This window comes from Gemmatimonas aurantiaca (assembly GCF_037190085.1).
GTDB classification, from domain to species: domain Bacteria; phylum Gemmatimonadota; class Gemmatimonadetes; order Gemmatimonadales; family Gemmatimonadaceae; genus Gemmatimonas; species Gemmatimonas aurantiaca_A.
On sequence record NZ_JBBCJO010000003.1, the window covers coordinates 1 to 57,671 of the forward strand.

General features: G+C 65.7%; 50 protein-coding genes and 1 pseudogene (1 of these 51 running past the window's edge). 20 read left to right on the top strand and 31 right to left on the bottom strand.

The genetic code is table 11. The features are described 5' to 3' along the window. From WG208_RS03890 to WG208_RS03905, 4 genes and pseudogenes are all read left to right on the top strand, one after another. Positions 1–644, top strand: a pseudogene (locus WG208_RS03890) (hypothetical protein); the annotation flags it as partial. Between the two features lie 151 nt (positions 645–795). Next, positions 796–1,167, top strand: a complete 372-nt coding sequence (locus tag WG208_RS03895) for a four helix bundle protein (protein WP_337170018.1) — start codon at positions 796–798, stop codon at positions 1,165–1,167. Positions 1,168–1,411: 244 nt separating this feature from the next. Next, on the top strand, positions 1,412–1,900 hold the full coding sequence (locus WG208_RS03900) for a PAS domain-containing protein (RefSeq protein WP_337170019.1): 489 nt from the start codon (positions 1,412–1,414) through the stop codon (positions 1,898–1,900). A 165-nt stretch (positions 1,901–2,065) separates the two neighbouring features. Next, the gene (locus tag WG208_RS03905; RefSeq protein ID WP_337170020.1) at positions 2,066–3,613 is read left to right on the top strand and encodes an alkaline phosphatase D family protein; all 1,548 of its coding nucleotides are present in this window, start codon (positions 2,066–2,068) and stop codon (positions 3,611–3,613) included. 126 nt (positions 3,614–3,739) lie between these two features. On the opposite strand, the gene WG208_RS03910 is transcribed toward WG208_RS03905, so the two are convergent. The 5 genes from WG208_RS03910 to WG208_RS03930 form a co-directional block, all read right to left on the bottom strand. Then, entirely contained in the window at positions 3,740–5,569 is a 1,830-nt protein-coding gene (locus tag WG208_RS03910) for a cation:proton antiporter (RefSeq protein WP_337170021.1), read from the bottom strand. A gap of 65 nt (positions 5,570–5,634) precedes the next feature. After that, positions 5,635–6,636, bottom strand: a complete 1,002-nt coding sequence (locus WG208_RS03915; RefSeq protein ID WP_337170022.1) for a DUF2891 domain-containing protein — start codon at positions 6,634–6,636, stop codon at positions 5,635–5,637. Between the two features lie 112 nt (positions 6,637–6,748). Further along, positions 6,749–7,702, bottom strand: a complete 954-nt coding sequence (locus tag WG208_RS03920) for a DUF979 domain-containing protein (RefSeq protein WP_337170023.1) — start codon at positions 7,700–7,702, stop codon at positions 6,749–6,751. After that, on the bottom strand, positions 7,699–8,433 hold the full coding sequence (locus WG208_RS03925; RefSeq protein ID WP_337170024.1) for a DUF969 domain-containing protein: 735 nt from the start codon (positions 8,431–8,433) through the stop codon (positions 7,699–7,701). Before WG208_RS03925 ends, WG208_RS03920 begins: the two co-directional genes overlap by 4 nt. A gap of 55 nt (positions 8,434–8,488) precedes the next feature. Next, entirely contained in the window at positions 8,489–9,247 is a 759-nt protein-coding gene (locus WG208_RS03930; RefSeq protein WP_337170025.1) for a MerR family transcriptional regulator, read from the bottom strand. A gap of 200 nt (positions 9,248–9,447) precedes the next feature. Between WG208_RS03930 and WG208_RS03935 the strand changes: the two genes are divergently transcribed. Both WG208_RS03935 and WG208_RS03940 read left to right on the top strand, forming a co-directional pair. Further along, positions 9,448–10,788 carry an amidohydrolase gene (locus WG208_RS03935; RefSeq protein ID WP_337170026.1) on the top strand — a complete coding sequence of 447 codons (1,341 nt, stop codon included), beginning with the start codon at positions 9,448–9,450 and terminating at the stop codon, positions 10,786–10,788. Next, positions 10,785–11,741 carry a ChaN family lipoprotein gene (locus WG208_RS03940; protein WP_337170027.1) on the top strand — a complete coding sequence of 319 codons (957 nt, stop codon included), beginning with the start codon at positions 10,785–10,787 and terminating at the stop codon, positions 11,739–11,741. The genes WG208_RS03935 and WG208_RS03940 overlap by 4 nt, the downstream gene beginning before the upstream one ends. 150 nt (positions 11,742–11,891) lie before the next feature. Here the strand turns inward: WG208_RS03940 and WG208_RS03945 are convergent, their stop codons facing one another. Beyond that, positions 11,892–12,377, bottom strand: a complete 486-nt coding sequence (locus WG208_RS03945; protein WP_337170028.1) for a hypothetical protein — start codon at positions 12,375–12,377, stop codon at positions 11,892–11,894. A 116-nt stretch (positions 12,378–12,493) separates the two neighbouring features. After that, positions 12,494–13,054, bottom strand: coding sequence for a hypothetical protein (locus tag WG208_RS03950; RefSeq protein ID WP_337170029.1), 561 nt, complete (start codon positions 13,052–13,054; stop codon positions 12,494–12,496). Between the two features lie 100 nt (positions 13,055–13,154). Here WG208_RS03950 and WG208_RS03955 point away from each other — a divergent pair, with 100 nt between their 5' ends. Next, entirely contained in the window at positions 13,155–14,216 is a 1,062-nt protein-coding gene (locus WG208_RS03955; protein WP_337170030.1) for an NAD(P)-dependent alcohol dehydrogenase, read from the top strand. A 33-nt stretch (positions 14,217–14,249) separates the two neighbouring features. Here WG208_RS03955 and WG208_RS03960 read toward each other — a convergent pair whose 3' ends face one another. The 3 genes from WG208_RS03960 to WG208_RS03970 form a co-directional block, all read right to left on the bottom strand. Then, positions 14,250–14,927, bottom strand: a complete 678-nt coding sequence (locus WG208_RS03960; RefSeq protein ID WP_337170031.1) for a methyltransferase domain-containing protein — start codon at positions 14,925–14,927, stop codon at positions 14,250–14,252. A 66-nt stretch (positions 14,928–14,993) separates the two neighbouring features. Then, positions 14,994–15,713 (bottom strand): polysaccharide deacetylase family protein, encoded by a 720-nt coding sequence (locus tag WG208_RS03965; protein ID WP_337170032.1) that lies wholly within the window; start codon positions 15,711–15,713, stop codon positions 14,994–14,996. A gap of 14 nt (positions 15,714–15,727) precedes the next feature. Continuing rightward, entirely contained in the window at positions 15,728–16,558 is an 831-nt protein-coding gene (locus WG208_RS03970) for a glycosyltransferase family 2 protein (protein ID WP_337170033.1), read from the bottom strand. Positions 16,559–16,693: 135 nt separating this feature from the next. Here WG208_RS03970 and WG208_RS03975 point away from each other — a divergent pair, with 135 nt between their 5' ends. Together WG208_RS03975 and WG208_RS03980 are read left to right on the top strand one after the other, a co-directional pair. Then, the gene (locus tag WG208_RS03975) at positions 16,694–17,416 is read left to right on the top strand and encodes a response regulator transcription factor (protein ID WP_337170034.1); all 723 of its coding nucleotides are present in this window, start codon (positions 16,694–16,696) and stop codon (positions 17,414–17,416) included. 4 nt (positions 17,417–17,420) lie between these two features. Then, entirely contained in the window at positions 17,421–18,551 is a 1,131-nt protein-coding gene (locus WG208_RS03980) for an ATP-binding protein (RefSeq protein WP_337170035.1), read from the top strand. 53 nt (positions 18,552–18,604) lie between these two features. Here the strand turns inward: WG208_RS03980 and WG208_RS03985 are convergent, their stop codons facing one another. Continuing rightward, positions 18,605–18,964, bottom strand: a complete 360-nt coding sequence (locus WG208_RS03985; protein ID WP_337170036.1) for a YciI family protein — start codon at positions 18,962–18,964, stop codon at positions 18,605–18,607. Positions 18,965–18,976: 12 nt separating this feature from the next. Between WG208_RS03985 and WG208_RS03990 the strand changes: the two genes are divergently transcribed. After that, complete coding sequence (locus WG208_RS03990) at positions 18,977–20,374, top strand: DUF6596 domain-containing protein (protein ID WP_337170037.1); 1,398 nt, start codon at positions 18,977–18,979, stop codon at positions 20,372–20,374. Between the two features lie 140 nt (positions 20,375–20,514). Here WG208_RS03990 and WG208_RS03995 read toward each other — a convergent pair whose 3' ends face one another. Both WG208_RS03995 and WG208_RS04000 read right to left on the bottom strand, forming a co-directional pair. Continuing rightward, positions 20,515–21,684 (bottom strand): pyridoxal phosphate-dependent aminotransferase, encoded by a 1,170-nt coding sequence (locus WG208_RS03995; protein ID WP_345786961.1) that lies wholly within the window; start codon positions 21,682–21,684, stop codon positions 20,515–20,517. Between the two features lie 65 nt (positions 21,685–21,749). Continuing rightward, a complete protein-coding gene (locus tag WG208_RS04000) occupies positions 21,750–22,598 on the bottom strand; it encodes a DUF4184 family protein (protein WP_337170039.1) in 849 nt (282 codons plus the stop codon). Between the two features lie 308 nt (positions 22,599–22,906). On the opposite strand from WG208_RS04000, the gene WG208_RS04005 reads away from it, so the two are divergent. Further along, on the top strand, positions 22,907–24,403 hold the full coding sequence (locus tag WG208_RS04005) for a type IV pilus twitching motility protein PilT (protein WP_337170040.1): 1,497 nt from the start codon (positions 22,907–22,909) through the stop codon (positions 24,401–24,403). Positions 24,404–24,770: 367 nt separating this feature from the next. On the opposite strand, the gene WG208_RS04010 is transcribed toward WG208_RS04005, so the two are convergent. Further along, positions 24,771–25,298, bottom strand: coding sequence for a RidA family protein (locus tag WG208_RS04010; RefSeq protein WP_337170041.1), 528 nt, complete (start codon positions 25,296–25,298; stop codon positions 24,771–24,773). Positions 25,299–25,478: 180 nt separating this feature from the next. Here WG208_RS04010 and WG208_RS04015 point away from each other — a divergent pair, with 180 nt between their 5' ends. From WG208_RS04015 to WG208_RS04025, 3 genes are read left to right on the top strand one after another with little or no spacing between them, the layout of a single operon-like run. After that, on the top strand, positions 25,479–27,167 hold the full coding sequence (locus tag WG208_RS04015) for a GMC family oxidoreductase (protein WP_337170042.1): 1,689 nt from the start codon (positions 25,479–25,481) through the stop codon (positions 27,165–27,167). Between the two features lie 9 nt (positions 27,168–27,176). Next, positions 27,177–27,848: a gluconate 2-dehydrogenase subunit 3 family protein gene (locus tag WG208_RS04020; protein ID WP_337170043.1), complete on the top strand. Its 672-nt coding sequence runs from the start codon at positions 27,177–27,179 to the stop codon at positions 27,846–27,848. Positions 27,849–27,899: 51 nt separating this feature from the next. Then, positions 27,900–28,406, top strand: a complete 507-nt coding sequence (locus tag WG208_RS04025; RefSeq protein WP_337170044.1) for a DinB family protein — start codon at positions 27,900–27,902, stop codon at positions 28,404–28,406. Positions 28,407–28,454: 48 nt separating this feature from the next. Here WG208_RS04025 and WG208_RS04030 read toward each other — a convergent pair whose 3' ends face one another. The 4 genes from WG208_RS04030 to WG208_RS04045 form a co-directional block, all read right to left on the bottom strand. After that, positions 28,455–29,006 carry an SRPBCC family protein gene (locus WG208_RS04030; protein ID WP_337170045.1) on the bottom strand — a complete coding sequence of 184 codons (552 nt, stop codon included), beginning with the start codon at positions 29,004–29,006 and terminating at the stop codon, positions 28,455–28,457. After that, positions 29,003–29,557, bottom strand: a complete 555-nt coding sequence (locus WG208_RS04035; RefSeq protein WP_337170046.1) for a MarR family winged helix-turn-helix transcriptional regulator — start codon at positions 29,555–29,557, stop codon at positions 29,003–29,005. Before WG208_RS04035 ends, WG208_RS04030 begins: the two co-directional genes overlap by 4 nt. Positions 29,558–29,678: 121 nt before the next feature. After that, positions 29,679–30,866 (bottom strand): PQQ-dependent sugar dehydrogenase, encoded by a 1,188-nt coding sequence (locus WG208_RS04040; RefSeq protein WP_337170047.1) that lies wholly within the window; start codon positions 30,864–30,866, stop codon positions 29,679–29,681. A 120-nt stretch (positions 30,867–30,986) separates the two neighbouring features. Next, on the bottom strand, positions 30,987–31,904 hold the full coding sequence (locus WG208_RS04045; RefSeq protein ID WP_337170048.1) for a histone deacetylase: 918 nt from the start codon (positions 31,902–31,904) through the stop codon (positions 30,987–30,989). Between the two features lie 165 nt (positions 31,905–32,069). On the opposite strand from WG208_RS04045, the gene WG208_RS04050 reads away from it, so the two are divergent. Then, entirely contained in the window at positions 32,070–33,980 is a 1,911-nt protein-coding gene (locus WG208_RS04050) for a M20/M25/M40 family metallo-hydrolase (RefSeq protein WP_337170049.1), read from the top strand. A 112-nt stretch (positions 33,981–34,092) separates the two neighbouring features. Here WG208_RS04050 and WG208_RS04055 read toward each other — a convergent pair whose 3' ends face one another. Beyond that, positions 34,093–35,556, bottom strand: coding sequence for an ATP-binding protein (locus tag WG208_RS04055; protein WP_337170050.1), 1,464 nt, complete (start codon positions 35,554–35,556; stop codon positions 34,093–34,095). Positions 35,557–35,692: 136 nt separating this feature from the next. Beyond that, positions 35,693–36,373, bottom strand: coding sequence for a response regulator transcription factor (locus WG208_RS04060; protein ID WP_337170051.1), 681 nt, complete (start codon positions 36,371–36,373; stop codon positions 35,693–35,695). Between the two features lie 134 nt (positions 36,374–36,507). On the opposite strand from WG208_RS04060, the gene WG208_RS04065 reads away from it, so the two are divergent. Next, complete coding sequence (locus tag WG208_RS04065; protein ID WP_337170052.1) at positions 36,508–36,816, top strand: hypothetical protein; 309 nt, start codon at positions 36,508–36,510, stop codon at positions 36,814–36,816. A 156-nt stretch (positions 36,817–36,972) separates the two neighbouring features. Here WG208_RS04065 and mprF read toward each other — a convergent pair whose 3' ends face one another. Continuing rightward, positions 36,973–39,636: a bifunctional lysylphosphatidylglycerol flippase/synthetase MprF gene (gene mprF / locus WG208_RS04070; RefSeq protein ID WP_337170053.1), complete on the bottom strand. Its 2,664-nt coding sequence runs from the start codon at positions 39,634–39,636 to the stop codon at positions 36,973–36,975. Between the two features lie 161 nt (positions 39,637–39,797). On the opposite strand from mprF, the gene WG208_RS04075 reads away from it, so the two are divergent. After that, positions 39,798–44,006 (top strand): AcvB/VirJ family lysyl-phosphatidylglycerol hydrolase, encoded by a 4,209-nt coding sequence (locus WG208_RS04075; protein WP_337170054.1) that lies wholly within the window; start codon positions 39,798–39,800, stop codon positions 44,004–44,006. 3 nt (positions 44,007–44,009) lie between these two features. On the opposite strand, the gene WG208_RS04080 is transcribed toward WG208_RS04075, so the two are convergent. Continuing rightward, entirely contained in the window at positions 44,010–44,552 is a 543-nt protein-coding gene (locus tag WG208_RS04080; RefSeq protein ID WP_337170055.1) for a nuclear transport factor 2 family protein, read from the bottom strand. Between the two features lie 7 nt (positions 44,553–44,559). Continuing rightward, entirely contained in the window at positions 44,560–46,107 is a 1,548-nt protein-coding gene (locus tag WG208_RS04085; protein ID WP_337170056.1) for a methyltransferase, read from the bottom strand. Between the two features lie 125 nt (positions 46,108–46,232). On the opposite strand from WG208_RS04085, the gene WG208_RS04090 reads away from it, so the two are divergent. Continuing rightward, positions 46,233–46,658 (top strand): hypothetical protein, encoded by a 426-nt coding sequence (locus WG208_RS04090; protein ID WP_337170057.1) that lies wholly within the window; start codon positions 46,233–46,235, stop codon positions 46,656–46,658. Between the two features lie 36 nt (positions 46,659–46,694). Here WG208_RS04090 and WG208_RS04095 read toward each other — a convergent pair whose 3' ends face one another. The 4 genes from WG208_RS04095 to WG208_RS04110 form a co-directional block, all read right to left on the bottom strand. After that, on the bottom strand, positions 46,695–48,923 hold the full coding sequence (locus tag WG208_RS04095; protein WP_337170058.1) for a penicillin acylase family protein: 2,229 nt from the start codon (positions 48,921–48,923) through the stop codon (positions 46,695–46,697). After that, positions 48,920–49,480 (bottom strand): RsmD family RNA methyltransferase, encoded by a 561-nt coding sequence (locus WG208_RS04100; protein WP_337170059.1) that lies wholly within the window; start codon positions 49,478–49,480, stop codon positions 48,920–48,922. The genes WG208_RS04095 and WG208_RS04100 overlap by 4 nt, the downstream gene beginning before the upstream one ends. 3 nt (positions 49,481–49,483) lie before the next feature. Continuing rightward, positions 49,484–49,873, bottom strand: coding sequence for a group II truncated hemoglobin (locus WG208_RS04105; protein ID WP_337170060.1), 390 nt, complete (start codon positions 49,871–49,873; stop codon positions 49,484–49,486). Between the two features lie 112 nt (positions 49,874–49,985). Then, complete coding sequence (locus WG208_RS04110) at positions 49,986–50,741, bottom strand: hypothetical protein (RefSeq protein ID WP_337170061.1); 756 nt, start codon at positions 50,739–50,741, stop codon at positions 49,986–49,988. A 600-nt stretch (positions 50,742–51,341) separates the two neighbouring features. On the opposite strand from WG208_RS04110, the gene WG208_RS04115 reads away from it, so the two are divergent. Then, positions 51,342–51,890 (top strand): nuclear transport factor 2 family protein, encoded by a 549-nt coding sequence (locus WG208_RS04115; RefSeq protein ID WP_337170062.1) that lies wholly within the window; start codon positions 51,342–51,344, stop codon positions 51,888–51,890. A 68-nt stretch (positions 51,891–51,958) separates the two neighbouring features. On the opposite strand, the gene WG208_RS04120 is transcribed toward WG208_RS04115, so the two are convergent. After that, positions 51,959–53,533, bottom strand: a complete 1,575-nt coding sequence (locus WG208_RS04120) for an FMN-binding glutamate synthase family protein (protein ID WP_337170063.1) — start codon at positions 53,531–53,533, stop codon at positions 51,959–51,961. Positions 53,534–53,591: 58 nt separating this feature from the next. Here WG208_RS04120 and WG208_RS04125 point away from each other — a divergent pair, with 58 nt between their 5' ends. After that, entirely contained in the window at positions 53,592–55,262 is a 1,671-nt protein-coding gene (locus WG208_RS04125) for an alpha/beta hydrolase-fold protein (protein WP_337170064.1), read from the top strand. 9 nt (positions 55,263–55,271) lie between these two features. On the opposite strand, the gene WG208_RS04130 is transcribed toward WG208_RS04125, so the two are convergent. The 3 genes in view from WG208_RS04130 to WG208_RS04140 are tightly spaced (at most 18 nt apart) and all read right to left on the bottom strand, a layout consistent with a single transcriptional unit that may run on beyond the window. After that, complete coding sequence (locus WG208_RS04130; RefSeq protein WP_337170065.1) at positions 55,272–56,666, bottom strand: FAD-dependent oxidoreductase; 1,395 nt, start codon at positions 56,664–56,666, stop codon at positions 55,272–55,274. Next, the gene (locus WG208_RS04135; RefSeq protein ID WP_337170066.1) at positions 56,663–57,283 is read right to left on the bottom strand and encodes a hypothetical protein; all 621 of its coding nucleotides are present in this window, start codon (positions 57,281–57,283) and stop codon (positions 56,663–56,665) included. The genes WG208_RS04130 and WG208_RS04135 overlap by 4 nt, the downstream gene beginning before the upstream one ends. A gap of 18 nt (positions 57,284–57,301) precedes the next feature. Continuing rightward, positions 57,302–57,671: the 3' end of a prolyl oligopeptidase family serine peptidase gene (locus WG208_RS04140; protein WP_337170067.1), read on the bottom strand. It continues 377 nt past the right edge of the window; only the last 370 of its 747 coding nucleotides appear in the window; its start codon lies beyond the right edge, outside the window; the stop codon is at positions 57,302–57,304.

Below are 57,671 nucleotides of genomic sequence, written 5' to 3' on the forward strand. Positions count from 1 at the left end.
GGCAGCAGGGGCAGCAGGGGCAGCAGGGGCAGCAGGGGCAGCAGGGGCAGCAGGGGCAGCAGGGGCAGCAGGGGCAGCAGGGGCAGCAGGGGCAGCAGGGGCAGCAGGGGCAGCAGGGCCAGCAGGGACAGCAGGGACAGCAGGGACAGCAGGGACAGCAGGGACAGCAGGGACAGCAAGCGGGTGGCGGCGCGCCTAACGGGTCGAATGTGGGGGCACCGCGTCAGGGCGGTTCGCCGCGCTCACAGGCAGGCGAAATGACGCCCGGCGGGTCGCCGATGAACGGTCTGATGGCCGGCGATGCGACCCAGTTCGCGCGCGAATTCCGGCTGCGTCGTGAGAACGCGGAAGGACTGCGACGGGAGGCCGCCCAGCAGGGAATCGATACGCGGGATCTCGATCGCGCGATCGAGGGATTGCGGCGCCTGGAGAACAGTCGCGCTTTCGGCGATCCGAAGGGGCTCGCAGAATTGCAGGCCGCCATGCTGGAGCGGCTCAAGGACTTCGAGTTTGCCGCCCTGCGGGCCGCGGGACTGGGAACCGATGGCCGCCCCGCCGTCGGCGCGCGCGCCGCGGTACCGGGGGAATACCGGGCGTTGGTGGAGGAGTACTACCGGTCGCTGGCGAGGAAGGGAGGGAAGTAGGCGACTCGGGACTACGGGAGCTGGACCTACGGGAGCTGGACCTACGGGAGCTGGAACCACGGGAGCTGGGACCACGGGAGCTGGAGTAACGGGGGGTATGGGCGCGTAGATCTGGTTACCTCCCTTGGCTCACCGACTCGTATCCTGTGCCATGCCAGATCTCCGAAACCTCCGCGTTCTCGCTGCCGCACATGATCTCAGTGCCGCCGTGCACGAAGCAGCCTCGGGCCTCGATGTGTCCAAGGTTCCAGGGCTGCGTGCCCAACTGCTCGCCGCCGTCGACGCGATTCCTGCCAACATTTCCGAAGGCGCCGGACTCGGCACGGATCAACAATTCGCCCGGGGCATCTCAATCGCGCTGGGCTCCGCCAATGAGGTCGGCTCTCACCTGAGGGTTGCTCGCGCGTCCGAAGCCCTCGATGAACGCACCGTGCGCCGATGCCAGGCAAAACGCGCCGTGGTGTGCCAAATGCTGGAGCGACTGCTGCGTGTCGTCCGCTCCCGCCTGGCCTACTCCCCGTAGTTCCAGCTCCCGTAGTCCCAGCTCCCGTAGTCCCAGCTCCCGTAGTCCCAGCTCCCGTAGTCCCAGCTCCCGTAGTCCCAGCTCCCGTAGTTCCAGCCCCCGTAGTCCCCCCGTGGTCCCGCCCCGTGACACCCTTTGCCCCTTTTCCCCTCAAGTCCTCCCTTCCCCTTCCGATCCTCAAAGACAACGAGCGTGGTTGCCGCCGATGTCGGTGGGGGCCGCTCGCGCCCGTTATCGCAGTCCAATGCCTCTCGATACCACCTCAAAGTTACTGGCCCCGTTCCTCCATCGGCTGACCGACGAGGATCTGGACACCATTCCGTACGGCGTCATCCAGCTCGATCCCATGGGATACGTCGTCTCCTACAATCGCGCCGAAGCCGAGAACGCCGGCCGCCTCACCCGTCCCCTCGGCCTGCACTTCTTCCGGGACGTCGCCCCCAGCGCCGATGTGCCCGAATTCCACGGACGCTTCCAGCGGGGCGTCGCCGAAGAACACCTCGACGTCACCTTCGCTTTCACCTATCACTGCGATCTGATGCCGCGGCGCGTGCAGGTGCGACTCTATCTGTCGCCGCACACCCGTTCGGTGTGGCTTTTTGTCGCCCGACCCGACGGCACCCCGCTCGACTGGCCCGCGGTCGAATCCGAGCGCGGGTTCCTGTCCGACCATGCGCCACGCTTCACCGGATTCGCCGAACTCCACGCCACGGTCGATTCGCTCCTCAGCTGACCGGGCCTGACGCGGTGGGCCGATGATCCTCACCCCTTCATGCGATATGGGGTGAGGCGGGAGTCATCGACACGCCGGGAACCGGCACAGCCGTTCAGGTATCACCTCGGCAACGAGCCCCGCATGGCGCTCGCGTTTCTGCGTCCCAGGCGTAGCGTAGAGCGCATGGAACGTCGACTCTTTCTCACCGACATGGCACGATACGCGGCGCTCTGCGCCACCGTGCCCAACATCTGGCGTGTCACCTCGCGGCCCGGTTTCGCCGAGGATCCTTTTGCACTCGGCGTCTCCTCCGGTGACCCCACGCCCACCGGCGGCGTACTCTGGACGCGCCTCGCGCCCCGCCCCAACGAACCCGATGGCGGTATGGAGGGCATACGCCCGACCGTCGACTGGGAGGTGGCCCACGATGATCAGTTCAAGAACATCGTGACCAAGGGACGGGCCACCGCGGGACAGGAGCTCGCGTACAGTGTGCACATCGACGTCGATGGCCTCGAACCCGATCGCTGGTACTTCTATCGTTTCATGAGCGGCGGGGCGACGAGTCCCGTCGGTCGTTTCCGCACGACACCGGCCGACGGCGTGCGCACTACACCGCTGAACATGGCGTTCATGTCATGCCAGCGCTGGGACCAGGGCCTGTTCACGGCGCTCGGACACGTCGCCCGCGAAGAACAGCTCGATCTCGCCGTGCATCTCGGCGACTACATCTACGAAGGGGCGAGCCCGTCCACGGCGGTGCGCAAACATCAGGGTCTCGAAGTGCGCACCCTCGAGGACTACCGTCGACGGTATGCGCAATACAAGAGCGATCCACTGCTGCGCGCCGCGCACGAACGGTGTCCGTGGCTCGTGACCTGGGACGATCATGAGGTGGACAACAACTATGCCGGCCTCGTGGGCGAGAACATCATGGAGTCGACCGAACAGATGCACCAGCGTCGCGCCGCCGCATATCAGGGCTGGTGGGAACATCAGGCCGTGCGCGTGCCGCGCGTGAAGTCGTGGGCCGATCTCAACATCACGCGCACCATCAACTGGGGCACACTGGCGCGCTTCTACATGCTCGACACACGGCAGTACCGCGACGATCAGGCGTGTGGCGATGCGATCAAACCCATCTGCGCCGAAACGCTCGATCCGAAACGCACCATGCTCGGTGACGCGCAGGAACAGTGGTTGTACAACGGACTCGGCGCGTCGAAGTCACACTGGCAGGTGCTGGCCAACTCGGTCATGATGGGGCCGTACGATGCCGCACCGGGACCCGAAGTGCGCGTCTCGATGGATCAGTGGGGCGGATACCCCGTGGCCCGCGACCGACTGCTGGGTGAGATCGGCAAACGCGCGCCCAATCGCACCGTCGTCATCACCGGGGACATCCACACCAACTGGGTGCACGAACTGCACAACGGCTTCTCCCGCCCCGATCGCCCCGTGATCGCCACGGAATTCGTCGGTACCAGCATCGCATCCGATGGCGATGGACGTGACATCGACGCCGCGCGCCTGTCGGCCATGCAGGCTGAGAACCCGCAGCTCAAATGGTTCTCCGCGCGCCGTGGATACGCACGCTGCCGCATCGATGAACAGGCCTGGAATGTGGACTACCGCACGGTGCCGTTCGTGACGAAGCCCGACGCGCCCGTCAGCACGGCGTCGTCGTGGCGGGTGCAGCACGGAAAGCCGGGGGTGGAGAGGACGGGCTAAAGGCGAACTACGAACTAGGAACTACGGGAGCTGGAACTACGGGGGCTGGAACTACGGGACCCACGGGACATGAGACCCACAACCCAGCTGTTCACCCCCAAACCGTAAACTCCAAACCCTGAACGCCTATGTGTTCCCCGCAAGCCCCACCGAATGAAACTCGCGCGTCGGCATCCGCGCGCCGCCGCGCAAGGTCTGAATCACATCGTCCGCGCGATCGTCGTCGCAACCGATCGAACGCAGACTGTGGTACGCCATGCCGAACGCCAGTTCACGCTCTCCCATGAGCGCCTTGCTCACGCCAAGCCGCTCGAAGTGCTCCTGCTCCTGATCGGTGTGGGTGCGCACGATGATGTCGATGTCGGGATTCTTCGCCCGCACCAGCTCGATGACGTGGCGCGCGTGATACGGATCGGGGGTGGCCACCACGAGCAGCCGGGCGAATTCCGGCTTGGCATGTTCGAGGATGCCCGGTCGTGTCGCATCACCATACACGGCCGTCACGCCCAGCGTGCGCATCGCGTCCACCACCCGACGATCCTGATCGATGGCGATGAACGGAATCCCCACGCGCTGCAGTGCGTCACCGATGGTGCGCCCCACCCGCCCGTACCCGATGAGGATCACGTGATTGGCCGGTGTCGCCATCCAGAGATCGGTGGTGTAGAGCCGGGGGGCTTTCTGCCGTTCCAGTTTGTCGAGGAGTCGCGGATACCGCGCGAGCCATTCCGACAACCGGTCCATCGCCAGGAACAGCAGCGGATTGAGCACGATCGTCACGAGCGCCGCCGCGAGGATGAGACTGCGCGCTTCTTCCGTCAGCACGCCCAGTGACACCCCGATGCCGGCGAGAATGAACGAGAACTCGCCGATCTGTCCGAAGCTCGCCCCCAGTCGCAACGACGCACCCAGGGGATGCCGCAGCAGCACCATCACCACGGCCGCCACCAGGGTGTTGCCCAGAATGATCACACCCGACGTGAGCGCCACCCGGCCGGGTTCGTGCAGCAGCACCGCCGGATCGATGAGCATGCCCGCGGCCACGAAGAAGATCACCGCGAATGCATCCTGCATCGGCAACGCATCCGCACCCGCCCGATAACTCAGATCCGATTCACTGATCACCACCCCGGCCACGAACGCGCCCAGCGCGAACGACACTCCGAACAGCGACGCGGCGCCGACGGCCACACCGAGCGCGACGGCGAGAATCGCCAGCGTGAACAACTCCCGCGATCCCATGCGTGCCACATGCGTGAGCAGCCACGGCACCGTGCGTCGTCCCACGAATGCCATGAGCGCAATGAATGCCGCCACTTTGAGCACGGTGACCGCGACGACCTTGAGCAGTCCCAGCCCCACGGCTCCGGCAGCCGTACCGCCCGCCCCTCCCGGGGCGCTGTGCAGCACGTCCCGCACACCCGGGGCACCGAGCGTTTCGAGCACCGCCGGCAGCATCACCAGGGCCACGACCACCACCAGATCCTCGGCGATCAGCCACCCCACGGCAATACGGCCGTCGAGCGAATCGAGCAGACCACGATCCTCGAGCACCCGCAACACCACCACCGTGGACGCCACCGACAGCGACATGCCGAAGACCACGGCGGCCGGCGCATCCCATCCCCAGCTGAACGCCAGCGTGGCACCCAACCCCATCGCGATCGTCATCTGTATCACCGCGCCGGGCAACGCAATCCGCCGCACGCGTATCAGATCGCCGGGCGAAAAATGCAATCCCACACCGAACATCAGGAGAATCACCCCGATCTCCGCGAGCTGACTCGCCAGCGAGATATCGGAGACGTACCCCGGGGAGTGCGGGCCCAATGCGATACCGGCGAGCAGATAGCCCACCAGTGGCGGCATCTTCAGCTTGGCGGCGACGAGACCAAAAAGAAATGCCACGCCGAACGCCGCGGCCAGCGTGACGAGAAGACCAGTCTGCACATGCATGGACGGAAAGCTAGCGACGCGGGGAAAACTTCCCGTGATCGGCGGAACCCGGCGGCACCCTCACGTCAGCCAGCCATCATCGCGAGCAGCGCAAACGTGGCCAGCCAGTGCTCGCCGGCGTAGTCCCCCGCCACCCACGGCAGACTCGCCTGCAGATGACGATCCGCTGCCTCCAATGCCCGCCCACGTCGCTGATCGCCCGGCGCCATCGTGGTCGCCAGGGCCTGCCAGCACCACGCACGACTCAGATTGAGTCCATCGAGATGCGCGATTTTGCCGTCGGAGCGATCACTCACTTCCGCCGGTGTGAACAACGTACCCGGCTGCCCCTGCGCGAGCCTCGGCAGGAATTCGGCGAACCAGTCGTGAAAGGCATCCGGTGACAACACCCAGCGCATGCACTCGGCTTCCATCAACGCCGACGACAGGAAATCGTCGCCACCCGGCTCCCACGCCTGACAATCGTGGTCGCTCAGATACCACCGACGGGCCGTCCCGCGCGCCAGCGCGCCGAGTTCCGCGACCGTCGCTTCACCCGTGTCACCATCGGTGTATTCGAACAGCAGGCGCAGGGCGAACGCGGTGTTGTAGTGCGTGCCCACCCGCACCGGATAGGTGGCCCGGGGCAGGAACGCCAGGAAACGCTGCACAAAACACTCGGCGAGCGGCGCCAGCACCGCCGCCCAGCGACGTCCCGCGTCGTCGTCATGCCGACGCAACTCCGCCGCCAGCATCAACAGCCACGCCCACCCATACGGACGTTCGAAACCGCCGCGGGCCGAATGCGCGGCGTACGCCACTTCGGTGGCCATGCGCGATTCGGTGAACTGCGCGTCGAACTGTGCCGAGATGCGCGCGCTGATCTCGAGATCGGGATGGAGCCGGCGTATCGTGGCCAGCAGCCAGTACCCATGCACGCACGAATGCCAGTCGAAGCTGCCGAAGAACACCGGATGCAGTATCGAAGGCGACTGCACGTCTTCGGCGCCCAGCAGAACGTGATCGAGCTTGTTCGGATACTCGCGGGTCACATGCGCGAGCGCGAGGCGCGCAAAATGCGTCGCCATGTCCCGGTCGGGCCGTGCAGGCCCCCGTTCAGTATCGGAAAAGCCGGAGTCGATGTTCATGAGAAGAGGTGCGGCATGCGCGGACATGCTCGGCATGCACAGGCATACACAGTCAGCGGGGATAGGCGAAGTACGTCAGCAGAGCGATGTTGACCGCCAGCAGCATGAGCGCCGTGGGTACCTGCGCCTTGATGACTCCGTATCGATCACGCAACTCCAGCAGCGCGGCCGGCACGATGTTGAAGTTTGCGGCCATCGGGGTCATCAGCGTACCGCAGAACCCCGAGAGCATGCCGATCGCGGTGACGATCACCACGTCGCCGTGATACTGCTGCACCACCAGCGGCAGTCCGATGCCGGCGGTCATCACCGGGAATGCCGCAAACGCATTGCCCATGATGATGGTGAACAGCGCCATGCCCACGGCGTAGGCCGCAACCGCCGCCGTGGGAGTGCCCAGTGGCAGATAGGTGGTGGCCAACGTCGCAATGATTTTCCCCACGCCGGCCGATGCAAACAGCACGCCCAGTGCGGCGAGTGACTGTGGCAACACGGCCGCCCATCCCACCGAGTCCATCAGACGGCGGGCTTCCACAATGGGTGCGTGAATGGGCGGCCGCAGCATCACCAGCGCGGTCAGCAGCGCGAGCACCGTGGCCACACCGAGTGCGATCTGCGTGACCTGTTTTGGGTCCACCAGTGGTGTCCCGCCAATGCTCACCCGTCCAAGCAACAGACTGCCGAGGAACGTCGCCACCGGCACGACCAGCACCGGCACGAACAGGCGATTTCCCCACCGCTCCGCCGAGAAGATCCGATGTTCGGCCGTCGCCGACTCCCGTGTGCTTGATGACAACCCGAACGACGCGGTGGCCACCATGAGCAGCACCAGCACCCCGTTGGTGAAATCGCCCAACCGTGTGCCGAGCAGGAAGATCACCGCATACACACCCCAGAAGATCGTGTTGCGCCAGCGTGTATGACTCCGGCTGTCCAGCGCGTTCACGATGGCCACACCACCCACCATCAGTCCCATCAGCCAGTAGATCGCCTCGAGACGGATCATGTCGTGGCGCTCCCCTGACGGAACGTTTCGGACGTCTCGAGCGCGTCCTCCATGTCGGCCGCGGCCGTTGCCGATTCCCGCCGGAGCCTGCGATCCAGCAACAACAGGCGGGTGCCGTGAATGACGAACGCCGCGATGGCCGTGGGGATCGCCCAGCGGGCGAGATGCAGCGGTTCGACGAGGATGCCGTTCTGCTCGAGAAACCCGCGAATGAGCAGGATCGAACCGATGGCCACGAACACATCCTCGCCGAAGAACACGCCTACGTTGTCGGCGCCCGCCGCCATGGCCTTGATACGCTCCCGCGTGGACTCGGCCAGCGGTCCGTGCGCATTGTCCGCAGCCCCCTCGGCCATCGGTGCCACCAGCGGCCGCACCATCTGGGCATGCCCACCCAGCGACACGAGCCCGAGCGCCGCGGTGATCTGCCGGAGGGCGAGATACACCAGCAACACCCGGCCGGCCGTGGCGGCGCGGATCCGACCGATGACTTCGCGGGCCCGTTCCTTGAGCCCCGATCGTTCCACCACGCCGATGACCGGCAGCACCAGCCACACGATGGCGACGTACCGACTCTCCACGAACGCGTGACCGAACGCCGCGATGACATCGTGCAGCGACTGGCCACTGGCGAGTCCGGTGGCCAGCCCGGCCAGTGTCACCACCAGCAACGCATTGAGCCGCAGCGCAAATCCGACGATGACGATGAGAATGCCGATGAGGGGAAGCATGGCGGCCAAAATGCAGCCCGGAAGAGCCGGCCACCATGCCCCCCGCTCATCGGCCTCACCCCGGGCCGCCGCCGATCTTCGCGAAGACCTGACTCATGTAGGCGAACATCGACGGATCGGGCGTGTGGGGCTGCACCGCATTGATCTGCGCGTGCTCCTGCTGATACATCGTCCGCACGCTCGCCGCGATATCGCGATTCCCGCCGGTGAAGGCGTTCACCAGCTCACGCCAACGCCGCGCGAGCGCCTGGAGTTCGGGATCGTCCGGCCCCGTCCCCTTGGCCATGTGTGCACGGACTGCGGGGATCACCTCGGCCCAGGCCTGCTCCACTTCGCGGATTCGCTCGGCGCCCAGTTCCGCGCCCCGCGCCTGGATGTCCTGCAACTGCTCTGGCGTGAAGTACTTCTCCATCATGATCGTGCCCTCGATGATGCGACACAGGTCCGTGAGCGGGACGTGCGTCGCGGTCTGCAGATGGCGCGCCAGGTGCTGCAACCGTTCCGTCAGCCGCTGCGTCTGCGCGAGTTGCGCCTGCAGGCGGTCGAGATGCAGTTGAATGACGCGCTGGGCCGAGAAGGCGCCGCCGTCGAGCAGGCGCCGGATCTCCTCCAGCGGGAACCCCGTGGCGCGCAACGACTGGATCTGCTGGAGCCGCTGAACATCCCCGTAGGTGTAGAGCCGGTGGCCGGCCGGCGTACGCCCGGAGGGGACCAGCAGTCCGATCTCGTCGTAGTGGTGCAGCGTGCGAACCGACAGCCCGGTGTGCCGGGCCAGCGCGCCGACTTTGAGTGGGAGTGACGGAGTCGACGACATGCATGCACCTCGGAAACAGGGGACTGGATGTGACCACATGCCCGGATGGGTGGCCACGAGCCGCAGCCTAGGCCCTCACGTTACGTGAGGTGCAAGGGGGGCACCATAAAATTCCCGCCATTGGGGCGCGACGCGGTATCCTTGCGGTATTCTTGAAGATTCGTCCCGGAGTTGCAGGGCTTCTCCCGCACCGTGCCGTCATGCGCCGATCTTACATCGCTCTATCCGCCTTCGGGCTGGCCGCGACGACCGCGGCCACCATCGCGGCCACGCCCGTCGAGGCGCAGCCGGCAACCCGGCCCTCTCCGCTCGTGCTCGAGGTGGAGAAGCGTCTGCCTGCCGTCATGCCGAGGGTCATCGCCTGGCGCCGGGATCTGCACGAACACCCCGAGCTCTCCGGCAGCGAGGTCCGTACGGCAAAACTCGTCGCCGATCATCTCCGCGCACTGGGCATCGAAGTGCGCACGGGCGTGGGAGGCCACGGCGTGGTCGGTGTGCTCAAAGGCGGCAAGCCGGGTCCCGTGGTCGCGCTGCGCGCCGACATGGACGCGCTGCCGGTGGCCGAGATGGGGGATTTGCCCTTCAAGTCGAAGGCCACCGGCACCTACCGCGGGCAGACGGTGGGGGTGATGCACGCCTGCGGGCACGACACCCACACGGCCATGCTCATGGGCGTGGCGGAGATTCTGGCCGGCATGAAGGCCCAGCTGCCCGGCACGGTGAAGTTCGTCTTCCAGCCTGCCGAGGAAGGACTGCCCGATGGGGGCACGGGTGCGAAACTCATGATCGCTGATGGCGTGCTCGAAAACCCCAGAGTCGATGTGATCTTCGGACTGCACGTGGGCAATGCCCCGCTGGGGCAGATCAGCTATCGCCCCGGCCCGTCCATGGCCGCCTCGAACAATCTCACCATCATCGTGAACGGCAAGCAGTCGCATGGCGCGATGCCGTGGGCCGGCACCGACCCCATCGTGGTGGGCTCGCAGATCGTGAGTACGCTGCAGACCATCATCTCGCGGCAGACGGATATCAGCACGGTGCCGGCCATCATCACCATCGGTGCATTCCAGGGCGGTGTCCGCAGCAACATCATCCCTGACAGTGTCGTGATGCTCGGCACCATCCGGACCTTCGACCTCGGCATGCGCAAGGAGATCTTCGAGCGCGTCGCCCGCACGGCGCAGATGGTGGCCTCTGCCTCGGGGGCGACGGCACGCGTGGTGATCGACAGCGGCAATCTCGTCACCCGAAACGACAGCGCGCTCACGCTCCGCATGGTGCCCACACTGCAACGCGCGGCCGGTGCAGCCGGTGCACAGCAGGCCGCGCTGTGGACGGCGTCCGAGGATTTCTCCTGGTATCAGGACCGTGTTCCCGGCTTGTTCTTCAATCTCGGCGTGACACCGCCCGACAGGGACTGGCGCACGGCGCCCAGCAATCATTCACCGTATTTCTTCGCCGACGAAGGCGCATTGCCCACCGGCGTGCGTGCCATGGCCAGCGTGGCCGTCGATTATCTCCTGAACCCCCTCCGCAAGTGATCACCCGTCTTTTTTCCGGACGTCATGGCGCCCCGGTCGCGCTGATGGCGTCCCTCGTGCTCTTCACGGCGTGTGCGTCTGGGGGTTCGGCGAATGCACGGCCCGTTCCGCAGGCCGCGGTGCGCGTCTACGACACGAAAGCCGCGAAGTTCGTTCCCTTTGCGCAGCTCATCGACGTGGCCGCGCAGCGGGACTTCGTGTTCTTCGGCGAGCAGCATGACGATCCCGCCACGCATGCCGCCGAACATGCGGTGCTGGCCGCCATCGGCGCGAAGCGTCCGCAGGTGATCGTGTCGCTGGAGATGTTCGAACGCGATGTGCAGCCGCTGCTCGATCAGTATCTCGCCGGCACCATCTCCGAAGCCAACTTCCTGGCCGGCGCCCGCCCCTGGGAGCGCTACACCACCGACTACCGTCCCATGGTGGAGCTCGCGCGTGTGCATGGATGGACGGTGGTCGCCTCCAACATTCCGCGTCCGCTGGCCAACGCCGTGAGCCGTCGCGGACTCACCGTGTTCGACACGCTCAACGCCCGCGACAAACGTTACATCGCCCGCGAGCACGAATGCCCGCGCGATCGGTACTTCGAGCTGTTCTCGGCGGTCATGAACGGCCACAGCGCCGGCGGCGGACCACCCACCGTTGCCGATGCCGCACAGCAACAGGCCATGACCGTCCGTTTCTACGAAGCGCAGTGTTCGAAGGACGAAGCCATGGGCGAAGCCATCGCCGACGCCTGGCGCGCGGCGCCCAAGGGCACGCTGGTGTATCACGTGGATGGCGCGTTTCACAGCGACTACGGCCTGGGCACGGTGGCCCGCGCCAAACGCCGCGCACCGAACGCGTCGGTGGTGATCATCACGGCCGTTCCGGTGGCCGATCTCGCCAAAGCCGACCCGGCGGAGCACAAGGACAAGGCGGACTACGTGATGTTCACGCGAGCGCCGAAGTAACGCGGTTACGGGTTGGGGGTTCAGGGTTTGGAGGTGAACAGCCGGGTTTTGGGTGACGGGTCCGTGAGTCCCGTAGTTCCAGCCCCCGTAGTTCCAGCCCCCGTAGTCCCAGCTCCCGTAGTCCGTAGTCGCCGTAGTCCGTAGTTGCCGTCAGCCCCCGTATCCCCTCTCCACCAAAAACCCCCGCACCTTCTCCGGGTCCCTCTCCACCTCCAGCGATCCCGGTCGCAGCCCGCTCCGCACCAGTACACCCGTGCCATCGGGGGCGGCGATCACTACGGCGTCGGTGGTGATGCAGACCACTTCCGCGGTCTCCGAGAGCTGCATCGGATGACCGGAGAAGTGCATGGTGGATCCTTCCTTGATCCCTTCCCCCGACATCGCGCCGTGCGGTTCGCTCCACGACACGCCGGTGAACAGCACGATGTCGTTGCCGCCGGCACTGAACGACTCGTGGGGGACACCCAAGACACCGGGCGTGGGCTCGATCTCCGCCCGCAGCCGATAGGCGTCGAACAACGATTCGACATCGGCCGTGTCGATGCCGATGCGCACCGCTTCGCCGTCCTGCAGGACGATCGTCACTTCATGGTCGGCCACGGCCATGCCGCGCCATGCGCCACGTAAACGGCGCATCGCCTCGATCGTTTCCGTCGTGGCCTGGAATCGGTACTCGCGCAGAACACACCCCTCTGAGGAACGACATCGGGAATCCGGGCCATGCCGCCTCGCGAATCCCTTCTGAAATGTCGCTACTCGGCCCGCCTGAGCACATAGGCATGGCGGAACGCGAAGGTCTCGTCGTCCACCCACTCCTCGTTGAGCAGCCGCACTTCACCGGCGCTCACCACGAACGTCTCCCGCTGCCGCGCCCGGAGCTCCCCCTCGGGCAGACTGTCCGTGCTCTCCAGCACCAGATGCAGCGGCAGTCCATTCCGGCCGCCATCCCGGGCAACGACATCGAAAGCCTGATGCCAGCGAGCCGAGCTGTTTCCCCAGCGCGCCGTGGCCATCGGGCCGTCGAAATGGAGATGATCGATGCGCGTGGCCACGTGTCCGCTGGGGTCCTCATAGCGGAACTGCAGCTCGAGCCCGTCCCTGTCCGGCGCCGGCAGCACCGTGAGCTTCGTCTGCCGCTTCACGCGCACCCCCAGCACACTGTCGGGCACTTCGAGCGTGCCCTGCCATTCGCCCATCATGCGGCTGTACAGCTGATCGCGCTCGAGCGGCTGCGTCAGCCGCGCGGGGCGCGAGCAAGCCGTCGACACGGTCAGCGCGGTGATGGTGATGAGGAGAGCGAGCGTGCGGCGCATGGGGGGAACCTCCGGAGACAACTGGCGCTCAGCGATGCCCATTTGACGCATCGAGGGCCGAAAGGGTTGCATGCACCGGTACCACCCCCAGCTTTCGGGTATGATCCCTGCACTCGGTATCGCCGCCTTCGACGCGGCCGGCCCATTGGGCCCCTGGCGTTTCGAACGCCGCACGCCCGGCCCCCGTGATGTCCAGATCCAGATTCTCTTCTGCGGCATCTGCCACTCCGATCTGCACACCGTGCGCGGTGAGTGGGGCGGCATCACCTATCCCCAGGTGCCTGGCCATGAGATCGTGGGACGGGTCGTGGCCGTGGGGCCTGATGTCCGCAAATGGCGCGTCGGCGAGCTGGTCGGCGTGGGATGCATGGTGGACAGCTGTCGCACCTGCGAGCCGTGCCAGGCCGGTCTCGAGCAGTACTGCACCGAAGGCAACACCGGCACGTATGGCGGTGTGGAGAAGGAAACCGGACGCCCCACGCAGGGTGGCTACTCCACGACCATCGTGGTGACGGAAGACTTCGTGTTGCGTGTCCCGGAGAACCTCGATCCGGCAGCGGTCGCGCCCCTGCTCTGCGCGGGCATCACCACGTGGTCGCCACTCCGTCACTGGAAGATCGGGCCCGGCAAGCGGGTGGGCGTGGTGGGCATCGGGGGGCTCGGACACATGGCCGTCAAGCTCGCCGCCGCGCTCGGCGCGGAAGTGACCGTGTTGACCTCCTCCGCCTCGAAGGTGGCCGATGCCAGACGCCTCGGCGCTCACGATGTGATCGTGGCCGGTGATGCCGCGGCCATGCGCGCGCATCGCAATACACTCGACCTCATCATCGACACGGTCAGCGCGCCACACGACATCGAAGCCGAGATGCGTCTGCTGCGTCTGGACGGCACGCTGTGCCTGGTGGGTGTCTCGCCGGAAGCGCACCCCATGCCGGCGGCATTCACGTTCATCGGCAAACGGCGCGCACTCGCGGGATCGCTCATCGGCGGCATCGCCGAAACCCAGGAGATGCTCGATTTCTGCGGCGCTCATGGCATCACCGCCGACATCGAACGTATCGCGGCCGCTGATGTGAATCAGGCCTACGAACGCATGCTCCGCTCGGACGTGAAGTACCGCTTCGTGATCGACCTCGCCACCCTCGAGGCGCCCGCGGCCTGAACCGAACGCGGGCGCCCCGGGGACATCACACGCTCAGGGCGCCTGCGTTGCCATCTGGAAAGTGCTGCCGTGAGGCACCATCGCCTTCACGGTCCAGCGGACGTCGCGGGCATTGGTGATGGTCACACGATCGAGTGTCGTGTAGCGCGTGTCGAGCGCGGCCCACAAGGCGTCATTGCGTTCCTTGCCGTGCATCGAGACGAGCAGGACTCCGTCGGAGGCAAGCATCGACTCGTAACGTCGCACACCGGCCAGGGTGTCGTGCAGGTAGTAGATGCTCTCGTTGAATACGATGATGTCGAATCGCTCGGTGGTGGTGAATTCGTTCATGTCCCCCACCACGAATCGTGTGACGGCATTCGCCTTCGCCTGGGCGCGCTGGATGGGTTCTTCGAAGTCCACACCCAGGTAACAGGCCACCGCACCGCGCAGCTGCTCCTGAAACACGCCTTCCCCACAGCCCACGTCGAGCAACGATCCACCGGGCTTGAGATACGCGGCATACCCCGCGAGCACACTGTGATGCGCGCGCTCGTCGAGATTGCGGAGCCAGTCCCACCCCCCCGAGGCATACTCGGTATTCCACCGTCGTTCGCGATCCATGTGCAACGCCCGGCGTACCGCACGGGCCAGACGGGCGCGCCACGGTAAGGCCTGCGGATCCGTTCCGACCGCGGGATGGGCCGATGCCGACGACAGACGGGAGGACATGACGGAGGGGAGGTGGGAGAAGGAGCGGAGCGCTGGCGGGAAGAACGTCTCTGACGAAGGCGCGTGTCAGACGAGAGAAGGCGTGAGCTGCAGCTTGGCGAACTTGAGAGCGAAGTGCGTGAGCGACAGCGGTCCGCCCACGCTCATGCGTCCCAGACGCAGTGGGTCGGAGCGTCGCCGGATGGCGCGCCGCTTGAGCGTAACCGCACCGGCGAATCCCGCCTCGCGCGTCCGCTGCACCGTGAGCCGGTCATGCGATCCGTAGGGGAACGCCACGCTTTCGCAGGGCGCACCGAGCGCCTGTTCGAGATCCTCACGGGAACCGGCCAGTTCTTCGTGGGCCGTCACCCCATCGAGTCCGCGCACACGGCGATGATGACGGGTGTGCGCGCCCACGTCGTGTCCGGCCTGCAGCAGCGCGCGCAGGGCCGCCCCATCGAGCAGACGCGCCGGCGGTGCGGCCGGATCCCAGCGATTGCGATCACCGAGATAGGCGCTCACCGCGTAGACGGTACACGGCCAGCCGTGAGTCGCGAGACAGGGGAGCGCATGCGTCACCACACTCTCGTAGGCATCGTCGAAAGTGATGGCCACGGGGCGGGCCGGCAGGGTCTGTTCGCCACGCTGCCAGGCGAGGATCCGGCGGATGGTCACGCCCGTGTATCCCATCCGCGCCAGCCAATCCATCTGCCCCGCGAACGTGTCCGGCCGGACAAAATTGGTATCACCCGCGGCCGAGGACGGCGGGACTTCGATGCGGTGATAGCAGAGCGCGGGAATCCACATGTTCACACGGTCCTTCAGAGGGCGGTGGGAATGGGCGTCTCGAGCGTCGTCTCGATGAGCGCCGCCGCCGCCGTCGCCCGCTGCTTGCGCTGCTCATCCCACAGCAACGCGTACTTGGCAAACCCGCACCAGGCATGCACCGCGGCAAAGACGAATCCGCGCATGCCTTCCCGCCACATCCCTTCCAGCAGGTAGGTCTTGAAAAACCGCCAGGCGGGCCTGACCGCCACGTCGCTCACCCGCACGCGACGTCCCGACGCGGCGAGATCCTGCGCGCCCCATACGGCGTAGCGATGACCCTTTTCCAGTTGATGCGCGAGGTCACGATACGACTCGTGTTCCAGCCGGGCACGAAGGTCCGCCACCTGTCCCGCGACGTCGAGTCGCTCGTGCACCCGCTGCGGTATCCATCGGGCCGACGATCGATAGAGACGGATGTGCCAGTCGCGTGACCATCCGCCCAGTTCATAGGGCGCGCCCAGGTATCGATTGCGCATCTGGATGCGGTACGCGTCGGCCTCGGGGGCTACCACCACCGCCGCGATCTCACTCGCCAGTTCGTCGGAAGCGCGCTCATCCGCATCCACGGAGAGCACCCAGCGATGACTGGCGCGGGCGATCGCCGCATTTTTCTGATCGGCGATGGTCGGACCGCATCCTTCGAGGACGACGGCGCCGAACCGTCGGGCGATATCGAGCGTACGGTCCGTCGAACCGGCATCGGCCACGATGATCTCCGATGCCCACCAGATGGAAAGCAGACAGGCGGGGAGGCGATCCTCCTCGTTGAGCGTCGGAATGACGACCGTGACGGGAACGGTCCCGGTCGTGTTGGTACGTGTCATGGTGCGGGCGAGAGCGTTACGTTGCGTTGCGTTACGTTGTCTTGGATGGCTCCAAGGCTCGACAGTTTCATCATCGAGCGGCAGCATCTCACCCCTGCTTTAATACTTCCTTAGCACTCCCATCCACACGGTCGCATGGCCCGTACGCCTATCGCCGAATGGCCCGATCCGGACACGCTGCTCGTGGTCGAAGACGACGATGTGCTGCGCGAAACGCTCGCGCTGACACTGGGCACGATGTGTCGTCAGGTACGAACCGCGAGTTCACTGGCCGAAGCCGTTCGTGAGTGTGCCCACGTGTCCCCCGAGCTGGTGCTGCTCGATCTCGGTCTGCCCGATGGCGACGGGTCGCAACTGCTGCAGCAGCTCCGCGTCGTCACCGATGTCCCCATCATCGTGCTGTCGGGCCGGGACGACGAAGACGCCAAGGTGGCCATGCTCGACGCCGGGGCCGACGATTTCATCAGCAAGCCCTGCGGTGCGGCGGAACTGCAGGCGCGCGTCCGCGGACAGTTGCGACGGGCAGCGATGTCGCATGCATCGCGCGCCTGGTCGCTGATCACGGTCGATGGTGTCGAGATCGACCTGCAACAGCAGCGGGTCGTCCGACATGGGACCTTGCAGCGGCTGACGCCCACAGAATGGTCGCTGCTCCGGACGCTCGTGCTGCACGTGGGGCGCCCGCTGTCACCACGCCAGCTGTGGGATCTGGTCTGGGCCCGCGAGTTCGGGGACTACGCCACGCATGTGCGTGTGCACATCACCCATCTCCGCCGGAAGATCGAACCCGATGCCTCCATGCCACGCCTGATCGTGACCGAGCCCGGCGTCGGCTATCGCTTCAACGTGCCCCTGTGATCCGGTGACTCCCGCACGGGTGACCCGTTGGGCCGATCCTTCGCAGCGCTGGCAGGTGTGGGCGCGATGGCTCACGCTGTATCTGGTGGTCACCCTTCTGGTTGGTCGGGTGGCCGGCCAGCCCGAGGTCCGGGTGGCGCATGGCATCCTCATCTACCTGCTGCTGATCATCGGCGCCAGCCGCGAAGGCGGACGCGCACTGTCCATCGTGATGGTGCTTCTCTGTTACGTCACCATCGACTGGCTTTTTGTCCCGCCACTGTACCAGTTCGGCAGCACCCGGGAGCTCGACTGGCTGATCCTCGTGGGTTTTGCGACGGCCGGACTGCTCGTGTCACAACTGTTCGTGAACCTGCAGCGTGCGGCGCGTCTGGCGCGCGAACGCACCATCGAAGTGGAGCGCCTGAGTCTGGAGCGTCTGCAACTCGAACGCGAAGCCTCCGCGGCGCGCGTGCTCGTCGAGGCCGATCGTCTCAAGAACGCCCTGCTCAATTCCGTGGCACACGATCTGCGCTCTCCGGTGGCGACGCTGGCCCTGCTCTCCGATCCCGCCTCGGGGTTCGCGAGCGCCGACGCGCTCGAGCGCGTGAGCGGCGAGGCGCGTCGCCTGGGGGAGTTTCTCGTCACCTTGCAGCGCTTCGCCAAAGCGGGGGAGGCTCCGGCACTGCAGCTCGAATCGCACGACGCCGATCTCGTATTGCAGACTGCACTGCGTTCCTCTGCGGGTCTGCTCGTGACACGCATCGTGCGCCTGCCGGCGTCGTCCCAGCGCGTGACGGTCTCCTGCGATGCCACACTCGTCAATCAGGTGCTCGGCAACCTCCTGCAGAATGCGACGCGCTACGCCCCGCCCGATCAGCCCATCGATCTGCTCGTGCGCGAAGGCGCCACGACCGTGGATCTCGTGGTGGCCGATCGTGGGCCCGGCCTGCCGCCGGATCAGGTGGATCGCATCTTTGCCCCCCTGCGCCGGCCCGTGCGCAGCGATGGAGCATCCCCGGTGAATACCCACATGGGGATGGGGCTCTCCATCGCCCGCACGTTTGCGCGGGCGCAGGGGGGAGATGTGCTGTATCAGCCGCGGGAAGGCGGAGGATCGGAGTTCATCCTGCGCCTGCAACGCGGACCATCATGAATCGCGGATGAATCGCGGATGGGTCGCGAGTGCGGTGCGCGGAGCACCGCAGATCACGGGTTTTCCATGGACTCGATTTCGCGGATCGTGATCGAGCCACGCGATGCCGCATGAGGACAGGTGCGTGCAATCGCCTCCGCGTCGGCGTAGTCGGCCGCCTCGATCAGGAAATACCCCGATACGATCTCCCGCACTTCCGCGTACGGACCGTCCCGCACGACGAGGGCGTCTCCTTCGCGGCGCAGGATCTTCCCGCCTTCGTCGCACAGCTTGTGACCGCCACGCAGACGTCCCTGCGCGGCCATATCCTCTGACCAGGCACTGTACCGGGCGATGACGGCCTGCAGCTCCGCCGGTGAGAGATCGGCGAATTCCGTGGGATCATCGGCCAGCAGCAGCATGAACAACGACATGAGAGACTCCGCATGAAGGAGGGACACGGCATGGGATCGGATGACGGGGTGGATTCCCCGGTGATCATGCCGCGGTATCCAGAGGACTCCGGATCACATCCGGAATCGACATCGACAGCCGATTCGACCTCGGCGGATGCCGGAGAAACAGCCCGCCTGCTGGCCGGTCCACGGGGATTCCGCGATGCCGCCGCCCGTCTCACCGCCATCCTGGTCCGGCAGTATGGTACCGGACAGCTCGATCGTATCGAAGATGCGGCGCAGGATGCCTTCGTGGCGGCGGCCCGGAGCTGGCCGGTGGCCGGCGCTCCGCGGGACGCCATGGCGTGGCTGGTCCAGGTGGCCCGTCGCCGGTATCTCGATCGTCTGCGCGCGGAACATCGTCTCGAACCATCGCCCGACACTGTCGCCGCGGCACTGGCCTCCGCCGTGAGTCCGCCGGATGTCGATACGGACGACCAGCTCGAGATCGCCCCACTGGCCGACGATCAGCTCCGGCTGCTCTTTCTGTGCTGTCATCCCGCGCTGTCGGCCGAGTCCCGTGTGGCGCTCACGCTGAAGTGCGTGGCGCAGTTCAGCGTCGCCGAAATCGCGCGTCTGCTCCGTGCCGATTCCACCGCCGTCGCCCAGCGTCTCGTGCGCGCCAAGCGCACGCTGCGCGGCGTCCGCACGTCGTTTGTCGTGCCCTCGCCCGCGGAACTGCCGAACCGGCTCGACGATGTGCACGCTGTGTGTTACGCGATTTTTGCCGAGGGGCATCTCGCCACCGACGGTGAGCTGTTGGTGCGTCCCGAGTTGTGTGGCGAGGCCATTCATCTCGTGTATCAGCTGTTGCGCTGGCCGGTGACGAACACCCCCGCCGGTCAGGCGCTGCTGGCCCTCATGCTGCTCAATGCCGCACGTCTGTCCACGCGGTCCGCGGACGGCACGCCCGTACCCCTGGCCGAACAGGATCGTTCACGGTGGGACCGTGCCTCGATCGCGCGTGGTGTCCGTGCATTTGCCCGCTCCGCGGCGGGCGATCATCTCAGCCGCTACCACGTGGAAGCCGAGATCGCGATGGCCCACGCCACGGCGCCCACGTTCGCCGATACGCCGTGGCGCATGATCGTGGACGCCTACGATCGCCTGCTGCGCATCGCGCCGTCACCCGTGGCGCAACTCGCCCGTCTCATGGCCATCGCCGAATCCGGGGAGGTGACCACGGCACTGGCCGAGGCTCATGTCTTGCCGGAGACCGTGCGACGCTGGCCCGAATGGCAGGCCACGGTGGCCACACTGCTGACACGCGCCGGCTGCTCCGATGAAGCGCGAACGTATTGGGAAGCCGCACTCGCGGCGCCGCTGCCGGACCCTGTCAGGCGATACTATCGGCGGGTTTCGGGTATTGGGGAGCCGGGTTCGGGGTGAACCGCGGATCGGTTTGGGGTCGTGGGTTCACGGTGTGGAGTGGAACAACCGGGTTGTGGGATGCGAGTCCCGGGTCACGAGACCCGTTACCCGGCAGTTCATCTCCAGACCGTAAACCCGGAACCCACCGCTCTTCCTGCCTACCGCCCCGCCTGTATCCGCGTCTCCAACTTCTCCAACCGTTCCCCGAACGCCCGCAGCGTTTCCTCACGCTTGGCGAAGTGGAAACGAATGAGATGGCGCACGGGTTCACGGAAGAAGCTGGATCCCGGTACACCCGCCACGCCGATCTCCTTGATCAACCACTCCGAGGCGGCCGTGTCGTCGGCAAATCCCAAGGCACTGATGTCCACCATGACGTAGTACGCGCCCTGCGGTTCGGTGAACGGCAACCCGGTGCCCCGCAGGATCTCCAGGAAAACGTCGCGCTTCTTCGTGTACAGCGCCGTGAGCTCGTGGTAGTACGAGTCGGGGAGGTCGAGCGCGCCCACCGCGGCATCCTGCAGCGGCGCCGCGGCCCCCACGGTCAGGAAATCGTGCACCTTGCGCGCCTGCGCGATCACCGACGCCGGTGCGTGCACATACCCCAGACGCCAGCCGGTGATCGAATACGTCTTCGACAACGAATTGCAGGTGATCGTACGCTCGAACGCACCCGGCAGCGTGTTGAAATACACGTGCTCGTGCGGGGCATACACGATATGCTCGTACGGCTCGTCCGTGATCACCCAGGCATCGTACTGCTCGGCGTACTTCAGAATGGTGAGCAGTTCGTCGCGGGTGAACACCTTCCCGCTCGGATTCGACGGATTGCACACCACGATCGCCTTGGGCTTCTGTGCGAAGGCCTTCGCGAGATCGTCCTCGTCGAACCCGAAGCCCGGTGGATGCAGTGGCACATAAATGGGCTCGGCGCCCGACAGAATCGCATCCGCCGCATAGTTCTCGTAGAACGGCGAGAAGACGATGACCTTGTCCCCCGGATTGCAGGCCGTCATCATCGCCACCATCATCGCTTCGGTGCTGCCGCAGGTGACCACGAGATGCTGATCCGGATCCACCTCGAGTCCGGTGAAGCGCGAGATCTTGCGCCCGAGCGCCTGACGGAAGGCCGGCGCCCCCCATGTCACGGCATACTGATGGTTCGGGCCGCGGGCCGCACGCTCGAGTCCGGACAGCAGCACTTCCGGCGGATCGAAGTCGGGAAACCCCTGCGACAGATTGATGGCGCCGTACTGATTGGCGAGGCGCGTGGTCCCACGGATGACCGATTCCGTGAAGACGGAGAGGCGAGCGGCGGTGGTAGGCATGGCCGACATATATCGTCCAGCGCGGAGCCACGCCACTCCGGCCACACCGGCTCAGCCATCGCTCGTCAACCGGCGGTCATGCCGGCGGAAACCATGACATGATGGGTGGCATCTGATGCGTGGTGATCCGTATTCCGGCGCCGTCGGAGGATGGTGGCCGCAACGATCAGCGCCACGAACACCACATCGAGTGCCCCGAACGCCATCGCGGCGGCCGCTGCCTTGCCACTCTCCCGCGCGACGAAGACACCACCGATGACGACCCCGGTTCCCGCGGCGATGGCCACCATCGCCAGCAGTCGATAGGCGACCGTTCGACATTGACGCGGAGGTGTCCACGCCGAGGTGCCGCGCCACGACCACAACAACCGTTCACGCGCGATGCGCCGCCACCAGCGCAGCGACAACACCGCGAATCCGATCGTCAGCCAGCATTGGAGAGCATCGTGCAACGGCACCGGTCCGCCGAAATGCGGCACCGACGTACGCAACACGGGAAACCATGGCACCAGCCAGCCGCTGTGATTGCCATGCGTGATGCCATCGAGCACGACATGGCTCACCCCGCCGAGCCATCCGGAGAATGCCACCGATCCCCAGTCCTGCCAGGTCACCGGCGCGCGCAATGCCAGCAGATCGTGCAGTCGCCAGTCGGGATGGTCGCGAAGATAGGGCACCAGTGCCGGAAGCAGCACGGCGGTGAGCAACCACACGAGCAGCAGGGTCACCGGCACGGTGAACCACACCTGTGCCGTCAGTGTGTGACTGAAGAGCCAGTCGTGTGACATGCGCCCGATGAATTCGAGATCGGGAGCCATGCTGCCGATGCACAATGCCAGACCGGAAAAGCGATGCGGCCAGCGCATCTTGAGCGGCAGGACCAGCGCCTGGTGGGACAGGATCGTCGCGGGCATTTCTTCTCGGCTCGTTTCACTGACGGGTGGTGACGACCATGCGGGACGCCTCCCAGTCTCGGGCCAGCACGACACGACCGTCTCACGACTTCGTCCCGGCGCGTCTTCGGTTCGGCAACGAATCGCGCCGGGAACGGCGTGAATGCATGGACGCCATTCCCCTGCCACCCGCCTCTCCCGCCCGTGCTATCCCGACTCGTGCCCCCGGCGGGGGGTCGTTCGTCCTCTCCTCGGCCCGTTGCGTCGTGCCAGTCACAAAACGCGCGCCCGGGGCCATGCTCGGAAACTCTTGCCATCAGTGTGATAGCGTGCCTCAACTCGACCGTGTCCTGTCCCGCATCGAAGCCGGTGCGGCTTCGCAGATCGTGCTCGAAGCGGATACCTCCATTCACTGCGTCACGCCCAGCGGATTGCAGCCGGTCAGTGCGCAGGTCCTCACGCGCGCGCAGGCACTCGCGCTCGTGCACGAGATGGCGGGCCCCGATGACAAACCCGCCGTGGCCGCAGGAACCGGCATTCGTTTCCTGTATCGCTGGAACGACAAGCAGTGGCTGGTGCAACAGGAGGCGGACGCGCCTCTGCGCATCCGCATCAGACAGTGGGTGGACAAGCCCGGCCCCTCGGATCCCAACGTTCCCGAAGGAACGCGCCATCTCCGTCGTCGCGCGTCCGACAAACCGTTCGGGTCCTTCGAAAACGAGACGACGGCGCGCGAAGCGATCGACCGCCTGCTCCGTGAACAGGTCCGTCGCGGCGCGGCCGATCTGCATCTGCGTGTGGGAGAGCCGCCCATCCTGCGACTGGGCGGCGATCTCGTGCGCATCGAGGGAGAGAGTGTGCTCGACGACCCCACCGTGTCGGGCATGCTGTGGGCCATCATGCCCGACAAGAACAAAGCGGAATTCGACGGCAACTGGGACACCGACTTCGCCCACGAGATCGCCGACGTCTCCCGTTTCCGCGTCAACGTGTTGCGCGACCGCAAAGGGGTGGCCGCCGTGATCCGCACCATTGCCACGGGGACCGTGACGGTGGAGCAGATGGGCATCTCCCCCGAGGTGCAGCAGCTCTGTCACCTCACGAAGGGATTGGTGCTCGTCACCGGTCCCACCGGCTCCGGCAAGTCCACCACGCTCTGCGCGCTCGTCGATCTCATCAATCGTACACGGTCCGATCACATCATCACGATCGAAGACCCCATCGAGTTCGTGCACCAGAGCAAGAAGTGTCTGATCACGCAACGTCAGGTGGGCGTGCACACGCAGTCGTTCAAGAGCGCGTTGCGCGCGGCCCTGCGTGAGGATCCCGACATCGTGCTGGTGGGCGAGCTCCGCGATCTCGAGACCATCGCCATCGCGCTCGAAACGGCGGAAACCGGTCACCTGGTCTTCGGCACCCTGCACACCAGCACGGCGGCCTCCACGATCAATCGCATCGTCGATCAGTTCCCGGCCGATCGCCAGGATCAGATCCGCGTCATGCTCTCCGAATCACTGAAGGGCGTGGTGTCCCAGACGCTGTGCCGCAAGATCGGCGGCGGACGCGTGGCCGCGCGCGAGATCCTGCTGGTCAACAAGGCCGTCAGCGCGCTCATCCGCGAAGGCAAGACGGTGCAGATCCCGAACATCATCCAGACGAATCGTCGGCTCGGCATGGAAACACTGAACGACGCGTTGCTCAGTCTCGTGCGCAACAAGACGATCGAAGCCGAAGAGGCCTTCGTGAGGTCCGTCGAAAAGAAGGAGATGGCGGGCAAGCTCAAGGCGATGGGATACAACCTCGACGGACTGACTTCGGAGGAATAGGGCGGACCGATGGTCAGACTTTCAGACGGGGTCAGAAGTCAGAGATCAGTAGGCCAGAACTGAGACGGAGATAGAACAATGAGAAATCAGATGACCAACGAGATGAGAGGTCAGAGCACTTCGTCCGCAGGTTGGTGCTGACGCGAAAGCTCGGTGTTTTGCGGGGCGCTTCGCTCCCCGAGGAGCCCTGCAGGCACCTGGCTAGTAGCCTGCGGCGCGCACGACCCCCTCGACCGTCAGTGCTCAGACCTCTGACCTCGTGGTTGTCTGATCTCTCATCATTCGATCGCCGTCTCAGTTCTGACCGGCTGATCTCTGACCTCTGACCCCGTCTGAAAGTCTGACCCTCTGACCTTCTGACCCGCCGTTACCGCGCCGCCACGCACTCCATCTCCACTCTGGCCCCGAACAGCAGCGTCGCCTGCACGGCCGCTCGCGCCGGAAACTTCCCGTTGGTGAAGTACTGCCGGTACACCTCGTTCATGGCCGGCCACTCCGCGAGATCCGCCAGAAACACCGTGCACTTCACGACACGGTCCATGCCCACACCGGCCGCGCCCAGCGTGCCCTTGATGTTCTCCAGCAACTGTTTCGTCTCCGCCTGAATGCCGCCTGGCGCGAGCTTGCCGTCGGGGAGCGTCCCCAGCGTGCCGGAAACGAAGATGAGGTTGCCCACCCGCACCGCCGGCGAGAACGGGTTCGCCGGCGGCCCGCCCGGCTGGATGAACTCCGGATCGGCGCCCGACACGGTACCAGCGGCATTCGCCGCCGCATTGGCCGCAGCCGTGTCTTCCGACACGGTGCAACCGGTCCCGAGGGCCATGGTCGCGATGAGCACGGCACAAGTCAGACGCTGCCGCGCGGAATGCTGAGTGAAACGCTGGGAGATTCGCATGTCACCGAACCTGAACGTGGAACCGGCCGCGTCAAGTTTCCGGACATGCCTCGCCTCCCGTGCACACTCCGGGATCCGGACGCATACTAGAGAAGAAGCCTCGGCTCGCCTCTTCCTGCGAGCCGATCCTCACGCACTGCGCGGAACGCATGCCCCACCCTCTCCGCGCAAGGAGGTATTGTGCAGGCACGACAGACCACCGAGTACGACGCCATCGTCGTCGGCTCCGGGATCTCCGGCGGCTGGGCCGCCAAGGAGCTCACCGAAAAGGGGCTCAAAGTCCTCCTGCTCGAACGCGGACGCAACATCGAGCACATCAAGGACTACCCCAATGCCACCAAGGGTCCGTGGGAGTATCCGCACCGCGGTGGGCGCACCCAGCAGATGATCGAGGACTATCCCGTCCTCAGTCGCGACTATCCGCTCAACGAAAAGAATCTCGGCTTCTGGGTCAACGAGAAGGAGTCTCCGTACACCGAGGCCAAACGCTTCGACTGGTATCGCGGCTATCATGTGGGCGGTCGTTCGCTCATGTGGGGTCGGCAGTCGTACCGCTGGAGCGATTTCGACTTCGAGGCCAACGCGCGCGAAGGCATCGCCGTGGACTGGCCCATCCGCTACAAGGACATCGCGGCCTGGTATTCGTACGTCGAGAAGCATGCCGGCATCCAGGGCACACGCGAAGGATTGCCGCATCTTCCCGACAGCGAATTCCTGCCCGGTTTTCCGCTCAACTGCGGCGAGGAACATGTCGCGACGCAGATCCGAAAGAACTACGGTGGCAAGCGCCATCTGATCATCGGACGCAGCGCCAATCTCACGCAGCCCCTGCCGGGACGCGGCCAGTGCCAGACGCGCAATGCCTGCTGGCTGGGCTGCATTTTCGGCGCCTATTTCAGCACCCAATCGTCCACGCTGCCGGCCGCGGTCAAAACCGGCAATCTCACGCTCAAGACCAACGCCATCGTGCACGAACTCGTGTACGACAAGGACACCAAACGGGTCGCCGGTGTGCGGGTGGTCGATGCGCTCACCAACGAAGCCACCGAGTATCGCGCCAAGATCTTCTTCCTGTGCGCGTCCACACTCAACAGCACCTGGCTGCTCATGCGCTCCGCGCGCGACATCTGGCCCGGTGGACTGGGCAGCGCCAGCGGTGAGCTTGGCCACAACCTCATGGACCATCACTTCCGGCTCGGTGCCAGCGGCACCCTGGAAGGGTTCGACGACAAATACTACTACGGCCGTCGACCGACGGGATTCTACATCCCGCGGTTCCAGAATCTCTTCGGCGACAAACGTCCGTATCTGCGCGGCTTCGGGTATCAGGGCAGCGCCAGTCGGCAGGGATGGGAACGGGCGGTGGCGGAACTCGGCATCGGCGGGGAGTTCAAGGACGCCATGGCACAACCCGGTGGCTGGACGATCGGCGCAACGGCGTTCGGGGAAATGCTCCCCGATCATCGCAACATGATCACGATCGACGAAACGAAGCGCGACAAGTGGGGACTGCCCGTGCTCAGGATCGATTGTGAGATCGGCGAGAACGAGCGGCTCATGCGGAAGGACATGACCACCGAACTGGCCGAGATGTTCGAGAGCAGCGGCGCGAAAAACGTGCGCACGTTCGACAACGGCTACTTCCCGGGCATGGGCATCCACGAGATGGGCACGGCCCGCATGGGACGCGATCCGAAGACCTCGGTGCTCAACGCCAACAATCAGGTCTGGGATGCGCTCAATGTGTTCGTCACGGATGGCTCGTGCATGACCTCCGCCTCCGCGGTGAATCCGTCGCTCACGTACATGGCCCTCACCGCACGCGCTGCGGACTTCGCCGTGAACGAACTCAATCGTCGCAATCTGTAGGAGACGATCATGACCAACGACTCCGACCGACTCCCATCTCGGTCACCTGCCGAACCGGCCCCGCCAGCAGGCATCGATCGCCGAGAGGTGATCCGCCGCGTGGGCCTGCTGCTGGGCGGCGCGGCATTCGTCGGTGGCACCACGTTGCTCGATGCCTGCGTGGGCGATGCGCCCGCCAATGGCACCGCCACGGGAGGCACCGGCCGTACCATCGGCACGTTCACCGTGAAGGATCAGGCATTCCTCGACGAGATCGCCGACACCATTCTGCCCACCACCGGCAAATCACCCGGCGCCAAAGCCGCGGGCACCGGCACCTTCATGGCCGTGATGGTCACCGATTGTTATACACCGGCGGATCAGGCCATCTTCCGCGCCGGCATGTCCACCGTGAACGAGGCCTGCCAGACGCTGCACAAGACCTCGTTCATGGAAGCCACTCCCACGCAGCGCAATGCCGTGCTCGTGCAACTCGACCGGGAACAGCACGACTACATGCGCGGCAAGAAAGCGGAAGATCCCACTCACTATTTCCGCATGATGAAGGAGCTGACCATGCTCGGCTTCTTCACCTCGGAGATCGGATACACACAGGCCATGCGCTACAAGGAAACACCGGGTGCGTATCAGCCGTGTATCCCCTACGCACCCGGTGAAACCATCTGGGCCTCACACGCGTGAGGTTTCCGGAGTTCCCGTCCGTTCATTCTTCAACCTGCACACCCTCTCTTCATGTATCACACGCTTGACGAATTCCGTACGCAGTGGGCGTTTGAATCGGAGCAGACGCAGCATATCCTCGAGGCCCTCACCGACGCGTCTCTCGCGCAGCGCATCGACGATGCCGGCGGCCGCACGCTGGGTCAGTTGGCGTGGCACATCACGCAGACGGTCCCCGAGATGACGAACAAGACCGGACTGGCCGTGAGCGGACCGGGCGAACATGACCCCACCCCCACGTCGGCCGCCGCCATCGCCAGCGCCTACAAAGCCGCCTCGGCATCGCTGCTCGCCGAGATCGCCAGCAAGTGGAGCGATGCCTCGCTGACCACGGAAAACGACATGTACGGCATGACGTGGACCAAAGCGCAGACCCTCAACGTGGTGATCACGCACCAGGCTCACCATCGTGGACAGATGACGGTGCTCATGCGCCAGGCGGGGCTGCGCGTGCCCGGCATCTACGGACCGGCCCGCGAGGATTGGGCGGCGATGGGCATGGAGCCGCCGCCACTCTGAGCCCCCGAGCGTACGGCCCGGGCGCTCCCCGCCGGCACGGTCCGCGGGTCAGGCGGAGAAGCTGGCAGTGAGCGCCCGCAGGTACGCCTCGATGCTGTGCGTGTGCCCCATCACGTAGCGACTGATGGTGCGGAAGAGCGGTGATCGCACCACACCATCCTCACGAATGGTCACGCGCGTGCGGACATCGTCGAGCGGTTCCAGGGTGATCGTCCAGACTCCGCCGAACGGCAACGTATCGGTGTCGATCGTACTGGTGAAGACGCGCCCCGGAACCTCCTCCCGGAAAACAAACGGGATACGGCCGTTGCTGCCGTGTTCCACGTAGCGTACGCCCCCCCGCGCGTCGACTTGTGCTGCGTCGTGCGCTACGCCCTCCACGTCAGGCACCAACTCGATACGGGTGACGTCAGGGCGCCATTCGGCGTGACGCGCGATGTCACGGATACGCGAGGCGACGACGTCGGGCGCAGCCGTCAGTTCGGCCGATACGGTCGCCGTGTGGGCTTCCGGCAAGCGCGTACCGACCATCCAGGTCGACACCCCGAGCAACACGATGCTCCCGGCCACCGCTCCGCTCACCAACCACAACGTCTTCATCGCGCCTCCCCGGCGGCAGACATCCGGGCCTGAGTCATGAACTGCTGCGCGGCACGCGCCAGCAGCGCGAGCCCCTGCACGGCCTGTGCACGATCCGCCTCATCGAGTTGGGCCAGCACCCCGGCAATACGATCCGCGTGCAGAGGCGACGCACTGCGCCGCGCCGCCCGCCCTTCGGGTGTCAGCACGAGGAGACGACGGCGTGCATCGACGTCGGTCGCATCGCTCCGCAGGTAGCCGAGCTGTTCGAGTCGCGCGATATGGGCACTGAGCGACGACTTGGCCATGCCAAGGTGCGCGGCCAGCGGTGCGGGCGCGGTGCCATCGGACGCGATATGCGCCAGGATGGTGGCTTCACGATCGGTGAGGCCGGTCGGATGGGGCTCACCACGCGTGCGATGCTCCACATGACAGGCGAACCAGAGTGAAGGGTAGGCCTGCTGCACGGCATCGACGAGATCATCGAGCGCGGCATCAACAGGCGCCTCAACCGGCGCATCGGTTGCCGCATCGGTTGCCGCATCATGTGATTCCGGGGTGCGTGAGGTCATGCCGCACGCTGCCGACAAATCCATCGTTCGTCAAACCGAACGATCCCCAAAGCCTCTCGAAATGCAAACGGGCTCCCACACAGGGAGCCCGCTCTCGTTCGTTGTCCGTCGCGGTCAGCCGCTACTTCCGCACCACCGGCTCGAGCCTCACGATCGGCGTAGGCTGTCCACCCTGATCGTCGATGGCCAGATAGATCAGCCCATCCGGTCCCTGCCGCACGTCGCGGATGCGCCCCTGGTTCTTCATGAGATTGTCCGCCACCTCCGCACGCTGCCCGTCGAGCGTCACCCGCACCAGCTTCTGGCCGGCCAGTCCACCCACGAACAGGCTGTTCCGCCATTCCGGGAACCGTGTGCCCGTGTAGAGCAGCAACCCCGAGGTCGCGATGGATGGCACCCAGACGTTCTTCGCGTTCTCCATGCCCGGTGCCATCGTTCCCGCGTGAATGGCCTTGCCGGCGCCGTAGTTCACGCCGAATCCCACCACCGGCCAGCCGTAGTTCTTGCCGGGCAGAATGAGATTGAGTTCGTCGCCGCCCTGCGGACCGTGCTCCGTCTCCCACACGTCACCCGTGGTCGGATGCACGATCAGTCCCTGCGGATTGCGATGTCCGTAGCTCCAGATCTCCGGCTTCGCGCCCGCCTGATTGACGAACGGATTGTCCGGCGGCACACGGCCATCGTCCATCAGGCGAAGAATCTTGCCGTGATGATTGCTCAGATCCTGCGCGGGATGCTTGGTGAGATCGCCTTCAGGCGGCGCCTGGCGCTCACCCACGCTCATGAACAGATGCCCGTTCTTGTCGAACGCCACACGCGACCCGAAATGACCGGGACGACCGCGGGTTTCCGCCACGAAGATGTCCTTGCCGTCCACCAGCGCATCGTTCTCGAAACGCGCCCGATACAGCGCCGTGGTGGAGCCGCCCGGCACCGCCTTGCTGTAGGTGAGGTAGACAAAATGGTTCTGCGCGAAATTCGGATGCAGCACCACGTCGAGCAGGCCACCCTGTCCCGCGGCCACCACCTCCGGCACACCCGCCACCGGCTTGGGAAGCAGGGCCCCGCGTCGCACGATGCGCAGACGCCCCGGTCGTTCCGTCACCAGCATGTCACCCGACGGCAGAAACGCGATCGCCCACGGGTTCACGAATCCGTCCGCCACCTTCACCGCGCGATAGTCGTGCACCGTCGACTTCTGCACCCCGGTCAGCAGCGGACCGTTGGCGGCCGCCTGGGCAGGGGCGGTGGCAAATGGGGCGACACTCAGCAGCCCCAGCAGAAACACGGCGGGCAATGAACGGGTCATGCAGGGATGCTCCAGTGGACGGGGGAATCCGTGAAAGATACCTCTCCGGCGGGGCGATTTCACGCTCGGACACGCGATTTTTCAGGCGCACCATATCGCGCACCATATCGCGCGCACTATTCACGCATGCGCGAACGCCCCGTCGTAGGCGCACAACACCCGGACCGTATTGGTGTGCGCGGTGACCGTGTCTGCGATCTGCCGTCCATACCCACCGGACATGGTGACACACACCGGCAGCCCCACCTCCCGGCAACTCGCGATCACCAGGCGGTCGCGGGCCACCAGCCCTTCGAAGGTGAGGGCGAGACGACCCAGGCGGTCGCCCTCGTGCGGATCGGCACCGGCGAGATACACCACCAGATCCGGTCGGGCCTCACGCAACACGATCGGCAGATACCGCTCGAGCAGGACGAGATAGGTCGCATCGTCCGTTCCGTCGTCGAGTTCCACGTCGAGACGCCCCGGCACTTTGTGAAACGGAAAATTCTTCGCGCCGTGCATGCTGAACGTGTACACGCGTGCATCGTCCGCGAAGCAGGCATGCGTGCCGTTGCCCTGATGCACATCGAGATCCACGATCGCCACACGCTCCACCAGCCCACGCGCCTGGAGACGCCGCACCGCCACGGCCACGTCGTTGAATGTGCAGAACCCTTCGCCATGACCCGGGAAGGCGTGATGGGTGCCGCCCGCGAGATTCATCGTGAGTCCATGCACCAGCGCCGCCTCACTGGCCTCGATGGTGCCCTGCACCACACGAAAGGCCCGTTCCACGAAGGACGGACTCCACGGCAGCCCGATACGGCGCTGGGCCGCGGGCGAGAGTGTGCCGTCACGGATGCTCGTCACGTACTCCGGCGTATGCACCCGCAGCAGATCGACGTCGGCCGCCCGACCGGGATCGTGCAGACGCTCGGGTGGCACCAGCCCCGCGCCCAGCACGGCTTCGCGCAGCAACTGGTACTTCGCCATGGGGAAGCGATGCCCCTCCGGGAGCGCGATGGCATAACTGGCGGACGACCACAGGTGAAGCATGCCGCAAGCTATACCGTCGGTCGTCCCGCGGGACGACAAACGAGGCCGCCCATCACGGCGCGGCCCGGGCCGTGACACCAGCAGCGGGCCGTTGCCTCGCGTAATTTCAGGGATGGCGGACGACGCACGTCCGCGGCCTCACGTCATTTCCATCCGGTGATCCCTGTGTCCCGAGTTCTTCTGGCGGCGGTGCTGCTGACCGCCGCTGGTGCCGCGCCCATGCAGACCCTGCATGCGCAGAATCGGCCGGCTCCAGCCAAGGCGGTGCCCTCCAAGGGCGCCGGTTCCCCGTCCGTTCGCCCCGTCTGGTCGGACGAAGGTCCGCTCAAGTGGGCGCCCCGCCCCACCGAATCGGCCATCACGGCCAACGACCTGCGCACCCGCCTCTATCAATTCGCGGACGACTCCATGGCGGGTCGACGCATCGGTGAGCTGGGGAACTACAAGGGCACCGAATACATCGCGCGGGAATTCCGGCGCATGGGTCTCAAGCCGGCCGGCGACAGCGGCGGCTTCTTCCAGACGCTGCCATTCGGCCCCATCGGGATCGACAGCACCAGCGCCACGCTGACTGTCGGCGGACGTGCGCTCGCCAGGCGGACGCAGTGGATCCCCACCGTGCCCACCGCGGCCAATGGAGTGGGATCGTCGGTGTCCATTCAGAACGTGCCTGCGGTGTTCGCCGGTCAATGGGGTGACACCTCCGTGATGCTCGATGCGGCGGCCATGCGGGGCAAGGTACTGGTCTTCACGGCCTCACCCGCCATGCGCGCCGTGGCGGCCAGCAGCGGGGCGCCCGCCAGCTTCGTCAGCTGCGCCGATGTGCCGGACAAGTTCGGGGCCAACGCCGCCATCGCCGAGGAAGCCCGTCAGCGCGCCAACCCGACCGCTGCGGCGGCCGCTACACGCCGTCCGCCTTTTGCTACGGCCGTGCGTGACGCCCGGGCCGAAGCCGTCGGCGCCGCCGCCGTGCTCGTGGTCGGTCTCGACGACATGCAACCGACGGCCATCAACGCGGCCTTCGCCCAGCCGATGGGCATGCGTCCGGCGTCACCGCTCAATGCGTCCGCGCCGGCCGGCGCCTCCATCTCCCGGGCGGTCGCGGAACAGCTCTTCGGCAAGCCCATCGAACAGGTCGCCGTGGGCACCACCGGACAGCCGGTGAGCGCGTCGTGGCAGCATCGCTGGCGCATTTCGCCCACGCCGGCGCGCAATGTTGTGGCGGTCCTGCCGGGCTCCGATCCGACGCTGGCCTCCGAATACGTGCTCCTGGGCGCGCACAACGACCACGTGGGGGTGAACCCGGTGGTGGTCGATCACGACTCCGTGCGCGCGTACAACATGGTGGTGCGTCGACAGGGCGCGAACGATCCCGTGTGCACGCCCACGCCCGCGCAACAGAAGAAGATCGATTCGCTCATCGCGCACGCACGCAGCATCCGCGCGCCGCGTCGCGACTCCATCATGAACGGCGCCGACGACGATGGGTCCGGCACCGTCGTGCTGCTCGAGATCGCCGAGAAGTTCGCGAAGGAGAAGCCGAAGCGCTCCATCATCTTCGTCTCGCATCAGGGCGAGGAAGGTGGGCTGTTGGGCTCACGGTGGTTCACCGATCATCCCACCATCCCGCTCGATAAGGTCGTGGCGGCCCACAACATGGACATGGTGGGCAAGGGACGGAACTGGCAGGTGAAGTACGGCGGCCCCAACTCCGTGCAGATGCTCGGCGCGCGCCGGCTCTCGCGCGAGTTCGGGGACATGATTGACTCGGTCAATGCCAACAGCAAGGAACCGATGGCGATCGACAAGAGCTGGGACGTGCCCGCCAACCCGCTGAATCGCTTCTGCCGCAGCGACCAGGTGAACTACGTGCGGAAGGACATTCCCACGGTGTACATGTCACTCGGCTACGCGATCGACTACCACCAGCACACCGACGAACCGCAGTACATCGACTACGACCACTCCGCACGACTGGGTCGTTTCATCCATGAAGTCATGACCGCCATCGCCAACCGCCCCGACAAACCGGCGATTGCGGGCCCCGATCCGACCATGCCCACCTGCGGTCGCTGATCGAAGCATCATCCACGCTCGATCGAGGGCACGTCGCCCTCCGCGAAGCCCGCTGGACTCCGGTCCGGCGGGCTTTTGCATGACAGGCGTATGAGGGACCACGAATGCGGCGTCAGGCAGTCCGCTGTTGCAGCTCCCGTCCCGGCAGCGTGAACTCGAACACACTGCCCGTGGCATCGCTGCGCACGAGCCGCAACGCGCCACCGTGGGCCTGCGCGATCCAGGCGGCGATGGGCAGACCGAGTCCCGCACCAGACGCATCGGGAAGCCCCGAGCGATCGGTCGTGTGCTGCACACGATAGAAACGCTCGAAGATCCGCGCCTGATGTTCCGGCGCGATGCCTTTGCCGGTGTCGGTCACCCGCACCATGGCACCACCACCCGGTCGCGGCTCGGCCTCCGCGCGTACCCGGCCGCCGGTCGGCGTGTATTTGATCGCGTTGTCCAGCAGGTTCATGACCACGCGGCGCAACATGGCATCGTCGCCGACCGTGGGCACCTCACTCACCGGCAGGAATTCGAGCGTGATCTGCTTCTCGCGTGCGATACTGCCGATCGCATCCACGCAGTCTCCCACCAGCTCCTCGAGAAACAGCGGCTGGGGAGCGATGGTCTGTTCGGCCGCGTCGCGTCGTGCCAGCAGGAACAGATCGCCGACGATGGACGCCAACCGGCGTGCCTCGCCATGAATGATGCGCAACGCCGCCCGGTACTGCTCGGGTGACCGGTCGCTGCTCAGCGCGAGCTCACTCTCGCCGATCACGATGGCCACCGGCGTGCGCAATTCGTGCGAGGCGTCGGCCGTGAAGCGCCGACGTTGTGCGAAGGCATCCTCGACACGATCCAGCAAAGCATTGAATGTGCGGGACAACCGCGAGAGTTCATCGTCGGCGGGCGGCACCGGCAAACGTTGGTGCAGATTGCTCGCCGTGATCTGCTCCGCCTGCGCCCGCATGGCATCCACCGGACGCAGACTGGCCGCCGCCAACCCCAGACCGCCGGCCATGGCCAGCACCAGCGCGATCGGGAACCCCACCCACATCGTTTCGCGCAGTCGTGTGAACAGCGCATCGCGCGCCGCCAGCGATTGACTCACCGAGACCACGAAGAGGCCGCGTCTCGTGGACACCGGGATCGACACCACCCGTTCCCGATGCGGCTCGAGCGTGACCACATCGGTATCCATCAGCGCCAGCGCCCGCACCGCCGAGGTGCTTGCCCGTTGCCAGCCGGCCGCGCCACCGAAATACCGCGTCGCACTCGAGGTCGTATCCACGGCCAGCAGATGCAGACGTGGACCGTCCACGCCGCCCGGACGGGACTGGAAGATGGCCACCCCGATATCGCGGAACCGGTGATTCTCGAGAGTGCGATCGGCCGCCCAGCGTGGCGCGAGCGAATCGGACGCCCACGCCGGCGGTACGTTGGCCAGCGCGAGTTGCAGTGACGAGGCGACCGCATCGGCCGTATCGGTGAGATAGGCATCGCTGTCGGCGCGCGTCACGCGCTTGAGCACCGCGTAGGTGAGACTGCCGGTGATCACCAGCAGGATCCCCAACGCCGCCGTGTACCACAAGGTCAGACGTGTACGGATCGATCGCCGGGTGAGCGACCCATGTGAGGACCCATGGGAGGACACGTGTGCAGACACATTCGCGGAGACATGGGACGACCTCCCGGGCGACCCCTGCGGCGGCGCGGTCATGGGCTGCTCATTCCGCGACGTCGGCGGACAGCAGATAACCGGCACCGCGCCGGGTGTGCAGCAATGGTGCGCCATTCACACTCTCGATCTTCTTCCGCACCCGGCCGATGTACACTTCCAATGCGTTCGACGCGGGATCGTGATTGGCATCCCAGACATGCTCGGTGAGCTCCGCCCGCCCCACCACGCGTCCCGCGTGGCGCGCCAGATAGGCCAGCAGTGTGTACTCCCGTGTCGTGAGATCGAGCGGCACACCGGCCCGCGTGGCCTGTTGCGCGCGGGTGTCCACCACGAGATCCCCCACCACGATGCGCTCGTCCTGCAGCACCGGGCCTCGACGCATGATGGCCCGCAGACGCGCGAGCAATTCATCCAGCTCGAACGGTTTGACGAGATAGTCGTCGGCGCCCGCGTCGAGCCCGGCCACCCGATCGCCCAGCGCATCCCGTGCGGTGAGCATCAGAATGGGTGTGCGTTTGCCGCGGCGTCGCAGCTCCGCGCACACATCGATCCCCGAACGGCGCGGCATCGTCACATCGAGAATGATGACGTCGTAGTCGTTCACCGCCGCCTCGATGATCGCGGCTTCCCCGTCGACCACCACGTCCACGGCAAAGGCGCGCTCCCGGAGCGCCCGGGCGAGCAGATCGTGAAGCCGGGTATCGTCTTCCGCGAGCAGGATACGCATGGATCGGAGTGGGTCGGATTGAAATCGGCGCGGGGCCGGAAATCTCTGGAAAATCGTTAACTGCCGTTCAGGTTGACGGCGACAGTTTGTTCTCGCGTCCTCTGCGGAGCCCGGCCGGTTGACCGGTGTCCCCCGTGGAATCGCCACAGACTTCTGGAGAGTATATGTCCATCGCCCGCGCTACTGCTTCCCTCGTCGCCCTTGCCTTTGCCACCGTTGCCGGCGCCCAGCAGCCGGCCGCGAAGCATGACCAGCCCGCCAAGCCGGCGGCCGGCGCCAAGGCCGCGCACGATTCCACCAAGCACGCTGCCGCGCCGACCAAGCCGGCCACGGCGCCCGCCGCCGCGACCACACCGGCACCTGCCGGTGCCCCGGCCTCGACAGCGGCCAAGCCGAGCCACGACAGCACCAAGCACGCGCCCGCGAAGCCGGTCAAGAAGTAACCCCCCAACGGTTTTCACAGGGCACGGGGCAGCGCGGCCCCGACAGCGGCGAGTCGATCGGGGAGCAACCCCCGGTCGGCTCGCCGGGTCGTGTGCAGGACACTGCGGAATGCGGCTGGGAGTGGTGCTGAGCATTGCCGGATGGTGGGTCGCCGTCTACTTCCGCACGATCCCGCTCACACCGCCAGCAATGAGCGTGGCCACGTTGGCCAGGACACGCGGCAGGGCGATCCCTCCCGGCGACGCCAGATATCGCGGCTCCCACACGGGTGAGAATTTTTCCTTGAATGCCCGGAGTCCCTGGAAATTGTACAGCGACTCGCCTCGGCCGTAGAGAAAGGTCCCGGCGCGCGCCCACAACGGAGCCAGCTCGGGACGCGCGAGCGCCGGATCCACCAGCCCCGCCAGTGGCGTCATGCCCAGGTTGGCCGCCCGATAGCCGTGCGCCTGTCCCCACAGCAGCAACTGCACGAACAGCAGGTCCATCGTCCCCCGGGGAGCATCGGCCGTGCGCCGCATGAGATCGGGAGAGACCTCGCCGCCCGCCACGCCGGTCCAGACGTTGGCGAAAGCCACGATGCGGGTCCCGTCGGGGTGATGCTCGCGGATGAGTGCGGTCGGAAAATGCCGCAGATACCGTTCGTCGAAACGTCCGAGGGAAAACCCCTTTTCGCGCCCGGTCTTCTCGCCAAGCCACTCGTCGGAGATGCGACGCAATTCCGGCAACAACGGTGGAACCTCCGCGGCCGGCACCATCACGAACTCCAGGCCGCCTTTTTCCGCGTCCTTGAGCACGCGCCGCATCCACTTGCGCTCACCGCCGTCGAGGGAGAAATGCGTGAGCGGCACCACGGCCTCTTCACCCAGCTTGAGCAACGTGAGACCCAGGTCGATGTACAATGGCAATCGCGGTGGCGTCACCTGGTAGAACACCGGCCAGGCGCCGCGGGCATCGGCCTCTTCGCGGAATCGCCACGCCACTTCCAGTTGTTTCGCTCCATGTCCCACCGGATCGCCCATCGAGATCCAGCTGCGTCCCGACACGCCGTACATCACGAACGCATCGGCGTCGTCGGAGAAGATCAGTGCCTTGTCACCCAGCAGCGCGAGTGATGCCGTGCTTTCGGGCACCTTCTGGATGACCGCATAGGCACGCGCGAGTTCGTCATCGGTGGGAAGCGCCGGCTGATGAATGGCCGGACGGAAGAGACGCCACAGCCCCACCGTGAGCATGGCCACGATCACTCCGGCACTCGCCCTGAGAAAACGCGGCGCGTTGCCGCGCACGGCGAATTCCCACCACAGATCGTTGGAGAAGTCGACCCGCCGATAGGCGAAGAACCCCAGCCAGATACTCGCCCCCACCACACCGATCACCGCCACCATCCATCCCGGTGTCAGAAAATCCGCGGTGAGGGTCGTGGGGCGATAGAACGCCCGACGCGATGCCACGACGGCCAGCAGCACCACGCCCAGTGCCGCGGCTTCCTCCCAGTCCAGCCCCTTGAGCAGCGATGTGGCTATACCGAGGGTCAGCACGGCCACGGTGGCGCCCCACGCCGCGTCGAGACGCCGACGCAGCGCGGCCCCCAGGACCAGAAGCCCCACGCCGGCCAGGCTGGCCGCGAAGTGGCTGAGTTCCACCAGACCGAGTGGCAGGACGGCTGTGAGCGCACGGACGCGACCATGGGCCGCGGGTGTCGCACCGGAGAAGAGCAGCAGCGCGCCGCCCACGAACGTGCTGAGTCCCACCACCGTCGGCAGCAGCGGCTGCAATACCACCGCCACACGGGTGGCTCCGCCGATCACGCTGGCGGCGGTCGATGACACCGTGTCGAGCAGTTCCGGCACCCGCGCGCTGTGCTGGCGCACTTCGATGATGGCGAGTGTCACCAGGCCGATCGCGAAGGGCACGAAGTAGTACACGACGCGATACGCCACGAGCACGGCGAGCAGTTCAGCCGGTGGTGCCATGCCGCGCAGCGCCACCAGCATGATCGACTCGAAGACCCCGAGGCCTCCGGGAACATGACTGGCCACCGCCACGAACTGCGCGAGCACGAAGACACCGAGAAAGGCCAACGGCGGCAACGCATGTCCCGCGGGCAGCAACTGATACAACACCAGTCCTGCCACCCCCCAGTCGAGCAGGGCCAGCACCACCTGCGACAACGCCAGCCTCACCGGCGGAACGGGAATCGTCCACGATCGCCAGACCAGCGGCCTGGTGGCACGGAACACTGCCCATCCCACATACCCGATCACCAGTCCGAGCAGCAGCACACCGAGTGCACGGGCCAGAAGCACGGGCAATCCCAACACACCCAGCATGGCCTGCGTCTCGAACGTGAGTGCAAGACCGCACACGGCCAGTACACCCACCACGAACGTGGCGCTGACAAAACCCGCGGCCTGCGCGATCTGCTGCGTGGAGAGTCCCCACATGCTCCAGAAGCGCACACGCACGGCGCCGCCGGTGAACAGGGCGAACCCCAGCGTCTGACTGAGAGTGTAGGCCAGCAGCGACGTCCGGACCGCACGCAGTACACCCAGCGATGTGCCGACATACCGCAGTGCGAGCAGATCGTAGCCACACAACAGCAGATACGAGAGTGCCGTGAGCGCCGAGGCGCGCTGCAGGGCGTCTCCCGGAATGTTCTGGAGCGATGCCCGCAGATGCGCATAGCCCGTGCTCGCCAGTTCGCGGTGCATCACATGCAGCGCGAGGCCGAGCAGCAGCAGAATGGCAACGGGGGGAGCCCAGGCCCGCCAGGCTGCGCGCTCCGTGTCCTCTGTATGCTCGCGATCGTCGAGGGTCATGCGATTCCGGTGGGCATGGCGTGCAATGTGTCCCCTGTGGCTGACGCCACCATGACAGAAACAGATCATGCATGTTAGCTGTCTGTCAGGCACGACGGCTTTTCTTTCGAGAAACCCGGTGGCGCTTCATCCGCCGCCTCCGTGATTTCCGAGAGGTCCTCATGTCCGACACCGCCACGCCGATCCAGCCCGTCTTCCTCGATCCCTCCGGTCGGCGGTGGCGCCGGTTGCGTCAGGCTGGAATGATCTGCGGTGCACTGGCTGCGATCGGCGTGCTCTATCTGGGGTTGGGCATTCTCGTGCCGCCCGTGCTCCCCGACTGGCAATATGCCGTCGGCAACGGCCATTCCGCACCGGCGGACAGCCTGCACGGTCATTCGTGGCGGGACCGCCTGCAGTGGCGTCGGCACACCCGTGCCCGCACCCGGTTGCTGGCGACCGTTCAGCCTGCCACTGCACAACCTGCCAATGCACAACCATCCGGTGCCGCACGTCTCCCGAACGATCGGACGAGTCTTCCGCGTACGCCGCGCGCCGGACGGCCCATCAATCGGGCCACGCCCATTCACGCCGGCTTCTACGTCAACTGGGACGACGATGCCTGGCAGTCGCTGTCCCGTCATGTACAGCAACTCGACTGGGTGATCGCGGAATGGGGCTTTCTGCGCACCAGGGATCTCACACTGCAGATGCGCCCCGATCAACGGGTCATCGATCTCCTCGCCCGGCAGCCCGCGGATCGTCGGCCGCGTTTGCTCACGATGATCACCAATGTCGACAGCGGCGGCGCTTCGTTCTCCGGCGCGCGGGTGGCTGCACTCGTGGCCACACCCGCCACACGCGCGACATTCGTGCATGATGTCGTCGCCATGGTGCAGCGGTATCAGCTCGCCGGAATTGTCATCGATTTCGAAATGGTTCCGGCGTCGGCCGAGCGGGGCGTGTCGTCACTGCTGCGTGAACTGCGTCGGACACTGCATCCCCTGCACGCGATCGTTGCGGTCACCGTCGCGGCCGACGCCGATGTCCGCACCGTACGGCGGTGGAGTCGGCCCAGCGACATGACCATCGCCATGCTGTACGATCAGCACAGCAGCCGGGATGATCCGGGTCCGGTGGCCGCGCAGTCGTGGTACGAGGAAGGGGCGCGGCGTCTGCTCACCGTGGTTCCCGCCGATCACCTGCTGCTGGCGTTCGGCGCATTCGGCTACGAGTGGAACGATGCCGTGCCGTCCACCCAGGCCTCCGCCATGACCTACGCCGAGGCGCTGGCCTCGGCACGGACCCATCGTGTGCTGCCGCAATGGAATCCCGACGCCATGCAACCGGTGATCCAGTGGACCGATGCCGATTCCACCGATCACGTACTCTGGTACCTCGATGCGGTCACGAGCTGGAATGCCATGCACGCGGCATCGTCGCTGGGGGTGGCCGGTGAAGCCGTGTGGAGACTGGGTGCCGAGGATCCCGCGCTCTGGCGCGTGTTTGGACGCCGCACCGACCCCGGTGCCTGGAACGAACTGGCCGAACTGCCGCCAGGGTACGGCGTGGAAATGCAGGGTGACGGTGAATTGCTGCGGGTCACCGCACATCCCACCGCCGGCGAGCGCCGTCTGCAGTACGATTCCACGAGTGGTCTCCTGACCGACGAGCGTCTGCTCACGCTGCCCACCTCATGGACGGTGGAACGCGCCGGCGCCAGTCATCCGCATCGTGTGGCCCTCACGTTCGACGACGGACCGGATGGCACCTGGACGCCCATGCTGCTCGACACGCTGCGTTCGCGGCATGCTCCGGCCACCTTCTTCGTCATCGGGGATCAGGTGCAGCAGCATCTGGCCCTCACCCGCCGCATTGCCGCCGAAGGACACACACTCGGCAGTCACACCTTCTCGCACCCCGATCTCTCGCGGGTGTCGCCCTTCGTGACGCGCCTCGAGCTCGACGCCACGGCCCGTCTGCTCGAAGCCGCGGTGGGGCGTCACACCATGCTGTTCCGTCCTCCGTATTTTGGTGACGCCGAACCGAGCACCATCGACGAACTCGTGCCGGTGGAAGCCGCCACGTCGCTCGGGTATGTCACCACCGGTGTGCACATCGACACCGACGACTGGCAGCGCCCGGGTGTACGGGCCATCATCGATCGGACGCTGGCACAACGCGCGCGCGGCAATGTCGTCCTGCTGCACGATGGCGGGGGCGATCGATCGCAGACCGTCGCTGCCATCGGTCAACTGATCGACAGCCTGCGGGCCCGCGGTGACACCATCGTTTCACTCGAATCGCTCGTGGATGCGCCAGCGCATGCGTTCATGCCCCCCCTCTCGGCGGATGCGGCCAATCGTCGGTGGCTCGCCCTCGGAGGGTACAGCGCTCTGGGCGCGCTGGAGTGGTCCATTGTGACGATCATGGGCGTGGCGGTGTCGCTGGGCGTCGTGCGTCTCGTGCTGTTGACCGGACTCGCGGTGCGGCAGCGCCTGCGCTCGGCCCGGACGGCGCCGGCGATGCACGGCGTGACGGAAACCGACCTCTACGCACCGTCGGTGAGTGTCATCGTCCCGGCGTACAAGGAGCAGGCCGTCATCGTCGCCACGGTGAACAGTCTGCTGCAACAGCAATACGCCGGCCCGCTCGAGGTGATCGTGGTGGACGATGGATCGCCCGACGACACCTATGCCATCGCACGCAACACGTTCGCCGGCAACGAACAGGTCCTCGTCCTGACCAAGGTCAACGGGGGAAAGGCTTCGGCGCTCGATCTCGGTATCGCACGGGCACGTGGGGAGATTCTGGTGGGACTCGATGCGGATACCGTGTTTGCCCCCGACGCCATCGCGCAGCTCGTGCAACCGTTGCGTGATCCGGTGGTGGGCGCCGTGGCCGGCAACGCCAAGGTGGGGAATCGGCTCAACCTCGTGACCCGCTGGCAGGCCATCGAGTACATCACCAGCCAGAATCTCGACCGACGGGCTTTCGCCGATCTCGATGCCATCACCGTGGTGCCCGGCGCCATCGGAGCCTGGCGTGCCTCGGCCGTGCGGGAAGCCGGTGGTTTCACCCATGACACCCTCGCCGAAGACCAGGACCTCACCATCACGCTGCGACGTCGCGGATGGCGTATCGCGTATGCCGACCGCGCGGTGGCCTGGACCGAGGCGCCCGACACACTGCGTGCGCTGGCCCGTCAGCGCTTCCGCTGGGCCTTCGGGACGCTGCAATGTGCCTGGAAGCATCGCGACACCCTGCTCCGGCCACGCTTCGGCACGCTGGGCCTGATCGCGATGCCCAACACCTGGCTGTTCCAGCTGGCATTCACCGCCCTCTCGCCACTCGCCGATCTGCTGTTCCTTTTCAGCCTCGTGCGCGTGATGGTGGTGTGGCGGGAACATGGCGCCACGTATGCGCGTACCGACATGCAGCATATCCTCACATTCTACCTGCTCTTCGTGCTCACCGAAGTGGTGTCGGCTCTGATCGCCCTGTTCATGGAACCCGATGAAGATCGCCGGCTGGCCTGGCTCGTGCCGTTGCAGCGTTTTGCCTATCGTCAGGTGATGTACGCGGTGGTGCTGCGCTCCATCGCCGCCGCGGCCCGCGGTCGTCTCGTGGGCTGGGGCAGTCTCGAACGAAAGGCCACGGTCACGCCGCTGCTGCCCGCGATGGCGCTCTTCTGTTGTGTCGGCTGTCTCGGGGTGTTTCCTGCCCGCTCCCTCCAGGCCCAGGAGCTCACATCCGCACAGCTCAGGCGTTATCCGCTGACGGAACTCCCCAGTCCCACGGGGCGCACGCTGGCGCTCTTCTGGAGTGGCGACGGTGGCTGGAAGGAGCTCGTCGACGGGGTATCGAAGGAGTTCGTGAAGCAGGGTGTGGCGGTGGCCGGCATCAACTCCCGCGCCTGGCTCACCTCTGCCACCCGCACCCCCGATTCACTCACGTACGACAGTGCGGCGCTGCTCCGCCACTACATGGCACGCTGGCAACGCGATCGCATTCTGTTGGTGGGATACTCCCGCGGCGCGGGGTTTGCCGCCATGCTGGCGGAGCAGTTGCCGGCCGATCTGCGCACCAGGGTGGAGGGTGTGGTGCTGCTCGGCATGGAGCACACGGCCAGTTTCGAATTTCACCTCATGGATCTGGTGCGCACCGTCAACCGGCCCACCGACATCCTGGTGAAGCCGTACATCGAACGCATCGTCAATGCGCCGGTGGTGTGTGTCTATGGCACCACCGAAGGGGATACGGTGTGTCCGGAACTCGACGCGAAGCGCATCCATCTGATCAAGCGGGATGGCGACCATCATTTCGATCGAGACTACACCGCCCTCGCGCGCGACGTACTGGCCATCGTCACGGCCGGCACGTCGCGCTGACGTTCATCGCGTCCACTGCTCGCAGCCGGTGGTGCGGCGGGTATCGGCAATCTCGAGAATCTTCCACGCGCCGTCGTTCCTGACGAGCAGAAAGTGGTCGATGCCGCAGTGGGAGAACTTCGGTCCGATGAAGAGGCCATAGTCCACCCACACCGACGCCAGTGTGCCGTCGATGTGCACCCGCTCGTTGCGGATGCGCTCGTCGATCTTGTCGGGACGAGGCGTACCCACCGATTTCACGAACCCGTCGGCACCCTGTTCGATCGTCACCACGGGCGCGCCGTTGCGCGTTGCCGCCGTGATCATGCGCAGCCGAGGGTCGAACACCGACCGCACCATCGACGAATCGGCGGCGCGCATGCCGTCGAACAGACGCCGCACCACGGCCATGACGGCCTGCTGCTCTTCCGGCGCACCGATCGACTGGGCCGCCACCGGCAAAGCGGTCACGCCAAGGGCGCCGGCCGCCAGCGCCGCGGAACAGAGGGAAAACCACACACGGCGCCGGAAACGCGCGCGGGCGAGAACGGGGCGGGAGAGATTCATGATCACATCACGAAGAGGTGGAGTGGCGGGGGAATGGCAGGAGATCCGTTTCCAGCACGCCCTCGGCGACCAGAGGCACCATGGTGCGCATGAACTGCCGTGGATCGAGATCGGCGGGGATGCCTCCTTCCTCCTGAATCTCGCGCAGCAGCTCGGCGAATGTCCGCTCGCCGGTACAGGACGCGAGGAACGCCGCATCACCGGCGTTTACCGGTACCCGTCCGGGAAACGGATACGTCACGGTCACTTCGCCTTCCTGCGGCACCCAGCGTTCCTCGGCGTCTGGATCGACGCCATACGTCAGCGAGAACTGCGCCAGAGGTGACAGGCGGGGTCGTGCATTCAGCAGACGGTCCAGACCGTGCTCCCCCATTCCCAACAATGCCTGCAGCCGCAGCAGCCATTCCGCTTCCGCCCAGCGCGTCTGTCCATCACGCTGCACGGCGATCGTTCCGCCCTTGCGCCGGCCATCGTGCCGGCGAAGGATGATCGTGCAGAACTCGACGCGCTGCACGGCGAGTTCCTGGAAGTACCGCAACTGCGATACGATGTCCGGTACCTTGTCGTCGGTGGCCTTGAGCAGCTGCTTGGTGAAGTGCGTGGCGAGATCCGTGGCCCCGTTGCCAAGCAGCACCATGTCGAACGCATCACCAGCGGCTCCCAGCATCTCCCGGACGCGCAGTGAGGCCGGCGCCTCAGGCCGCGCGGAGATGATGCACGTGCAATGGAAGATGCCGCCGGGCGCGAGAAACTCCGCCACACGCCCGAGGATCGCCCGCGTGATCTGCTCGCCGTCCTCTCCGCCATCCCGATAGATCACCTCGGTCGTGGCCGCCGGTACGTAGGGCGGATGCGCCACGATGCAGTCGAACTGCTCCCCTTCCACCGGCGCGAACAGGTCACCCTGCAGAGCGCTCACGTTGGGCAGTCCGTTCAGGAGCGCATTGAAGGCCGCGAAATGCGTGGAACGCGCGGTGATGTCCACGGCCCATGCCTGTGCCGCCCCGCTCCGTGCGGCCATCAGGGCGGCCACACCGGTTCCCGAGCAGAGCTCGAGAAATCGCTGCCCGGGAACGAAGGGCATCGTGGAGAGGAAGGTGCGCCCGGAGTTCGTGATGGCCGGATAGACCAGGTCCGTCGTGCTCTCGAACAGCAGAAGTCCCGTGCCCGAGAATCCTGGACGGTCGGAGATCATGTAGATCCCCTCATTGGGATAGAGCAGTACGGTGCCCGTCAGTTGGCCATCGAGCTCCACCGCCAATCCCAGACGCATGAGCAGCGCGCTGCTGCCCGGGCCCACCAGACGCTCCACCTCGCTCACCGGCAGCGAATAACAGTCGAGGAAGAGTCCGATCAGGATATCGAGTCCCCTCTCCGGAACGGCATCGTGCCGCGCATGCTTGCGCATGCGGAAATCGTAGATGGCCGGACTCTCGGTGCGCGCACAGATCGGCGCGACGTCGTATTCGTGCGCGGCGAGCAGCGCCCGCAGTGCCTCGAAATCGGCGGCCGATGCATCGAGCCGGGGCAGCGGGCTCACGGGTGACGAAGACACGGCGGGAGGCACGAACGATGCCTCGCCTGCCCGGTGAGGATCGGGTAGCATTTCAGTGGGCATGTCGCATATCGTATCGCTCACACCAGACGCCGACAATCATCCCGCTCCGGCCCGGATCTCCGATGCGTATCGTCCCTGCTGTCGTACTCCCCGGCTTCGTGGCCGCGCTCGCGCTTGGCACTCCGTCGCGGCTCGCGTCACAAACCGCCTCGTTCCCGCAGATCGGCACCATTTCCGGCGGCAATCCGGTGCTGCTCGAAACACGCACCGTGAAGCGCACTCCGCAGGAGATCACCGCGACGCTGCGCGTGCCGTTCACCAAGCCCGCGAAGGTGGCGGGTGGGGAATGGTTCGGTTCACGCACCCTGGTGGCGGTGCGCTGCACCGAGGGGACCGTGGCCGTGAAGGAGAACCGCTATTACGCGGACGCGAAATTCACCAAGGTGGCCAACGAGAAGATCGTCAAGATTCCCGGGTATGCCGCGCCCGTGCCGGGTTCGGTGCCCGCCGTGGCCATGGCGCATCTGTGCAAACCAGCCGCGCGATGACAGGCGGAAACCCGCCATCGCACGACCGTCGTTCACTCACTTGCTGCCGGGCCGATACGTGCGCGTCGCATGCTGCTCTACGTCGGCGCGATAGTAGTTCACGTCCTTGAAGTTGCCGGCCGCATACCGTTCGGCCTGATTGAAGAAGTAGGGCGACGACGGATCGCCGCTCACCCCACCGGCGAGCACACTCTTCGCCCGCACCCGGGGCCCGAACTCCACCGCCGCCACGAAGCTGTTGCCACGATTGCCGTAGATGCGCTTCGTGGTGCGTGCGCCCGTCTGGCCGAATGCCGCCAGCGATCCCCAGTTGGCCGACGCGAACGGCACCGCGATGCTCGGCTTGTTGTCGTCGAAGCCCGCATCGATGGCCCCGCTCAGACGCTGATACCGATTGATCTCGCCCCAGGGGGTCTTCCAGGTGCCGAAGTCCCGCGTGAGACGATCCAACGCGCGTGACAGGGCGCCGAGCACCAGCGCCGCCGGCGCCTTGGTCTTCACGAACTCCAGCATCGGCGTGCCGGCCGCGCGGGCCGGGGCGGCCGCGGCCTGGGACACTTCTTCACCGTAGGCATTGGCCAGCGCCATCGGCACCGAATTCGCGGCAAAACGGTAGTTCCATCCACGAAGCTGCGCGATCTGTTCGGCCAGCTTCATCTTGAGCGAATCGCCGGCCGGCAGTGCATCGTACGCCGCCAGCAGCGGCGGCATCAACTGTTCGAACGCCGGCAGATAGCTGTCATAGGCCGCCCCGATCAGACCATCCAGCGTGAAATCCTTGCGTCCCTGCAACACACGCACCGCATGCACGCCACGCGGATTGTCTTCCCGCTGCGCCGACATGTACACCGGCCAGTCGCCGATCTTCGGACTGTCACCACCCGACGCCGTGAACGGCCAGTTGTTGGTGTTCATGATCCAGCCGCTCTTGGGATTGATCACCGTGATCATCTCGTCGAGCGTGTGCAGTCCCTGCCAGTCGTTCTTCGCGTCGGTGCCGTCCACCGGCTTCGTGAAGTCGATGCCGGCGTTGCGCTTCGGGATGAAGTTGCCGTGGAAGTACGCGATGACCCCATCCGCATCCGCGTACATGGTGTTGTTCGACGAGTTCGTACGCAGCTCCATGACCTTGCGGAACGAGGCGTAGTCTTTCGCCTTCGTGCGCAGATAGCTCTGCTGGAGCGCCTTGAGCGGTTCCTGCATCAGCGCCACCGCCACCCACTTGCCATTCTGCGACCGGATGATCGGACCGTGCTGCGTGAAGTACGCCGTCACCGTGCGACGCTGCATCCCCGACGCGGTCTTGTACGGCAACACGATGCGCCTCGCCGTCACGGGCTTCTCCACGCCGGCATGCCGGTAGGTGAAGCCGGTCCCCTTCGGCGTGACGGTTTCTAGATATTCGTCGATGACATCGCCGCCACCCGACGTGTGCATCCACCCCAGACGGCTGTTGAAGCCCTGGTAGATGAAGAACTGTCCCCATGTCACCGCGCCATACGCATCGAGTCCCTCTTCACTCGCCATGTGGATCTCGGGGCGGAAATAGAAGGACGTGTGCGGATTGATCATCAGCAGCGCGTGGCCATTGGTCGTGTTGCCGGGCGCGATGGCGAATCCGTTGGAACCGCCGGGCTCCTGCCCGAACGGGGACAACGCAGCATCGGCGTCGCTCGTGCCATTGGCCGCGTCGGCATCCCTGCCCGCTCCACTCCCCGAACCCCCGGTCCCGCCGGGTGCGCCATAGAACTGTTCGATGCCACGCAGATTCACCGACTCGATGTCACCACCGATGCTGCCTTCGCTGAACGTCAGCGCCATCCACGGCTCGAAACGCGTGATGAGACGCGGCTTTACCTGCGGATGCGTGTGCAGATAGTAGTTGAGGCCGTCCGCGAAGCCGTTCATCAGGGCCTTGAGCCACACCGGACTCGCCGCATACTGCTTCTTGATGTCCAGGGTGTCGATGAACAGCTTCATGCGCAGATCGCGCCAGATCTCCTTCTCGCCCTCCACTTCGGCGAGACGTCCCATCGCGTTGATGTAGTTCGTTTCCACGCGATTGAAATCGTCCTCGGCCTGCGCGTACACCATGCCGAACACCGCATCCGCATCGGTCTTGCCGTACACGTGGGCAATGCCCCATTGATCGCGGATGATCGTGACGCGCTGCGCCTGTTGTGCCCAACGGGCCGGCTGCGCGGGGAGGGAAGGAGCGGCGAGCAGCAGGCTCGCGGCCACGAGACGACGGAACCGGGTGGTCATGGCAAGGCGGGGACGGACGGAGAGACTCCGCGACGATACACGGAGATGGCGCTGTCTTCGAGCTGAATATGCTGGACGACGATCGGACGCACAGCCTTGGGAAGCTGATGCGTGCGCGCATGTTCGGCTACCAGGATGGTCGACCAGGGTGCCTGCTGCCAGCGCTCGATGAGCCGGTCGAGCATGCGGGATTCGTACGGCGGGTCGGCAAACGCGAGATCGTACCGATCGGGTGGCAATGCGTCGGCAAAAGGCAGCGCGTCCTTTTTGTACACGCGCACTTTCTCGTTCACCCGCAGCGCGGCGATGTTGGCCTTGAGCGCATGCAGACTTGCCGGACGGAATTCCACGAAGTCCACGTACTTCGCGCCACGCGACAACGCTTCGAGTCCGATCGCTCCGGTGCCGGCAAACAGGTCGATCACCCGCGCGCCTTCGAGATCGTGGCGCAGCAGTCTCATCATCGCCACCCGGACCGGCTCCGCCGTGGGACGCACACGGAAGTCGTTGGGTGAGGTGAGATTGCGTCCCGCGAACTTCCCGCCGACGATGCGCACCGATCAGCCGGGCTGATTGCGCATGTGATCGGCCAGCGCGTGCAGGCGCTCGCGCAGGAAACTCTTGGTCTCCTCGGGCGCCGCATGCTCGGCCAGTGCACGATCCATGCACCAGAGCCATTCGTCGCGCTCCCGCTCCGCGATGGCGAACGGGAAATGCCGCATGCGCAGACGCGGGTGGCCATACTGCTCCACGTAGAGCTGCGGTCCACCGGTCCAGCCGCTCATGAACATGAACAGCTTCTGCCGCGAGACCTTGAGACTGGCCGCGTGCAGTGCCCGCACGTGGACGGCCTCCGGTGCGGTGTCCATCAGGTCATAGAAGCGGTCCACCAGCGTGCGGATGCCCGCGTCCCCGCCCAGTTGTTCGTAATGCGTCTGCTCGTGCGTCATGGTGAGAAAAGCCTAGTCTCACGCGCCGACACGAAGCAAGGCGCCCGATGGCAACCGATGGCAACCGATGGCAACCGATGGCGGACGGTGAGAGTCCGCTCAGACGGCGGCGTCAATAGCGCGGATAGCGGCTTCCACCGATGGAGCCGCCAATGGCGCCCCCGATCACCCCGCCGATGACACCACCGATCACCGTGCCCGTGGTCGCGCCGCCGTTCCGGCCACGACGTCCATCGTTGGGTCCGCAATGGTCCACGCCGGCCGATCCGCCGCGGATGATGACACCGATGACGCCGCCCATGCCGCCGCCACGCCCCCGTCCCATGCCCTCGCTGCCACGTTCTCCGCGTCCTTCATCCATGACGCCGCCGGCCGATGGCCCGCGCTCCGTCGGATAGGAAATTCCACCGGCCGAGGGCATATGCGCAGCCGTGTCAGGGGCCGGGGCCGGCGTGGGCTCCACCCGCTCGGCCACCACCACCGCCGGAGCGGGTGTCTCATCCACCGTGGGCGCCACGGCGGTTTCCTGCTCTTCCGCCTGCGGTGTCGGACGCGGAGCCTGACGCGGTGTGGCCACCGCTTCCCGCCGTCCCCGCTGGTTGCCGCTGGGCGCCCCGGGCCGACCACCCTCGATCGCCGAAACCACCGCCGTGCGTGGGCGCTGCGCGTTGACCGCCATCTGGAGATCGCGCTCGAGATCGGCCGTCATCGTGCCCGACTCTTCGCCGCCACCACACCCCGCCATGCCGAGGGCCGCCGACGCTCCGAACAGCGCGATCCAGGCGCGTCGCCTCGCGGACCGACCCGCCAAAAGCCGCTCGGACCGCGGATCCGACTCCCGCCTGGAGACCTGCATGAGTGCGCGCACGGAAACCTCCGGCCGGTAAGCCGATGGGGTGCCGGCCGGGCCGGCAGTGGGGAACGGACAGGGACCAGACGTCTGAGACGCCGGATCCATCGGTCGATAGTGCAATTTTCGCACCATGTCTGATGCGACGTGTTCTCCTCTGAGGCCGTGGCGACACGTCCAATACAGAGGACACCAAGTGTCTCTGGAGGGGACAAACACATTCGCGCGCATTCGGCCAGCTTTGGGAGGACCTCAAGGATTGAGGGGCGCCCTGCGGGCGCGATACCTGCAGGATGAACTGCTGGATAAACGCAGGATCTGTCCGGGGTGGGGAGCCAGCGATGTCGCGTGACGGACAGGTGGGGTTTCAGGGATTGAACTACGGGAGGAACGAGCGTCGGATGAAGCCCGTGACTCTCCGCAGTTCAATTTCAAAAAATCAGACTGTCACCAGCGCGACATCCCCGCCGCCCGCACTGGACAAATCCTGCATTTATCCAGCAGTTCATCCTGCGGGTATCGCCGCCGCAGGCGGCCCTCAAGCCTTGCCCCCCGCCCAGATGTCCGCCATGCGCGCTATCCCCTCCATGTCCCCCATGCCCGCCGCCCGCTGACCACGTGCGCCTCTCACCCCTCGCCCTCCTGCTTCCACTGCTGCTCGCCTGCACCGATCCCACCCGGATCCCGGCCGCCGAGCGCCGCGCCATTGCCGACAGCCTCAGTGCGCTCGTCGTGCAGGCGTACGACTTTTCGCGACCCGGCGCGCCGGAGCGATTGCTCGCGCTCTATCCCGACAGTGGCCGGGTCATTTCAGGAGTCGCCGGACGGGTCACCACCACGCGGGACACACTGGCCGGTGAAATACGCGGCTTCTGGGATCGTGTGGGACAGAACATGCGCAATCCGCATTTTGTCCTCGGCTCCACCTACGTCGACGTCATCACCCGCGACGCCGTGGTCATGACGCTGACCTACAGCATTCCGCACACCACACCGCTGAACACACCGCACGTGGTGAGCGGCGCCTGGACCATGCTCTGGCGCAATCAGGGAGGTCGCTGGGTCATCGTGCAGGAGCATTTGTCGGACACCCCGGAGAGCACGGCCCCGGGGCCGTCCGTCGTGGCCGCACCAACCGCCGACTCGACCACGACGCATCGACACTGACAACCGTGCTGACAGCTGCGCTGACAACCGCACGACAGAACCGCAACACGATCGATCACGGGACGACGTCAGAACTGCGTGATGCTCGCCAGCGCCCACGCCCGCGACATGCCCGTCGTCGCCGGGCTGCTGAACAGTTGCCCGGGCTCCAGCTGCGGATAGATGTCGGCGTAACTGCGGATCTCCATCGCGCTCACCCGTTTCATGATGAACCACGGCTTGAGATCGCGCGGACGTTGCAGCCCCGTCGCTCCGAGCACCTCGAGGAAGCTCTTCACGGTTTCCCGGTGATAGCGGGCCACACGATGTGATTTGTCCCCCACGTGCAGCCCGTTCACCAGCGCCGGATCCTGGGTGGCCACGCCGGTGGGACAGGCATTGCTGTTGCACCGGAGCGCCTGGATGCAACCCAGTGCGATCATCATCGCGCGCGCCGCATTGCAGACGTCGGCCCCCAGCGCCACCTTCGTGGCCATCGCAAACCCCGTATTGACCTTGCCCGACGCGATCACACGAATGCGGTCGCGCAGTTCCGTGCCCACCAGCGCATTGTGCACGAACGACAACCCTTCGTTGAGCGGCGTGCCCACCGAATCGGAAAATTCGATCGGCGCGGCACCCGTGCCGCCCTCGCCACCGTCCACCGTGATGAAATCGGCGAGAATGCCCGTCTCGAGCATGGCCTTCACGATCCCGAGGAACTCGTGACGCTTGCCCACGCACAGTTTGAAACCGATCGGCTTGCCGCCGGAAAGCTCACGCAGCTGCCTGATGAACTGCACCATCTCGAGCGGCGTACCGAACGCCGAATGCGCCGGCGGAGAGATGACATCGTGCCCCGGTTCCACATGACGGATGTCGATGATCTCCTGCGTGAGTTTCGCCGCCGGCAGAATGCCGCCATGTCCGGGCTTGGCACCCTGCGACAGCTTGATCTCGATCATCTTCACATTCGGCAGTGTCGCACGCTCGGCGAAGGCGCCCGGATCGAAACGCCCCTGCTTGTCGCGGCAACTGAAATAGCCCGTGCCGATCTGCCACACCAGGTCGCCGCCCGGTTCGAGATGATAAGGACTCAGTCCGCCTTCGCCGGTGCTGTGCGCAAAATTCCCCATCTTCGCACCGGCGTTGAGCGCCAGGATCGCATTCTTGCTGAGCGATCCATAGCTCATGCCCGACACGTTGAAGATCGACGCCGAGTAGGGCTGCGTGCAGTCCGCTCCGCCAATCGTCACCCGTGCCTGCTCCGGATCGGGGTGAACCGGCGCCAGGGAGTGATTGATCCACTCGTACCCCGTTTCGTACACGTCCTTCTGCGTGCCGAAGGGCAACGTGTCGAGATCCCCCTTGGCGCGCTGATAGATGACCGAGCGGTCGTTGCGACTGAACGGCTTGCCGTCGCTGTTCGACTCCACGAAGTACTGGTTGATCTCCGGGCGGATCATCTCCATCAGGTACCGGGCATTCCCGATGAGCGGGAAATTGCGCCGGATGGCCTGCTTGGTCTGCAGCATGTCCACGATACCGCGGGCGATCGCCGGCAGCACGAGTACGTAGGCCCAGAGAATCGGCGGCCACACCAGGGAGAAACCGGCGATCGCCAGCACCACGATCGCCGAAAGCGAGAGAAAGAGAATGCGCATGGGCCAATAGTACCCCCATTGTCACCTGGTGTTGAGATGACCGTGCGTAGATTGTGGTATGCGCACTCCAACCCTCATGGCGCTCGCGGCTCTCGGCCTCGGGCTGTCCTCACCGCCGATCGCGGCCCAGACCTTCACGGTCTCCTTTCCCACCAGCGCCAGTGCCGGCCCCATCACCGGGCGGGCCTTCGTCTTCATCGCCCGCACGGACCGCACCGAGCCGCGCCTGCAGGCCGGTGCACGTCGCGGCAGTGAACAGTTTCTCGGCGTCGACATCGAGCAACTCGCTCCCGGCGCTTCGGCGACGATCGACCCGTCGACGCTGGGATTTCCCTTTGCATCGATCCGGGAACTGCCCGCCGGCGAGTATTTCGTGCAGGGGATGATCCTGCCCTACACGAAGTTCGCACGGGCCGACGGCCACACGATCTGGGCGCACATGGATCAGTGGGAAGGTCAGCGTTTCAACGACGCGCCCGGTGCCATCGTGAGCGGCGTGCAGAAGGTGCGCGTGGATGGCAATGCGCGCATTGCGCTCACGGTCGATCGGGTGCTGCCGCCCGTGAAGAAGATCGCCGACACCGAATGGGTGCAGCGCTTCACGATGACATCGAAGCTCGCCAGCGCCTTCTGGAATCACGACATGACCGTGGGCGCCGTGGTGCTTTTGCCCAGAGGATATGCGCAGAACCGCGCGAAGCGTTATCCCGTGGTGTACACGATCGGGCACTTCAGCGAGCGGGCGCCGTTCGGTTTCACCTTCGACGGATGTGACCGGCCCGAATCAGCCGAAGCGCGCGCCACGCGTCTGGCCCGCAGCGCCCGGGAAACCGGGTGTGAATTCCAGCAGGCCTGGACCACGGGCAAGGTCCCCGAATTCATCGCGGTCTTCATTCAGCATCCCACGCCGTTCTACGACGACAGCTACGCGCTCAACTCGGCCAACAACGGCCCCTATGGCGACGTGATCACCAAGGAGATCATCCCCGAGATCGATCGTCGCTATCGCACCATCGCGTCGGGCCACGCCCGCACGCTCACCGGCGGCTCCACCGGCGGATGGGACGTGCTCGGTCTCCAGGTCCACTATCCCGACGTCTTCGGCGGCGCCTGGTCGCTCTATCCCGATCAGCTCGATTTCCGGAACTATCAGTTCGGCAACATCTACGCCGACTCCAATGCCTTCGAGCGTCGCGACGGCGCCTGGCTGTCGCGGGAAATCCCCTCGAGCCGTGGACCCGAGGGCATGATGGAACTCAGCATGCGCGAGGAGAACCAGGCCGAACTCGTCATCGCCACGAAAGGACGTTCCGGCGGACAATGGGACGGTTGGCAGGCGGCATGGGCGCCGGTCGGTGCCGACGGGTACCCCAAGCCACTCTGGGACAAACGCACCGGCGTGATCGACCACAGTGTGGCCGAAGCCATGCGAGCCAGAGGTTACGATCTGCGCGACTACGTCGAACGCAACTGGTCCACCATCGGCCCAAAGCTCGTGGGCAAGATCCACGTGGCCGTGGGCGACATGGACAACTACTTCCTGAACCTCGGCGTCTATCGCTTCGAAACGTTCCTCGAAAGCACGAAACAGCCGGGCAAGGGACCGTACTACGCCGGCAAGTTCGAATACGGCCGTCCGCTCAAGCCGCACGGCTGGCAGCCGTGGAGCAATCAGGAGCTGCTGCGCATGATGGACGCGCAGGTGAAGAAGGGCGCGCTCCGGCAGTAACTCAGCAGTTCAGAGCTGCCCCGTGCTGCCCCAGGTGGCGATCCGGGCCCGATAGTCCGGATCGTCATGGCGCGCGGGGCTGAATGCAGATGCATAGTCGGGACGCGGTGCGCCGGTGATCAGAGCCGCCAGCAGTTCGGCCGACGCCGGCGCCGCCATCAATCCGAATCCGGAGAACCCCGCGCACACGAATGCCCCCCGTGCGCCACTGGCGCCGATCACCGGCCGGTTCTCGATGGTCTTCGTGTAGTAGCCGCCATCCACCGACATGGCCGGCAGAGGATCCAGATACCGGGAGAATCCCGGCACCAGCTTCGTGATGCCGCGCAGCACCACCTCCGGATAGTACGGATCGACCGGCAAGGGATAGATCGGCGCATCGAAACGGTGATCGCCGTGATAGTCCCACAACATCAGCACAGTCCGTGCGTGGCCGTACCCCTCGGGGCGCAGGTGCACACCGGCCGGCATCGGCAGAGTGAATCGTTCCGTGTCCGCTTGTGACGCCAGCGCCTCGCGCTCCTCGTCCGTCCACTCCAGTTGCTGCGCATCGTCGAGGATCACCAGCCCCGTGTTCCGGTCCAGTACTCCATGCACATCCTCGATGGCCACCTTGCAGTGCAGCTCCGAGAAGAGCGGCAGGTCCATGCCCGTCAGCAGTCCGACCTCGCGGGCATATGGTCCGGCGGCATTCACGAACACCGGTGTTTGAATGCGCCGATCATGACCATGCGCATCCCGCACGTGTATGGCGGTCACGTCCCCCTGCGTGGTGTCCACGCCGACGACGCAACCACTCACCAGGGAAGCGCCGGATGCTTTCGCCTGTTCGAGCAACGACATTCCCAGTTGCTGCCCACTGAACCATCCGCATCGACGCGCATGCAGCACGGCGCGGATATCCGGCGCCAGCCACGGAAATTGCCGGCGAATCGCCGACTGATCGAAAAACAGATCCGCACCGGTCGGGTGTGCCTGGTACCCGCGATGGTCGGACGGACGATACGCCTCGCTCTCCTGCACGGTCCGATGGACGCGCACCTCGCCGGCGCCCTGCACCGACGCCCGGTGGGCATCCCTCTCCATCTGCCGCGCCCGCTCCGGATCAGCCGTCGCATACAGATAGCCGCGTCGATTGAGATGGAACCGATTGCCGCTGGTGTCCGCCCACTGTTCCAGCAGGTCGATACTGCGATTCATCAGACGCACCATCGCATCGTCGGGACCGGGCCACCAGTTCCGGTACGCTTCGGTCGACTTGTCGCTCGTGAGCGACAGCGGTGCTTGATCGTCGACGATCGTCACACGCGACCATCCGTGCTGCACGGAGAGCGCATGCGCCACCGCAACACCGGCGATGCCTGCTCCGCAGATGACCGCGTCGACGTGCTCCGTACTGCTCACCGCGCGGTATCGTTCATGGCATCATCATGCGCACCCGCGTGCTCCGCACCATTTGCCCAGAGTGCGCGTTCCACCAGCACGGCGTTCCATGCTGCTCCCAGCCCGGTAGCCCGTTTTACGATGGCGTCGACGTATCGTCGATAGTAGCTGACACTCCAGGCCACGGGGCCGAGTCCGGATATCTGATTCGCCACCAGTTCATCGAAAAACGGATAGCGATCGGGATCCACGATGGCGAGCACCGCCGATGCGGTGGCCGGTCCCACCCCGGCCAGTGCCGTATACGCACCGATCGCCCTGGTGAGCTGATCGAGATGGTCCGCGGCGGTCATGCCGGCCTGATCGACCGCATCGGGTGCATTGCCGCGCACCAGTGTGAGGTTCGGCCCGCGCCACACACCGCGTGTCATCTTCCATTCGGTGATACGCACGAGTTCTTCGTGCGTGACACGGCGCGGCGTGCGCGCCTGCACGATCGGCGTGAGCACGTCACGATACCATGTATCCAGCTCCACGAGACGCGGCGCAGGCTGCTGCGCGATGACGTCGGGATACCGGTCGAGTGCCTGCTGCCACACGGCGGAATCGGTCTCGGCCCAGAGTGTCGGAGTGCGCATGCGGGAAATCTGCGGCACTCAATGGCGACTGCGGAAGAACCGTGTCGCGCGCAACAACGCATCGGTCGACGCCGAGTCGCCCAGGGTATGACTTTCGGCGGGGTACACGACGAGCTGCGCCCGTCGTCCGGCACGCTGAACGGCGGCCTGCAGCTTCCGGGCTTCCTGCACCGGCACCTCTTCATCGTCACCGCCATGCAGCAGCAGCATGGGCGGCACGCGACGCAGCGAATCGGCCAGGAACGGTTCGAGCCCAGCCCCGACCAATGCCAGCCGGTGCACACGCGCATCCACCGCCCCCACGCCCACCCCAAGCCATGCGCCCAGGGAAATACCCAGCACCGACAGTTGTCGGGGGTTCACATAGGACTGCGAATCGGCCCACGTG

Excerpts from the sequence above, each read along its gene's own strand:
- WG208_RS03895 (WP_337170018.1), top strand. The coding sequence starts at position 796 with ATGCCAGATCTCCGAAACCTCCGCGTTCTCGCTGCCGCACATGATCTC.
- WG208_RS03900 (WP_337170019.1), top strand. The coding sequence starts at position 1,412 with ATGCCTCTCGATACCACCTCAAAGTTACTGGCCCCGTTCCTCCATCGG.
- WG208_RS03905 (WP_337170020.1), top strand. The coding sequence starts at position 2,066 with ATGGAACGTCGACTCTTTCTCACCGACATGGCACGATACGCGGCGCTC.
- WG208_RS03910 (WP_337170021.1), bottom strand. The coding sequence starts at position 5,569 with ATGCATGTGCAGACTGGTCTTCTCGTCACGCTGGCCGCGGCGTTCGGC.
- WG208_RS03915 (WP_337170022.1), bottom strand. The coding sequence starts at position 6,636 with ATGGCGACGCATTTTGCGCGCCTCGCGCTCGCGCATGTGACCCGCGAG.
- WG208_RS03920 (WP_337170023.1), bottom strand. The coding sequence starts at position 7,702 with ATGATCCGTCTCGAGGCGATCTACTGGCTGATGGGACTGATGGTGGGT.
- WG208_RS03925 (WP_337170024.1), bottom strand. The coding sequence starts at position 8,433 with ATGCTTCCCCTCATCGGCATTCTCATCGTCATCGTCGGATTTGCGCTG.
- WG208_RS03930 (WP_337170025.1), bottom strand. The coding sequence starts at position 9,247 with ATGTCGTCGACTCCGTCACTCCCACTCAAAGTCGGCGCGCTGGCCCGG.
- WG208_RS03935 (WP_337170026.1), top strand. The coding sequence starts at position 9,448 with ATGCGCCGATCTTACATCGCTCTATCCGCCTTCGGGCTGGCCGCGACG.
- WG208_RS03945 (WP_337170028.1), bottom strand. The coding sequence starts at position 12,377 with ATGCGCCGTTTACGTGGCGCATGGCGCGGCATGGCCGTGGCCGACCAT.
- WG208_RS03950 (WP_337170029.1), bottom strand. The coding sequence starts at position 13,054 with ATGCGCCGCACGCTCGCTCTCCTCATCACCATCACCGCGCTGACCGTG.
- WG208_RS03955 (WP_337170030.1), top strand. The coding sequence starts at position 13,155 with ATGATCCCTGCACTCGGTATCGCCGCCTTCGACGCGGCCGGCCCATTG.
- WG208_RS03960 (WP_337170031.1), bottom strand. The coding sequence starts at position 14,927 with ATGTCCTCCCGTCTGTCGTCGGCATCGGCCCATCCCGCGGTCGGAACG.
- WG208_RS03965 (WP_337170032.1), bottom strand. The coding sequence starts at position 15,713 with ATGTGGATTCCCGCGCTCTGCTATCACCGCATCGAAGTCCCGCCGTCC.
- WG208_RS03970 (WP_337170033.1), bottom strand. The coding sequence starts at position 16,558 with ATGACACGTACCAACACGACCGGGACCGTTCCCGTCACGGTCGTCATT.
- WG208_RS03975 (WP_337170034.1), top strand. The coding sequence starts at position 16,694 with ATGGCCCGTACGCCTATCGCCGAATGGCCCGATCCGGACACGCTGCTC.
- WG208_RS03985 (WP_337170036.1), bottom strand. The coding sequence starts at position 18,964 with ATGTCGTTGTTCATGCTGCTGCTGGCCGATGATCCCACGGAATTCGCC.
- WG208_RS03990 (WP_337170037.1), top strand. The coding sequence starts at position 18,977 with ATGAAGGAGGGACACGGCATGGGATCGGATGACGGGGTGGATTCCCCG.
- WG208_RS03995 (WP_345786961.1), bottom strand. The coding sequence starts at position 21,684 with ATGCCTACCACCGCCGCTCGCCTCTCCGTCTTCACGGAATCGGTCATC.
- WG208_RS04000 (WP_337170039.1), bottom strand. The coding sequence starts at position 22,598 with ATGCCCGCGACGATCCTGTCCCACCAGGCGCTGGTCCTGCCGCTCAAG.
- WG208_RS04010 (WP_337170041.1), bottom strand. The coding sequence starts at position 25,298 with ATGCGAATCTCCCAGCGTTTCACTCAGCATTCCGCGCGGCAGCGTCTG.
- WG208_RS04020 (WP_337170043.1), top strand. The coding sequence starts at position 27,177 with ATGACCAACGACTCCGACCGACTCCCATCTCGGTCACCTGCCGAACCG.
- WG208_RS04025 (WP_337170044.1), top strand. The coding sequence starts at position 27,900 with ATGTATCACACGCTTGACGAATTCCGTACGCAGTGGGCGTTTGAATCG.
- WG208_RS04030 (WP_337170045.1), bottom strand. The coding sequence starts at position 29,006 with ATGAAGACGTTGTGGTTGGTGAGCGGAGCGGTGGCCGGGAGCATCGTG.
- WG208_RS04035 (WP_337170046.1), bottom strand. The coding sequence starts at position 29,557 with ATGACCTCACGCACCCCGGAATCACATGATGCGGCAACCGATGCGGCA.
- WG208_RS04040 (WP_337170047.1), bottom strand. The coding sequence starts at position 30,866 with ATGACCCGTTCATTGCCCGCCGTGTTTCTGCTGGGGCTGCTGAGTGTC.
- WG208_RS04045 (WP_337170048.1), bottom strand. The coding sequence starts at position 31,904 with ATGCTTCACCTGTGGTCGTCCGCCAGTTATGCCATCGCGCTCCCGGAG.
- WG208_RS04060 (WP_337170051.1), bottom strand. The coding sequence starts at position 36,373 with ATGCGTATCCTGCTCGCGGAAGACGATACCCGGCTTCACGATCTGCTC.
- mprF (WP_337170053.1), bottom strand. The coding sequence starts at position 39,636 with ATGACCCTCGACGATCGCGAGCATACAGAGGACACGGAGCGCGCAGCC.
- WG208_RS04075 (WP_337170054.1), top strand. The coding sequence starts at position 39,798 with ATGTCCGACACCGCCACGCCGATCCAGCCCGTCTTCCTCGATCCCTCC.
- WG208_RS04080 (WP_337170055.1), bottom strand. The coding sequence starts at position 44,552 with ATGAATCTCTCCCGCCCCGTTCTCGCCCGCGCGCGTTTCCGGCGCCGT.
- WG208_RS04090 (WP_337170057.1), top strand. The coding sequence starts at position 46,233 with ATGCGTATCGTCCCTGCTGTCGTACTCCCCGGCTTCGTGGCCGCGCTC.
- WG208_RS04095 (WP_337170058.1), bottom strand. The coding sequence starts at position 48,923 with ATGACCACCCGGTTCCGTCGTCTCGTGGCCGCGAGCCTGCTGCTCGCC.
- WG208_RS04105 (WP_337170060.1), bottom strand. The coding sequence starts at position 49,873 with ATGACGCACGAGCAGACGCATTACGAACAACTGGGCGGGGACGCGGGC.
- WG208_RS04120 (WP_337170063.1), bottom strand. The coding sequence starts at position 53,533 with ATGCGCATTCTCTTTCTCTCGCTTTCGGCGATCGTGGTGCTGGCGATC.
- WG208_RS04125 (WP_337170064.1), top strand. The coding sequence starts at position 53,592 with ATGCGCACTCCAACCCTCATGGCGCTCGCGGCTCTCGGCCTCGGGCTG.
- WG208_RS04135 (WP_337170066.1), bottom strand. The coding sequence starts at position 57,283 with ATGCGCACTCCGACACTCTGGGCCGAGACCGATTCCGCCGTGTGGCAG.